Origin of the sequence: Bifidobacterium sp. SKU (genome assembly GCF_026016405.1) — a bacterium.
Classification (GTDB): domain Bacteria; phylum Actinomycetota; class Actinomycetes; order Actinomycetales; family Bifidobacteriaceae; genus Bifidobacterium; species Bifidobacterium bifidum.
The window spans coordinates 2,131,558-2,189,228 of sequence record NZ_CP092890.1 but is presented as its reverse complement, the minus strand read 5'-3'; the positions used below and the strand labels follow the sequence as shown (position 1 = coordinate 2,189,228).

Here is a 57,671-nt window from a genome sequence, read left to right as displayed (position 1 = left end):
TTTCTCCAGTTTGACCAGTGCTTTGTGCGCGGCTCCGGGCTGCGCGTTCCATACCGGTGATTCCTTCTGCCAGCGCCAGGAGTATTCGCGCTTCTCCTTATCGGACAGGAAGGAGTCGATGTCATAGACGCTCATCTGCTCGGGGTGTTTGGTCCAGACGCCATCCGGGCCGCGGAAGTCGGGGATGCCCGCCGACGTGGAGATGCCGGCGCCCGTCAATACTGCGATGTGTTTCATGGTTACAGGCTTACCACAGGAATGTGTCTGCCTTCCGGCGGTGAACGGTGGGTGAATGGCCGCCGTCCGTGTGGGGAACATTGCACAACACGCCGTACAAGGACGGTTTTCCTAACGATTTGGAAACGAAAGACGGTCTGAAGTTGCTATTGAAGGCGTATTTTGACGATTTTCGACACGCCGATGGAATGTTGTTGTTTCAACGGTTTTGGGTGTCTTGGGGCATGTCGATTTGCGTTGGTCGGCCAACTCGTGTAAGTTATCTACTCGCTGCCGGTTAGCGATGGACTTCTTCACTGGGGTTGCTGAGCTGGCCGAGTGGTGGTGGTTTGAGAACTCAAGAGTGTGTTTGTACTACTTTTTTGGTTGATTTTATGCCAGTCCGGTTCCCGCCTGCGGGTGTTTGCCTGTGGGTGCGCGAGGGCGCTTGATGGGGGCCGGGGTTTTTCGTGCGGACTTCTTTTCCTTATTAAGAAGTCGCGTCAATTTTTGGGGTCATTCAATGGTTCCTTTTGCAATTTTTTTTGTGGAGGGTTCGATTCTGGCTCAGGATGAACGCTGGCGGCGTGCTTAACACATGCAAGTCGAACGGGATCCATCGGGCTTTGCTTGGTGGTGAGAGTGGCGAACGGGTGAGTAATGCGTGACCGACCTGCCCCATGCTCCGGAATAGCTCCTGGAAACGGGTGGTAATGCCGGATGTTCCACATGATCGCATGTGATTGTGGGAAAGATTCTATCGGCGTGGGATGGGGTCGCGTCCTATCAGCTTGTTGGTGAGGTAACGGCTCACCAAGGCTTCGACGGGTAGCCGGCCTGAGAGGGCGACCGGCCACATTGGGACTGAGATACGGCCCAGACTCCTACGGGAGGCAGCAGTGGGGAATATTGCACAATGGGCGCAAGCCTGATGCAGCGACGCCGCGTGAGGGATGGAGGCCTTCGGGTTGTAAACCTCTTTTGTTTGGGAGCAAGCCTTCGGGTGAGTGTACCTTTCGAATAAGCGCCGGCTAACTACGTGCCAGCAGCCGCGGTAATACGTAGGGCGCAAGCGTTATCCGGATTTATTGGGCGTAAAGGGCTCGTAGGCGGCTCGTCGCGTCCGGTGTGAAAGTCCATCGCTTAACGGTGGATCTGCGCCGGGTACGGGCGGGCTGGAGTGCGGTAGGGGAGACTGGAATTCCCGGTGTAACGGTGGAATGTGTAGATATCGGGAAGAACACCGATGGCGAAGGCAGGTCTCTGGGCCGTCACTGACGCTGAGGAGCGAAAGCGTGGGGAGCGAACAGGATTAGATACCCTGGTAGTCCACGCCGTAAACGGTGGACGCTGGATGTGGGGCACGTTCCACGTGTTCCGTGTCGGAGCTAACGCGTTAAGCGTCCCGCCTGGGGAGTACGGCCGCAAGGCTAAAACTCAAAGAAATTGACGGGGGCCCGCACAAGCGGCGGAGCATGCGGATTAATTCGATGCAACGCGAAGAACCTTACCTGGGCTTGACATGTTCCCGACGACGCCAGAGATGGCGTTTCCCTTCGGGGCGGGTTCACAGGTGGTGCATGGTCGTCGTCAGCTCGTGTCGTGAGATGTTGGGTTAAGTCCCGCAACGAGCGCAACCCTCGCCCCGTGTTGCCAGCACGTTATGGTGGGAACTCACGGGGGACCGCCGGGGTTAACTCGGAGGAAGGTGGGGATGACGTCAGATCATCATGCCCCTTACGTCCAGGGCTTCACGCATGCTACAATGGCCGGTACAGCGGGATGCGACATGGCGACATGGAGCGGATCCCTGAAAACCGGTCTCAGTTCGGATCGGAGCCTGCAACCCGGCTCCGTGAAGGCGGAGTCGCTAGTAATCGCGGATCAGCAACGCCGCGGTGAATGCGTTCCCGGGCCTTGTACACACCGCCCGTCAAGTCATGAAAGTGGGCAGCACCCGAAGCCGGTGGCCTAACCCCTTGTGGGATGGAGCCGTCTAAGGTGAGGCTCGTGATTGGGACTAAGTCGTAACAAGGTAGCCGTACCGGAAGGTGCGGCTGGATCACCTCCTTTCTACGGAGATTTCAGGCCACTGTCTGGTGGCCGGTGTGTGCCCCCTTGCCCCGGATGTGCCGGGTGCGCGGGGGTTGCTGGTGTGGAAGAGTGGAGTCGGCCTTCGGGCGTGCCGGTCGTGCGGTGCGTCCAGGAGTGGTGCGGGCATGCTTTTGGGTTCCCGGACCGCCACCCCGCGCCGTTTGGCGTGGCTGGTGTTCCGTGCCCCGTGCCGGTCGCCCGTCCCCTGGTGGGGTGGGTGGGCTCGCGTGCGGGTGCGTGGTGGTTTGAGAACTGGATAGTGGACGCGAGCAGGGGACGCCCTTTTCGGGGGTGTCTTCTGCTGTTGATTTCGCCGGACTCTTCGGAGTCTGGTGTTTGATCGTTTTGTGTGTGATCATTTGTGTGATGATTTGTGTTGCCAGCGGAGTTTTTGCCGTGGGCTTGCGGTTTCCCGCCGTTCCCGGATGGGTCGTGCGGGTTGCTTGCAAGGGCGTATGGTGGATGCCTTGGCAGACAGTACCGATGAAGGACGTTTGAGGCTGCGATATGCCTCGGGGAGCCGCCAGCAGGGCTTTGATCCGAGGATTTCCGAATGGGGGAACCCGCCGGCCGTCATGGGCCGGCACCGCGTTCGCGCGGGGGGTACGCAGGGAAGTGAAACATCTCAGTACCTGCAGGAAAGGATGTTCCGTGAGTAGTGGCGAGCGAAAGCGGATCAGGCCAAACCGCGCGCGTGTGACAGGCGCCAGCCGTTGCGCGCGTGGTGTTGAGGGAGCGTGTGTCCGGGTCCTGGCGGGCCCGGCCGGAGTGATAAAACGGCGTGTGAGGCGAACCGGATTGAATGCCGGGCCGCAGAGGGTGATGGCCCCGTAGCCGAACGCGCGTCGTCTCCGGATCGTGTCTCCCAAGTAGCGCGGGACTCGTGGAATCCCGTGTGAATCCGCCCCGACCGTGGGGTAAGCCTAGATATACCTGTCTGACCGATAGCGAACTAGTACCGTGAGGGAAAGGTGAAAAGCACCCCGGGAGGGGAGTGAAACAGTCTCTGAAACCGTGCGCTTACAAACCGTCGGAGCCTTTCGGGGTGACGGCGTGCCTATCGAAAAATGAGTCTGCGAGTCAGTGGCACGTGGCGAGCGTAACCCGTGTGGGGTACGCGTAGCGAAGGCGAGTCTCAAAAGGCGTTTGAGTCGCGTGTCCTGGACCCGAAGCGGGATGATCTAGCCCTGAGCAGGTTGAAGCGCGGGTAAGACCGCGTGGAGGACCGAACCCACCTGGGTTGAAAACCGGGGGGATGACTTGGGGTTAGGGGTGAAAGGCCAATCAAATTCCGTGATAGCTGGTTCTCTCCGAAATGCATTTAGGTGCAGCGTCGGGGATTACGTCCGGGGGGTAGAGCTACTGGATGCTTGAGGGCCCGTATCGGGTACCGACAGCAGCCAAACTCCGAATACCCGTGACGCGTATCCCGGCAGTGAGTCGGCGGGGGATAAGCTCCGTCGTCGAAAGGGAGACAGCCCAGATCGTCGTCTAAGGTCCCCAAGCGCGTGCTAAGTGGGAAAGGATGTGGAGTCGCATAGACAGCCAGGAGGTTGGCTCAGAAGCAGCCACCCTTGAAAGAGTGCGTAACAGCTCACTGGTCTAGTGGTTCCGCGCCGACAATGTAGCGGGGCTCAAGCACGCCACCGAAGACGCGGCAGCGTCCGTTTGGATGCTGGGTAGGAGAGCGTCCCCATCGGGGCGAAGCGGCGGCGCAAGCCTGCCGTGGACCGTTGGGGAGTGAGAATGCAGACATGAGTAGCGAGAGGCGGGTGCGAATCCCGCCCGCTGGATGACCAAGGGTTCCGGGGCCACGTTCGTCGTCCCCGGGTGAGTCGGGTCCTAAGGCGAGGCCGACAGGCGTAGTCGAATGGATGAACGGGCTGATATTCCCGTACCGGCAGCGAACCGAAACAACCGAGGCCTGGGGCGCTAACCTCCGGGTCCGTGCCGTCTCCCCTTTCGGGGGGTCGCGGCGCGGGCGCGTTGGGATCCCCCCTCGTAGTAGGTCAGCGCAGGAGTGACGCATCAGGGCAGCCGGCCGCGGAGGTGGTTTTCCGTGGTCAAGCGTTCGAGCCCGTCCCGCAGGCAAATCCGCGGGGCGTCGGGGCGAGGCGTGATGATGGGGGCCTTACGGCCCGAATCCGGTGATCCGTGGTGCCGAGAAAAGCTTCGGCGTCAGGCGCGTTGCCGCCCGTACCCCAAACCGACACTGGTGGTCAGGTAGAGAATACCAAAGCGATCGAGCGAATCCTGGTCAAGGAACTCGGCAAATTGCTCCCGTGCCTTCGGCATAAGGGAGACCCCCTGCGGTGATGAGCGGCGGGGGGTGGCACAGGCCAGGGGGTAGCGACTGTTTACCAAAAACACAGGAGCGTGCGAAGGCGCAAGCCGCTGTATACGCTCTGACGCCTGCCCGGTGCCGGAAGGTTAAGAGGATCCGTCAGCTTTCTGCGAAGCGGTGAATTCAAGCCCCGGTAAACGGCGGTGGTAACTATAACCATCCTAAGGTAGCGAAATTCCTTGTCGGGTAAGTTCCGACCTGCACGAATGGCGTAACGACTTCCCCACTGTCTCGACCAGGAGCTCGGCGAAATTGCAGTACGAGTAAAGATGCTCGTTAAGCGCAGAAGGACGAAAAGACCCCGGGACCTTTACTATACCTTGGTATTGGCATTAGGCGCGGATTGTGTAGCATAGGCGGGAGGCTTCGAGGCGGGTGCGCCAGCATCCGCGGAGCCGCAAGGTGAAATACCGCTCTGTTCTCGTTTGATGTCTAACCTCGAACAGTCATCCTGTTCAGGGACAGTGCCTGGCGGGTAGTTCAACTGGGGCGGTTGCCTCCCAAAGAGTAACGGAGGCGCTCAAAGGTCCGCTCGGCCCGGTTGGCAATCGGGTGTCGAGTGTAATCGCACAAGCGGGCTTGACTGCGAGATCGACGGATCGAGCAGGGACGAAAGTCGGAGATAGTGATCCGGTGCCGGCGCACGGGCGCGGCATCGCTCAACGGATAAAAGGTACCCCGGGGATAACAGGCTGATCATTCCCAAGAGTCCATATCGACGGGATGGTTTGGCACCTCGATGTCGGCTCGTCGCATCCTGGGGCTGGAGCAGGTCCCAAGGGTTCGGCTGTTCGCCGATCAAAGCGGCACGCGAGCTGGGTTCAGAACGTCGTGAGACAGTTTGGTCTCTATCCTCTGCGCTCGTTGGAATCTTGAGGAGGCCTGCCCATAGTACGAGAGGACCTGGGTGGACGAACCTCTGGTATGCCGGTCGTCACGCCAGTGGCGCGGCCGGTTGGCTACGTTCGGAAGGGATAACCGCTGAAAGCATCTAAGCGGGAAGCCTTCTCCAAGATAAGGATTCCATGCGGCCCCGAGCCGCTGAAGACCCCATGCAGAACACGTGGTCGATAGGCCGGACGTGGAAGCCCCGCGAGGGGTGGAGCCGACCGGTACTAATGGTCGAGAGGCAACCCACATCCACACGCCCGGGAGGCGTGTGGCGCAGGACCCGGCAGGGCCCCGCGAAGGCGCACAGGGAGCACGGTCCTCACACGCGCACGATCAGTCAACAGCAACCGCGTCCATTGTCCGGTCCCCGAACCGCCACACGCCGGCGGGAAACCCCTGTTTCCCGGCCGATAACCCAAGATTTGCGGCGGCCATGGCCCAGGAGAGACGCCCGGTCCCATTCCGAACCCGGAAGCTAAGACCTGGCACGGCGATGGTACTGCACCCGACAGGGTGTGGGAGAGTAGCACGCCGCCGCACCACACGACAAGGACCCCCGGACGAGGCCAACAACCCCCGGGGGCCCACCCATACCCAAACACAACAACCAACAGGCATGAGGTCAACGCACCTCATCCGCTTCACAGGGGCTACCGTCAGCGAGGACGGAAGCCGATGGAGTCGTACTGTACTCAATGTAATGGCTGCAACGCATAAGCCAAAGAGAACATAATGTCCGTTATCGGCATTATGCATCATCGTCCATGTATTTCACTGTGCGTATCGTCACTGCGCGTATCGTCGTCCAATCGCTGTCGCCTGTATCCAGGCGCGACCGGATCGGATGCTCTCATGCACGGAACGGATTATCCGAATACCTCACAGGCGGCGACCAGCCGCAGTGTCTCCATGTCGATGAGATCACGTCCGTAGGCATCCAGAAGGCGGTCGCCGTATGCATCGGTATGCAAATTGAACCATAGCGTCCACAAAGCCCAGTACACATCCACATGTCTGTCGCCGACTCCGGCGCAATCCAAATCAACGAAACCGCTGAACCGCCAATCGTCAAGTATGACATTCGGCAGGCAATAATCACCATGCAGCAACGTATCGTGACGCAATTCGTCGCCATGCTGCCGCACCAGGCGATATATCGATTCGGTGTCGGCGTTCCCGTAGACCCGCGTGAAGAAGGAACGGTCCGCACATCCCTGCGCATGATTCCGCTCTACTGCCGCCAGATAGTCTTTCGTACGGTTCGACACAGGGCATCCGGTTGGATCTTGCTCATGCAGCATACGCAGCCGTCGTCCCAGGACGGCGGCCAAACGTTCGGGCTCCCTCACGTAAAGAGACGCGGTGCAGTCGTCACCTGGCAGACATGCCGTCGCCAACCAGTCATTGTTGTCATGGTCCTGACCATAATGCAGCACCGCGGCAGCCAGTCCTTTGTCATGAAAATACCGCGTCATTGCCGCCTCGTTCCGCAGTGCGCCGTGACGGGCCTTCTTGATATAGCATCCCTGGCCGATGTCGGAATAATATACGGTTGCTTCGGCGGACGAGCTGCTGTCGAATACATGCCCAGGGCGTAGATACCTGCGCAGCGGTTCGGGAAATTCCGCCATGTCGCCGTTCCACGGAATGTGCTGCATTTCATCCTCCCGGTGTCATTGCACCTCAGTGCCATTGCACATAGTGTCGTCGCGGCGCGGTGTCGCGTCATGCCGTTATCTCGACGGTATTGCATCATCGTGACGAACTGGTGAGCCGCCGCATGCCCGGTATCCTGCGGTCGCCGGGAAGGCGTTACGTCTCCCGATTCGTCGTGGATGGCTTCGATAGGTGCCGTGAATCGGTGCCGGACCTTGGTGAACATGGTCTGAATAGTTTGCGACACGCCCGAGAACAATGAAATATGAGTTTTTTCCGCCCTGCAAGGAGGGGTATTCTGGTCATAGGGTGTGTTTGAAGGCCATTTTCGACACGCCGATGGAATGTTGTTGTTTCAACGGTTTTGGGTGTCTTGGGGCATGTCGATTTGCGTTGGTCGGCCAACTCGTGTAAGTTATCTACTCGCTGCCGGTTAGCGATGGACTTCTTCACTGGGGTTGCTGAGCTGGCCGAGTGGTGGTGGTTTGAGAACTCAAGAGTGTGTTTGTACTACTTTTTTGGTTGATTTTATGCCAGTCCGGTTCCCGCCTGCGGGTGTTTGCCTGTGGGTGCGCGAGGGCGCTTGATGGGGGCCGGGGTTTTTCGTGCGGACTTCTTTTCCTTATTAAGAAGTCGCGTCAATTTTTGGGGTCATTCAATGGTTCCTTTTGCAATTTTTTTTGTGGAGGGTTCGATTCTGGCTCAGGATGAACGCTGGCGGCGTGCTTAACACATGCAAGTCGAACGGGATCCATCGGGCTTTGCTTGGTGGTGAGAGTGGCGAACGGGTGAGTAATGCGTGACCGACCTGCCCCATGCTCCGGAATAGCTCCTGGAAACGGGTGGTAATGCCGGATGTTCCACATGATCGCATGTGATTGTGGGAAAGATTCTATCGGCGTGGGATGGGGTCGCGTCCTATCAGCTTGTTGGTGAGGTAACGGCTCACCAAGGCTTCGACGGGTAGCCGGCCTGAGAGGGCGACCGGCCACATTGGGACTGAGATACGGCCCAGACTCCTACGGGAGGCAGCAGTGGGGAATATTGCACAATGGGCGCAAGCCTGATGCAGCGACGCCGCGTGAGGGATGGAGGCCTTCGGGTTGTAAACCTCTTTTGTTTGGGAGCAAGCCTTCGGGTGAGTGTACCTTTCGAATAAGCGCCGGCTAACTACGTGCCAGCAGCCGCGGTAATACGTAGGGCGCAAGCGTTATCCGGATTTATTGGGCGTAAAGGGCTCGTAGGCGGCTCGTCGCGTCCGGTGTGAAAGTCCATCGCTTAACGGTGGATCTGCGCCGGGTACGGGCGGGCTGGAGTGCGGTAGGGGAGACTGGAATTCCCGGTGTAACGGTGGAATGTGTAGATATCGGGAAGAACACCGATGGCGAAGGCAGGTCTCTGGGCCGTCACTGACGCTGAGGAGCGAAAGCGTGGGGAGCGAACAGGATTAGATACCCTGGTAGTCCACGCCGTAAACGGTGGACGCTGGATGTGGGGCACGTTCCACGTGTTCCGTGTCGGAGCTAACGCGTTAAGCGTCCCGCCTGGGGAGTACGGCCGCAAGGCTAAAACTCAAAGAAATTGACGGGGGCCCGCACAAGCGGCGGAGCATGCGGATTAATTCGATGCAACGCGAAGAACCTTACCTGGGCTTGACATGTTCCCGACGACGCCAGAGATGGCGTTTCCCTTCGGGGCGGGTTCACAGGTGGTGCATGGTCGTCGTCAGCTCGTGTCGTGAGATGTTGGGTTAAGTCCCGCAACGAGCGCAACCCTCGCCCCGTGTTGCCAGCACGTTATGGTGGGAACTCACGGGGGACCGCCGGGGTTAACTCGGAGGAAGGTGGGGATGACGTCAGATCATCATGCCCCTTACGTCCAGGGCTTCACGCATGCTACAATGGCCGGTACAGCGGGATGCGACATGGCGACATGGAGCGGATCCCTGAAAACCGGTCTCAGTTCGGATCGGAGCCTGCAACCCGGCTCCGTGAAGGCGGAGTCGCTAGTAATCGCGGATCAGCAACGCCGCGGTGAATGCGTTCCCGGGCCTTGTACACACCGCCCGTCAAGTCATGAAAGTGGGCAGCACCCGAAGCCGGTGGCCTAACCCCTTGTGGGATGGAGCCGTCTAAGGTGAGGCTCGTGATTGGGACTAAGTCGTAACAAGGTAGCCGTACCGGAAGGTGCGGCTGGATCACCTCCTTTCTACGGAGATTTCAGGCCACTGTCTGGTGGCCGGTGTGTGCCCCCTTGCCCCGGATGTGCCGGGTGCGCGGGGGTTGCTGGTGTGGAAGAGTGGAGTCGGCCTTCGGGCGTGCCGGTCGTGCGGTGCGTCCAGGAGTGGTGCGGGCATGCTTTTGGGTTCCCGGACCGCCACCCCGCGCCGTTTGGCGTGGCTGGTGTTCCGTGCCCCGTGCCGGTCGCCCGTCCCCTGGTGGGGTGGGTGGGCTCGCGTGCGGGTGCGTGGTGGTTTGAGAACTGGATAGTGGACGCGAGCAGGGGACGCCCTTTTCGGGGGTGTCTTCTGCTGTTGATTTCGCCGGACTCTTCGGAGTCTGGTGTTTGATCGTTTTGTGTGTGATCATTTGTGTGATGATTTGTGTTGCCAGCGGAGTTTTTGCCGTGGGCTTGCGGTTTCCCGCCGTTCCCGGATGGGTCGTGCGGGTTGCTTGCAAGGGCGTATGGTGGATGCCTTGGCAGACAGTACCGATGAAGGACGTTTGAGGCTGCGATATGCCTCGGGGAGCCGCCAGCAGGGCTTTGATCCGAGGATTTCCGAATGGGGGAACCCGCCGGCCGTCATGGGCCGGCACCGCGTTCGCGCGGGGGGTACGCAGGGAAGTGAAACATCTCAGTACCTGCAGGAAAGGATGTTCCGTGAGTAGTGGCGAGCGAAAGCGGATCAGGCCAAACCGCGCGCGTGTGACAGGCGCCAGCCGTTGCGCGCGTGGTGTTGAGGGAGCGTGTGTCCGGGTCCTGGCGGGCCCGGCCGGAGTGATAAAACGGCGTGTGAGGCGAACCGGATTGAATGCCGGGCCGCAGAGGGTGATGGCCCCGTAGCCGAACGCGCGTCGTCTCCGGATCGTGTCTCCCAAGTAGCGCGGGACTCGTGGAATCCCGTGTGAATCCGCCCCGACCGTGGGGTAAGCCTAGATATACCTGTCTGACCGATAGCGAACTAGTACCGTGAGGGAAAGGTGAAAAGCACCCCGGGAGGGGAGTGAAACAGTCTCTGAAACCGTGCGCTTACAAACCGTCGGAGCCTTTCGGGGTGACGGCGTGCCTATCGAAAAATGAGTCTGCGAGTCAGTGGCACGTGGCGAGCGTAACCCGTGTGGGGTACGCGTAGCGAAGGCGAGTCTCAAAAGGCGTTTGAGTCGCGTGTCCTGGACCCGAAGCGGGATGATCTAGCCCTGAGCAGGTTGAAGCGCGGGTAAGACCGCGTGGAGGACCGAACCCACCTGGGTTGAAAACCGGGGGGATGACTTGGGGTTAGGGGTGAAAGGCCAATCAAATTCCGTGATAGCTGGTTCTCTCCGAAATGCATTTAGGTGCAGCGTCGGGGATTACGTCCGGGGGGTAGAGCTACTGGATGCTTGAGGGCCCGTATCGGGTACCGACAGCAGCCAAACTCCGAATACCCGTGACGCGTATCCCGGCAGTGAGTCGGCGGGGGATAAGCTCCGTCGTCGAAAGGGAGACAGCCCAGATCGTCGTCTAAGGTCCCCAAGCGCGTGCTAAGTGGGAAAGGATGTGGAGTCGCATAGACAGCCAGGAGGTTGGCTCAGAAGCAGCCACCCTTGAAAGAGTGCGTAACAGCTCACTGGTCTAGTGGTTCCGCGCCGACAATGTAGCGGGGCTCAAGCACGCCACCGAAGACGCGGCAGCGTCCGTTTGGATGCTGGGTAGGAGAGCGTCCCCATCGGGGCGAAGCGGCGGCGCAAGCCTGCCGTGGACCGTTGGGGAGTGAGAATGCAGACATGAGTAGCGAGAGGCGGGTGCGAATCCCGCCCGCTGGATGACCAAGGGTTCCGGGGCCACGTTCGTCGTCCCCGGGTGAGTCGGGTCCTAAGGCGAGGCCGACAGGCGTAGTCGAATGGATGAACGGGCTGATATTCCCGTACCGGCAGCGAACCGAAACAACCGAGGCCTGGGGCGCTAACCTCCGGGTCCGTGCCGTCTCCCCTTTCGGGGGGTCGCGGCGCGGGCGCGTTGGGATCCCCCCTCGTAGTAGGTCAGCGCAGGAGTGACGCATCAGGGCAGCCGGCCGCGGAGGTGGTTTTCCGTGGTCAAGCGTTCGAGCCCGTCCCGCAGGCAAATCCGCGGGGCGTCGGGGCGAGGCGTGATGATGGGGGCCTTACGGCCCGAATCCGGTGATCCGTGGTGCCGAGAAAAGCTTCGGCGTCAGGCGCGTTGCCGCCCGTACCCCAAACCGACACTGGTGGTCAGGTAGAGAATACCAAAGCGATCGAGCGAATCCTGGTCAAGGAACTCGGCAAATTGCTCCCGTGCCTTCGGCATAAGGGAGACCCCCTGCGGTGATGAGCGGCGGGGGGTGGCACAGGCCAGGGGGTAGCGACTGTTTACCAAAAACACAGGAGCGTGCGAAGGCGCAAGCCGCTGTATACGCTCTGACGCCTGCCCGGTGCCGGAAGGTTAAGAGGATCCGTCAGCTTTCTGCGAAGCGGTGAATTCAAGCCCCGGTAAACGGCGGTGGTAACTATAACCATCCTAAGGTAGCGAAATTCCTTGTCGGGTAAGTTCCGACCTGCACGAATGGCGTAACGACTTCCCCACTGTCTCGACCAGGAGCTCGGCGAAATTGCAGTACGAGTAAAGATGCTCGTTAAGCGCAGAAGGACGAAAAGACCCCGGGACCTTTACTATACCTTGGTATTGGCATTAGGCGCGGATTGTGTAGCATAGGCGGGAGGCTTCGAGGCGGGTGCGCCAGCATCCGCGGAGCCGCAAGGTGAAATACCGCTCTGTTCTCGTTTGATGTCTAACCTCGAACAGTCATCCTGTTCAGGGACAGTGCCTGGCGGGTAGTTCAACTGGGGCGGTTGCCTCCCAAAGAGTAACGGAGGCGCTCAAAGGTCCGCTCGGCCCGGTTGGCAATCGGGTGTCGAGTGTAATCGCACAAGCGGGCTTGACTGCGAGATCGACGGATCGAGCAGGGACGAAAGTCGGAGATAGTGATCCGGTGCCGGCGCACGGGCGCGGCATCGCTCAACGGATAAAAGGTACCCCGGGGATAACAGGCTGATCATTCCCAAGAGTCCATATCGACGGGATGGTTTGGCACCTCGATGTCGGCTCGTCGCATCCTGGGGCTGGAGCAGGTCCCAAGGGTTCGGCTGTTCGCCGATCAAAGCGGCACGCGAGCTGGGTTCAGAACGTCGTGAGACAGTTTGGTCTCTATCCTCTGCGCTCGTTGGAATCTTGAGGAGGCCTGCCCATAGTACGAGAGGACCTGGGTGGACGAACCTCTGGTATGCCGGTCGTCACGCCAGTGGCGCGGCCGGTTGGCTACGTTCGGAAGGGATAACCGCTGAAAGCATCTAAGCGGGAAGCCTTCTCCAAGATAAGGATTCCATGCGGCCCCGAGCCGCTGAAGACCCCATGCAGAACACGTGGTCGATAGGCCGGACGTGGAAGCCCCGCGAGGGGTGGAGCCGACCGGTACTAATGGTCGAGAGGCAACCCACATCCACACGCCCGGGAGGCGTGTGGCGCAGGACCCGGCAGGGCCCCGCGAAGGCGCACAGGGAGCACGGTCCTCACACGCGCACGATCAGTCAACAGCAACCGCGTCCATTGTCCGGTCCCCGAACCGCCACACGCCGGCGGGAAACCCCTGTTTCCCGGCCGATAACCCAAGATTTGCGGCGGCCATGGCCCAGGAGAGACGCCCGGTCCCATTCCGAACCCGGAAGCTAAGACCTGGCACGGCGATGGTACTGCACCCGACAGGGTGTGGGAGAGTAGCACGCCGCCGCACCACACGACAAGGACCCCCGGACGAGGCCAACAACCCCCGGGGGCCCACCCATACCCAAACACAACAACAGCCGTTGCAACAGAAGAATCCCTGTCCTAGACTGTGGTGTTGCTATGCATTACTTCACTCCGAAACGCTGTTCCACCTCGAACAAGATCATGTACCATGACAAGGCCCAGGCGCAGCATGCCGCCGACCAGAGCCTTATCGAACGCGGAGCGGAGCTGTGGGTGTATCGGTGCGAATATTGCGGCACCTGGCATCTGACGCATCGTGATCCCGCTCATGAGCACACGTATGTCCCCCTGAACCAGCAGATAAAACCGCACAGCCGCAAGAAGGGCTACAAGCCGCGGTGGCGTTGATGCTCTTCTCCTGTCATTCGCCGAATAGGCGAATCCGCGAGGACCGAACAACACGAGTCAGATAACACAATGGGCGGTGGTCGGAACCCGATATCAGGTTCCGACCACCGCCCATTATCGTTTGGGGGTCATTTACCGTTCGAGACGGAATCCCTGCGATGTGGCGTTCGGTATCACCTGATGCGTGGCGTCCATGCGCTGGGCTGCAATCGAGGCGATCTGATCGCTGAATGCGTCAACGGGACGATCGGTGTTGCGCAGATCGTAGTACTCATGCACTGAAACGTCAAAGGCGCCGATACGCTCCTTGATGGATTCAGTGGCGTCAGCATCCGACGGATACACGTCATCGAAGAACTGCAGCTCGCGAGGCATGCGAGGCTTGAGCGCGGGAGCCTGATCGGGCTTGCCGATCGCCAATCCCAGCACAGGATACGTGTACTGGGGCAGGTGCAGCGCTTCGATCAGACCGGGAACATCATTGAGCAGGGAACCGAGGATGACGCATCCCAGGCCGAGCGAATAGGCGGCGGTCTCCATCGCATGCAAAGCCAGAACCGCATCGTTCTGGGCCTGAGAGAACCGGTAGCTACCGGCGAGACCGTAGGTGTCCGAATCCGTGGACACGCCCTTCGACTCGGCGATAATCGCATTGCGGTGCTCGTCCGCGACGAACACATACAGCAGCGGTGCTTCGGCGATATACGGCTGCCTGCCGATCTCGGACATGCGCTTCTTAAGCGCCGGATCCTTGACACGGACAGCCGACCAGTCGTTCAGATACTGGCTGGAAGCGGCGTGCTGGGCCACGGTCTCCAGCGTGGCGACGGTATCATCGTCGAAGGGCTCGGCAACGAATTTGCGGATGGACCTGCGATTGAGCAGCGTCTCGATAGTGCTGTTGGTAACCATGCTGTCATTGTCGCAAAGAGACGCCCCAAGAGCCACCCATTTGCGCTGACGGGGAACACGTCGGTAATGCTGGCGCCCCAAAACGTCTTTAAGTGCGCGCCGAAACGACGACCGTGCGCACTTAGGTACGCAAACAGGGTCATTTGCGTTCCTATGTTCGCGCACTTGTCGTTTCGGCGCGCACTTAAAGACGCAAAACGGGCTGATGCGCATAGAAGATGCACGGCGACAATGCGCTGGACGACGCCAAGCGATTATCAGTCGGATTGGCGACGGTGACGGCGAGCGACGAGGGCTTTGGAGCCGCGATCGGAGAGTTGCGAGACCGCGGCTCCCACGGCGGCGGACAATGCGGCGAACAGGATGCTCATGAACAGGCTCTCCTGCTGGTCCACGACTCCGTCCCCCAGCTCGCCCGTGCCATCGGATGGACGCTTGCGGGCGACGAACTTGTTCCACACCAGAGTGAACAGCTTGCCGGCCACGAATCCCGCGATGGACGGCAGCGCGAATTTGACGGCCTTATCGCCGAGGGAGTCGGGGTCGTTCAGACGCTGATTACGCATGGCATCCACTTTCTCGTTGATTCGGGCGAAGCCTTCGATGATCCGATCGGTGCTTGAACCGTCGAGCCCCGATCCGTCGTTGCCCGGTCCATCCTGAAATTCTGTCATGTCACCATTATTTTGCGAGGTGGAGACGCATCGCATATAGGCCTCGGCATGCGAATATGCTGCAGGTTGAGTACAGTACTGCATATGACTCAAACGACAGGTGGCAACGCGGCTACGGCAGGGCGACTGGTTCTGCTCCGACACGGGCAGACTGTGTGGAGTGAGTCCGGGCAGCATACCGGGCGCACCGATATTCCTCTTACCGCCGAAGGCGAGCGACAGGCCCGCGATGCCGGCACCCGGATTCAGACGGCGTTTCCGCAGGGATTCGGCGAGAACTGCGTGTACGCCAGCCCGCTGAAGAGGGCCCAGCAGACGGCAAGCCTCGCCGGGTTCGCTCCGCGTACGCTGCCGGCGCTCGCGGAATGGGATTACGGCCGGGCGGAGGGCCGTACCCGTCAGACCATCGCGCAATTGCACGGCGGCTCTTGGGAGCTATGGAATGATGGTCCCGATGCGCTGAGCCCCACAATGGAAGGCGACTGGACGGAGACGCTGCCGGACGGCGAGCAGGTTCCCGTGCATAACGGGCCGGGCGAGTCGCTGAGCGACGTCTATGACCGTGTGCAGCAGGCCATCGATCAGGCGGTGCCGCTGATGGAGAGCGGCCATTCCGTGCTGTTCGTCGCGCACGCGCATGTGCTGCGCATCCTTACGGCACGTTGGCTGGGGGTCGACCCGCATTTCGCGCGTCTGCTGCGTCTGGATACCGCTCATTATTCGATTCTGTCCGTATACAAGGGGGACCGTGTCATCGAGCGCTGGAACTGCTGACGTCCATGTACGTCGGTAAGAAACCCTCCGCCGGCGTCGACGCCGAAGGCAACATCACTCTGAGCTCCTCGAACACACCCGACGGCTCATACGCCGCCGGAGCCGAAGGCCTCACCGTCATCAACGGCAAACTGGCGTCACAAGTACAACGATGCGGGCAAGAACTGGCGGCACACCGGTGACGTGTGGCGGTACGGGTTGTGGCTGTTGGTCGCGGCGGTGGCCGCAGAGGCCCCGTATGACAAGATCGTGACCGGCCGATGGTGGGATTGGAGCGTGATGAATCCCATATTCGGACTTCTGATCGCGCTGGTGGTCTGCGCCCTGGCGGTCTGAAACGGGCGGCGGTCTGAAACGGGTTCAGTCCGTGTACAGGGCGTCTGACTCGCGCAGCACCAGGGTCGGCTGCACGATTTCATGCGGCTTCTCGGGTTCCTCTCCGTTGATGAGCTTGATTGCCTTCTGGGCGGCCGAACGTCCCATCTTGAACGGGTCCTGTTTCATGGTGGTGAGGTTGACGGTGTCGGCATAGGGGCTGTCGTCGAAGCCGATGATCGAGTAGTCGCGTGGCGTGCGGTGTCCGTAGCGTTCGAGCTTGAGCATCAGCGGAATCGCCATCATGTCTATCTGGCAGCAGATGGCGTCGGGGAACTCGTCCAGCGCGAGCAGCGCCGACAGCGCCGAATCGGCGAACGCGCGTCCGCGCGGCACGGTGACCACCTGCCAGTTGAGTTCGCGCCTCTTCTCGACGTTTTCGCAGGCGCGGATGAATCCGCGGCCGCGGGCGTCGATCGAGGAGTCCATGGACTCGGACGCCGCCGAGCAGGCATACACGATGTGCTTGTGGCCGAGGTTGAGCAGATGCTGGGTGGCCGTGTACATGCCGTTTTCGTCGTCGATGCTGATGGAGGCGTCGAATCCGTCGATGGACGGTGTGTTGATGCCGATGATCGGCACGCGGATGCGCTTGAGCTGTTCGACCTCTTTCTCGTCGATGGCGAAGGACGCCACGAACACCGCGTCGACGTTGCGTCGCACTGGCAGGTCGGTGAAGAACTTGCGGCGCATGTCGGCGGTGTCGATGTGCTGGAAGACGGAGATGTCATAGCCGGCGTCGTGCATGATCGAGTTGATGCCGGCGAAGATCTGGGTGTTGAACCAGCTGGTGATCTCCTCGTTCATGAGCAGCGCCACACGGAACGTCTGCCCGGATTTCAGGGCCGCGGCCGAGCGGGAGATGTTGAAGTCGAGCTGGTCCGCGGCCTGCAGCACCTTGTGCCGTGTCTTCTCCGACACGACTTCGGGGTGGGCGAATGCGCGGGATACGGTGGATATGGAGACCCCTGCCGCTTTTGCCACTTCGCGTATTCCTGCTTTATCCATGTAGACAACTCCTTTGCTGTGTGTTGAATTCCCCATCGTGCCGTGACTGCCGACATCATATTCGTTTCATTATACTGCAAACGTTCTCAAAGAGAAAGGGGCGTGTGTAAGGCTCTTTGAAAATGAAAACCGTTCTCTCGGTTACGGAAAATGACCGCGGAAGTTCACGTTACGTTCGGATACTCGTCGCGTGACGGTTGAATGGCCGACATAGTTTGCTCGGTGAGGGCCGCGAGGCCTTCCGGCGCTGCCGAGAGAGGCTTGCTGTGCCCGACGGCGCCGGTGATTGACCGCCGGGGCATGCCCGGCTTCGTGATTGGAAGAAGAGATCCATGAACATCAACAAAATGCTCAAAGGCGCCGTCGCGGCGTTGACCTCAGCTGCGGCCCTGGGCGCGCTGACCGCTCCGGCGTTCGCCGCGAGCGGCACCTACGATCTGAACGGCAAGGGCGTGGACGCCCTGTCGGTGCACGGCGGCGCCCAGCGCATCGCCACGATCGGCAACGCGAAGGCGAAGAACGTCATCCTGTTCATCGGCGACGGCATGGGAGATTCCGAGATCACCGTCGCACGCAACTACCTGCACGGCGTCAACGGCACGTTCCAGGGCCTCGACAAGATCGGCCAGCCGGGCGCACTCCAGACCTCGACCGGCGAGGCCGCCGAAAGCGGCGTCGGCCAGTACACCACGTTCTCGCTGGGCGGCAGCTCCAACGATTCGCTGATGGCCAAGGATTCCAAGGGCCAGCTCACCGGTTCCAAGACCGCCGGCGTGATCACCCCGGTCACCGACTCCTCCGCCTCCGGCTCCGGCTGGGCGACCGGCACCAAGACCTACAACAACGCCGTGTCCGTGGACGTCAAGGGCAACCCGCAGCTCAACCTCATTGAGCTCGCCAAGGCCAACGGCCTCGCCACCGGCAACGTGACCACCTCCGAGATCCAGGATGCCACTCCGGCGGTCCAGGAATCCCACTCCTCCGAGCGCGCCTGCTACGGCCCGCAGGGCAAGTGGGACGGCACCGACAAGAACGGCGACGGCAAGGTCGATATCAAAGACGCCGAGCTCGCCGGCATCGGCAGCTGCCTCGCCGACCAGCTCAAGGCCAACGGTGGCATCGGCTCCATCTCCGAGCAGCTGCTCGACACGCGCGCCGACGTGACCATCGGCGGCGGCGCCAAGTACTTCAACCAGCTCGACGAGAACGGCAACACCCTGTGGCGGCAGGCCGCTGACCGCGGTTTCCAGACCGTCAAGAGCGGTGACGTCGACGGCTTCAAGAACCTGACCTACAAGGATGGCCAGCCGGTGCTCGCCCTGCTCGGCGACGGCAACCTGCCGACCCAGTTCAACCCGTCTGTGGCCACCAAGCAGGACGCCGCCAAGGACGAGAACCCGACCGTGTGCACCACCAACGCCAAGTGGCTCGGCAATCAGGGCGCGTCCCTCGCCGACTTCACCGACAAGGCGCTCGACCTGCTGCAGGCCAACCCGAAGTCCGAGAAGGGCTTCTTCCTGCAGGTCGAAGGCGCTTCCATCGACAAGCAGGACCACAACGCCAACGCCTGCGGCCAGATCGGCGAGACCGACGACCTTGACAAGGCCATCTCCGCCGCCCTCAAGAAGGTCGACCTGAGCGACACCCTCATCATCGTGACCGCCGACCACGCCCACACCTCGCAGATCGTCGAATCCCAGCCGTACTACGCGCTGAGCACCGTGCTGAAGAACGCCGACGGCTCCAAGACCACCATCTCCTACGGCACCTCCGAGAAGAACCTGTACTCCGACGGCCAAGACACCGAAGGCGCGGCCGATTCCAGCAAGGCCCAGGGCAACATGAGCCACACCGGCACCCAGCTGCGCATTGCCGCATCGGGTCCCGGTGCGTCCCGCGTGGATGGCCTGACCGACCAGACCGATAACTTCTACACGATCGCCGGCGCCCTTGGCCTGGCGACCGACACCACATCGCAGAACAACCTGTCCAACGGCGGCAAGGTCACCGTGAACAAGGACAAGGACGGCAAGTACAGCGCGGCCGTCACCGGCTTCAACGGTGACGCGGTGCTGTCGTACCAGCTGGTCGACAACGCCTCCAAGAAGGTCGTCGCCGAGTCCAACACGTCCACCCCGCTCTCCGGCGTGCGCGTCGCCACCGCGGCCACCACCTCGATCTCGTTCGCCGACTTCACTCCGGCCGAGGGCGCGTCCTACACGCTGACGGTGAACGGCCGCCAGTCCGGCAAGTCCGCCTCCGTGAGCTTCCCGTCCGCCTCAGGCTCCGCCGACAAGACGCCGAACGGCGGCAACGGCAGCGGCACTGTCGCTCAGGGCACCGTCAAGGAGCCGACCGCTCCTCTGGGCAAGACCGGCGCGACCGTGCTCGGCCTGGCGCTGATGGTGCTCGCTCTGGGCGCCGGCGCGATGGTCGTGCGCTCCGTCAAGGCGGGTCGCCGCTAAGCTGACGCTCGCCGCGATTCGTGACGTCGCCTAGGGCGACTGATACGCCAGCCGGCCGCAACCTGTGATGGTTGCGGCCGGCTCTTTGCATTTGGGTGCTCTCAGAACTCGCAGATACGGCGGCTTTTTCGCTAAGAAATCGGTGTATCTGCGAGTTTTGAGAGCGGACTTGAGTGATATCGACTCAAGTTTTTGTGAAGAAGTGGGAATAAAAGCTGGTGCTCGAAAGTTGAGTGGTGTAGGCTCAAGTTTTGGAAGGCAAAACGAGGGCAACCTTGAGGCGAAGACCCGTGGGCGTCGATCGAGCACCGATGGCCGCGGGGCCAAGACTTGAGCAAGCAAACGTAAACGAACAAGATATTTAAGGAGCACACATTATGGCACGTGCAGTTGGTATTGATCTGGGTACTACGAATTCCTGCATCGCGACCCTTGAAGGTGGCGAGCCCACCGTCATCGTGAACGCCGAAGGCGCGCGCACCACGCCGTCCGTGGTGGCGTTCAGTAAGTCCGGCGAGATCCTGGTCGGCGAGGTCGCCAAGCGTCAGGCCGTGACCAACGTCGATCGCACCATCAGCTCCGTGAAGCGTCACATGGGCACCGACTGGACCGTCGAGATCGACGGCAAGAAGTGGACGCCTCAGGAGATCTCCGCGCAGATCCTGATGAAGCTGAAGAGGGACGCCGAGGCGTACCTCGGCGAGCCCGTCACCGATGCCGTCATCACCTGCCCGGCATACTTCAACGACGCCCAGCGTCAGGCCACCAAGGACGCCGGCAAGATCGCAGGCCTGAACGTCCTGCGCATCATCAACGAGCCGACCGCGGCCGCGCTGGCCTACGGTCTTGAGAAGGGCAAGGAAGACGAGCGCATCCTGGTCTTCGACCTCGGCGGCGGCACCTTCGATGTGTCCCTGCTGGAGATCGGCAAGGACGACGACGGCTTCTCCACCATTCAGGTGAAGGCCACCAACGGCGACAACCACCTGGGCGGCGACGACTGGGATCAGAAGGTCATCGACTGGCTCGTCGGCGAGGTCAAGAACAAGTACGGCGTCGACCTGTCCAAGGACAAGATCGCGCTGCAGCGTCTGAAGGAAGCCGCGGAGCAGGCGAAGAAGGAACTGTCTTCGTCCACTTCGACCTCCATCAACATGCAGTACCTGGCCATGACGCCCGACGGCACCCCGGTGCACCTGGACGAGACCCTGACCCGTGCGCACTTCGAGGAAATGACCTCCGACCTGCTGGGCCGCTGCCGCACGCCGTTCAACAACGTGCTGCGCGATGCCAACATCTCCGTGAGCGACATCGACCACGTGGTGCTGGTCGGTGGCTCCACCCGTATGCCGGCCGTCAAGGAGCTCGTCAAGGAGCTTACCGGCGGCAAGGAAGCGAACCAGTCCGTGAACCCGGATGAGGTCGTGGCCGTCGGCGCCGCTGTGCAGTCCGGCGTCATCAAGGGCGACCGCAAGGACGTCCTGCTGATCGACGTGACCCCGCTGAGCCTTGGCATCGAGACCAAGGGCGGCATCATGACCAAGCTCATCGACCGCAACACCGCCATTCCGACCAAGCGCTCCGAGGTGTTCTCCACCGCGGAAGACAACCAGCCGTCCGTGCTGATTCAGGTCTATCAGGGCGAGCGTGAGTTCGCTCGCGACAACAAGCCGCTGGGCACCTTCGAGCTGACCGGCATCGCGCCGGCTCCGCGTGGCATCCCGCAGATCGAGGTCACCTTCGACATCGACGCCAACGGCATCGTGCACGTGTCCGCCAAGGACAAGGGCACCGGCAAGGAGCAGTCGATGACCATCACCGGTGGCTCGGGCCTGCCGAAGGACGAGATCGACCGCATGGTCAAGGAGGCCGAAGCCCACGAGGCCGAGGACAAGAAGCGCAAGGAGGACGCCGAGACCCGCAACCAGGCCGAGGCATTCGCCTACCAGACCGAGAAGCTGGTCAACGACAACAAGGATAAGATCTCCGACGAGATCGCCAAGGAAGTCACCGACAAGGTGAACGCCCTGAAGGAAGCCCTGAAGGGCGAGGACATCGAGAAGATCAAGAGCGCGCAGAGCGAGCTCATGACTTCCGCGCAGAAGATCGGCGAGGCACTGTACGCGCAGCAGGGTGCTGCGGGCGCTGCTGATGCTGCCGGTGCGGCTGCCGGTGCGTCGGGTGCCGCCTCCAACGGTGGCGATGACGACGTGGTGGACGCCGAGGTCGTGGACGATGACGACAAGAAGGACAACAAGTAATCATGTCCGAGTTCAACAAGGACGATTACCTGAACGACCTGCCTGACGCGGACAACCTGTCCGCCACCGGGCAGGCCGGCCCTTCCGACGGCGCTGCCGCCGGTTCTGCCGGCAAGGCGTCGGACTCGGCCAAGTCTGCGGATGCGTCTGCTGATAAGGGCGCTGCCGGCCCGGCTGGGGACAAGGCGTCCGCCGAAGCGGGCCCTTCCGATAAGACCGGTGACTCCGCTGCCGCGGCTGCGGATGACGGAGCGGCCGCCGACGACTCGCTGACCCCGCTGGGCAAGGCCAAGAAGGAAGCCGCCGACTATCTCGAAGCGTTGCAGCGTGAACGCGCCGAGTTCGTCAACTACCGCAATCGTGCGCAGCGCGAGCAGGAGCGTTTCCGCCAGCATGGCATCATCGACGTGCTGACCGCGTTGCTGCCGGCGCTCGACGACATCGATCGCATCCGCGAACACAGCGAGATGGACGACTCCTTCAAGGCCGTGGCCGCGAAGATCGACAAGGCGTTCGAGAAGTTCGGCGTGGAGAAGTTCGGCGAAAAAGGCGAGGAATTCGACCCAACCAAGCATGAGGCGATCCTGCACAAGCCGGACGCCGAGGCCGAGAAGGAGACCGTCGACACGGTCGTGGAAGCCGGCTACCGCATCGGTGACCGCGTGATCCGCGCCGCCCGCGTCGTAGTAGCCTCCCCGCAAAACTAACCCCCCTCCCAAGAGGAGTTTGCGGAAATCCGACCACCCTCAGATTTCCGCAAACCACCTGTCTCATCTCGCTGTCACCGCAGCAAGCGTGCGATACCACACTCGCGCAAAACATGCACCCGACTCGGAGATGCGACGCAAGTCACTGCACCTAACGAGTGCGGAGCGGGCGGGCATGTTGTCCGACCGTAAACCTCGGCCCGAGCGGCCTGGAGCGAAGTCGGACAACATGCCCGCCAGCTCCGCACGGTCTACGGTCTCCGCACCGCCCCAAGTGTCCGCTACCCCAAGCGACAAAACTCCGCACGGTCGCGCGTTGACCGCAGACACGATCACATCACCGTCGTCTCCGCTCCGGTCACAGCAAACATGCCGACCTCCGCGGTGACGAACGCCAATACGCAACAACAGAAAAACAACATACGACACACATACACGCATACACGAAAGGAGACCTGAATGGCTGAGAATGAATGGCTGAGCAAGGATTTCTACAAAGTCCTCGGTGTCTCCAAGGACGCCACCGAGGATGACATCACCAAAGCGTACCGCAAGCTGGCGCGCAAATACCATCCCGACCTGAACAAGACGAAGGAGGCCGAGGAGAGGTTCAAGGACATCTCCGAGGCGTACGACGTGCTCAGCAACAAGGAGCAGCGGCAGAAGTACGACGCGATCCGCCAGTTCGGCATGGGCGGGGCGCGTTTCTCTGGCGGTTCCGGTCAGGGCGGGTTCGACGCTTCCGGATTCTCGGATATCTTCGGTTCGATGTTCGGCGGCAACGGCGGCAATGTGCGCTTCAGCACGTCCGGCGGCGGTCCGAGCAATCTCAACGACATCTTCTCGATGTTCGGCGGGGCTGCCGGTGGCCGTGGCGGTGCGAGCTATGGCGGTTCGCGTTACGGTAACCCGTATGAGGAGCCGCCGACTCCGCAGCGCGGCGATGACCGCAAGTCCAAGATCACGTTGACGTTCCGTCAGGCGGTCAAGGGCGCTACCGTGTCGCTGCGCGTGGACGGCAAGCAGTTCAAGACGCATATTCCCGCCGGGGTCAAGGACGGGCAGAAGATTCGTATCGCAGGCAAGGGCAGGCCGGGCAGCAACGGCGGCGCGAACGGCGACATGTATCTGACCGTGCAGGTGAAGCCGGATCCGCGGTTCACGATGCGCGGCCATGACATCGTCATGGATGTGCCGGTGACCGTAGGCGAGGCTGTGGCCGGTGCCCGCGTGGAAGCGCATGACATCGATGGCGAGACCGTCACGTTCAAGGTGCCGGCGGGCTCGTCCAGTGGCGCGGAGATCCGTGTCAGCGGCAAGGGCGTTCAGTCCGCCACTGCCGGCGACCTGATTGGTTGCGTGCAGATTCGCGTGCCCGCGAAGCCGGGTCTGGGCGCGAAGCACGCCGCGAAGGAATTCGACAAGTCCGTCGAGGGCTACGTCGAAGCGGTTGCCGCCGAGCGGTAATCCTCCCGGCGGCATCTCGCATCGTCGCGGAGCGACTGGGGGGGCACCATCACCCCGCAGCCGATAATCAACGTTAAGGAGATGATGATCATGGCGCGAATCGCACAGGAAGTCAGGCGTGCGTATGCTGCTTGCGCCGCGGCGTTGGTCTCCGGCGGCGTTGATCTCGATGCAATCGACGCGCTCGGCTTAAACGTGGAGATGCCGGTGTTCACGGTGAGTCAGGCGGCTCAGATTGCGGGCGTGCATCCACAGACGTTGCGTCAGTACGACCGCCTTGGTCTGGTGGTGCCTCAGCGCACGGAGGGTGGTGCGCGGCGCTACACGCTTCGTGACGTGGCGCGTCTTGCGCAGGCGCAGCAGTTGAGCCAGGACGAGGGTATCAATCTCGCAGGCGTCACGCATATTCTTTCGTTGCAGGAGGAGAACAGGCAGCTGCGCCGGCAGATTCGGCATTTTCGCCGTCGACTGGACGGCGATAGCGTGTTCGAGGCCGGTATGGATGGTGAAGTCGTCGAGGTGCGGCAGTCGCCGTTCTATCATGTGCGTCGGCGCGGGCGCGCATATATCGCGCCGTTGCAGATCACATCCGGTCGCGAATAGGCGGCCGTCATCCCGTCATAGTCCCATCTGGCATCCGCTGGATGGGACTTTTGTCGTATGGGGACGTCTTGTATCCCGCCATCGTCCCGTTTTATTCCTGTCGGATGGGACTTTGGGCGGGTGCTGGATGGGAAGTGGGGGGATGATACGGAATCGCAGACAATTGTATGTCATTTTGTTCACAATGTAGGCTATAATACTGTACCCGACAGCGATTTTGCTATGCCAATGAAGATTGAATAGCAAGATACTATACAAATAACGCTTGATGGTGAGGAAGCCATGCCGTCCCATAGGTGGAACGGCGGTCGGGGCCCAAAGTCGTGACCCGGCGTTGCACAGGAGAGGAACACACATGGTTCGTTCGACCAAGCCATCGCTGCTGCGCCGTTTTGGCGCGCTGGTGGCGGCCGCTGCCATGCTGGTGGTACTGCCCGCAGGGGTATCCACCGCGAGTGCGGCCAGCGATGATGCTGACATGCTCACCGTCACGATGACGCGTACCGACGCCCTCGGCGACGAGGTATATGTCGGTGACACGCTCACCTACAGTTTCACCAACACCAACAACACGAGTTCGGCATTCACCGCATTCCCCGCCGAGTCGAATCTGAGCGGTGTGCTGACCACAGGAACGCCGAACTGCCGTTATGAGAACCTTGCGGGAGGCGCTTCCTACCCTTGCTCCACGGCCAGCCACACCATCACTGCGGATGATCTCACGGCCGGCAGCTTCACCCCGCGTACCGTGTGGAAGGCCACCTCTGACCGAGGGGGCACTCAGGTGCTGCAAGACAACATCGTCTCCACCGGCGATACCGTCACCGTGAAGGAAGGCAAGCGCCCCGATCCGGCCACCATCCCCACAGACCGTGCCGATGGTGAGGCCGTGCGCCTGGCCACCGCCCGCCAGAACCTCGGTACCGAATGCTACCGTATTCCGGCGCTCGCCGAGGCGCCCAACGGCTGGATCCTCGCCGCATTCGACCAGCGTCCCAATACGGCGATGGCCAACGGCAGCGGCGTCAAGTGCTGGGATGCCCCGCAGCCGAACTCCATCGTGCAGCGCATCTCCAAGGATGGCGGCAAGTCGTGGACGCCGATCCAATATGTCGCGCAGGGCAAGAACGCCCCGGAACGCTACGGCTATTCCGACCCATCCTATGTGGTCGATAAGGAGACCGGCGAGATCTTCCTGTTCTTCGTTCACTCGTATAACAAGGGCTTCGCCGACTCTCAGCTTGGCGTCGATGAGAGCAACCGCAATGTGCTGCATGCGGTCGTCGTCAGCTCAAAGGACAACGGCGAGACGTGGAGCAAGCCGCGTGACATCACCGCTGACATCACCAAGGGTTACGAGAACGAGTGGAAGTCCCGTTTCGCCACCTCCGGTGCCGGCATCCAGCTCAAGTACGGCAAGTACAAGGGTCGTCTGATTCAGCAGTATGCCGTGGGCCGTACGACCGGTTCGAACGCCGCGGTATCCGTGTACTCCGACGACCATGGCAAGACCTGGCAGGCCGGCAACCCGGTGACGGGCATGCTGATGGATGAGAACAAGGTCGTGGAGCTGTCCGACGGTCGCGTGATGCTCAATTCCCGTCCGGGCGCGGCGGGATACCGTCGCGTTGCGATTTCGGAGGACGGCGGCGTGAACTACGGTACGGTCAAAAACGAGACGCAGCTGCCGGATCCGAACAACAACGCGCATATTACGCGCGCGTTCCCGAACGCTCCCGAGGGTTCGGCGAAGGCGAAGGTGCTGCTGTACTCGTCGCCGCGCGCGAACAACGAGGGCCGTGCGAACGGCGTGGTCCGCATCTCGCTCGATGACGGTACCACGTGGTCATCCGGAAAGCTGTACAAGGAAGGCTCGATGGCCTACTCGGTCATCACCGCGCTGAGCGACGCCGCTGGCGGTGGTTATGGTCTGCTGTACGAAGGCGCTTGGGTCACCGGCGGCGGCATTGACAGCCACGACATCATGTACACGCACATTTCCATGGATTGGCTCGGCTACCTGTCCGCCACCGCAGATGACGTGACCGCTTCGGTTGAAGAGGGTGCCAGCACGGTGGACGTGACCGTTCCGGTGAGCAACGTCGGTTCTGTGGATTACACCGGTGTGACGGTGACTCCGGCCGATCTGCCGACCGGATGGTCTGCCTCTCCGGTGAACGTGGGCGCTCTTGCCAGCGGCACGTCCAAGGACGTGACCGTCACGGTGAATGTTCCCGCAACTGCCAAGAAGGACGATGTCGCCAAGATCGTCCTGCGCGTGACCGGCACGTCCGCTGCGAATGCCAACGCCACGACCGGCTTTGACGGCTCCATCACGGTGAACGTCACCGAAAAGAGTGAGCCCGATCCTGAGCCGGAGCCGACCATCACGGGTGTTTCGGCGGTGACGTCGCAGGCTGGTGTGAAGGTCGGTGACGTGTTTGATGCGTCGAAGGTGTCGGTGACCGCGGCGATGAGTGATGGTTCGTCGAAGGCGTTGGCTGCCGGCGAGTATTCGCTGTCGGCTGTGGATGCTGACGGCAAGGCGGTCGATTTGGCTGAGCCGTTCGCGGCGGCTGGTGTGGTGACGGTCACGGTGAGTGTGCCTGTGGAGGGTGCGGGTCCGTTGACGGCATCGTTCACGATTGACGTGGCCGAGAAGAGCGTCGACCCTGAGCCCAAGCCCGAACCCGAACCCAAGCCCGAACCGGAGAAGCCGGCCGGCCCGAAGGTCGACGTGCCCACCGAGCAGCCCGGCCTGTCCAAGACCGGCGCTTCCACGGCAGGCATGTCCATCGTGTTCGTCTTGTTGGCGCTGTCCGGTATCGCGGCGTTGTCGCTGCGTCGCCGCTCCGTTCACTGATCTGACCGAGACTTCACTGCCGCGGCGGTAAACCGCCCGGCCGATGAGTGACGGCATACAGGAAAAGCCCCCGAAACACGGGGGCTTTTTCATGTTGTAATTCGTTCACTCTGTAGACTACAATGAGGGAAATTTCAGCGTATCGCTGTGATTCTCATATAACCGATAGTTCATAAAAATCATGCGGTAAAGAAGCCGACTGCGCCGAAGAAGACGCTGCTACCCCCGTATCGGTCCGGAAGCTGACCTGCCGCAGAGAAGAAAGACTCGATATGACCACAATATTCCGACGTGCCACGGCAAAAACGCTGATGCGCAAGCTCAGCGGGCTGCTGGTGGCCATCGCCATGCTGGCAGTGCTGCCGGCTGGCACCATCAGCGCAAATGCGGCGGACGAAACACCCCAAGAATATCTGCAACTCACCCTGACCCGCACCGACAGCAACGGCACCCCGGCCGAAGTCGGCGACAAGCTCACCTACAGTCTCGGCTACAAAAACGTTTCCGATACCGGTTTCATTGTGCATCCCACGGCGTCGAACCTCAACAATGTCGCCACGCCGCAGTCGGCGAGCAACCCCAATCCCATGTGTCGGTGGGGGAATCTCGCGGCGGGTGCTTCGGCTGCATGCACTTGGAGCGCGAGCAAGGAGTTCGCCTACCATGTGGTGACCGAAGACGATGTCGCAAACGGCTTCACGCCCACCGCGACCGTAGCGGCGACCACTCAGGACGGCACCAATGGCGTTCTGCAAAGCGTCGACATCACCGGCGAGACGGTGCCGGCCGTCCCTGCGACCTCCACACTGCGCGTCGCCATGCAGCGTACCGATACGCTCGGCGATAACGTGAAGATCGGCGACCGGCTGACCTTCAACTTCACCTACACCAACAAAACCGCGCAGAAGATTTATGCCTACCCGAGCGAGTCGAACATCGAACGCGTGGACGTGGTGTCCTATCCGAGAAACAGCTGCCGATCCGGAGTAGAAGCCAACCAGACCGCATCATGTGGGTTCGCCTATCACGTCATCACCGCTGAGGACGTCGTGGCCCGCAGATACACGCCGACAGCCACATTCCGCGCCACATCGGACCGCGACGGCACGCAGGTGCTGCAAGATGACATGACGTTCACCACCGGCACGGTGACCGTCGCGGGGCCGGCCGACGACGCCGCGTCCACGCCGACGGAGCGCAAAGACGGCGAACCGCTCCTGCTGGCGACCAACAAGCAGATCGGCAACACCGATTACTACCGCATCCCCGCCATCGCGCAGGCACCCAACGGCTGGATTCTCGCCGCATGGGATTTGCGTCCGAAATTGGCGGCGGACGCGCCCAACCCGAACTCGATCGTGCAGCGCATCTCCAAGGACGGCGGCAAGTCATGGGAGACGCTGGCATACGTGGCGCAGGGACGCAGCGCCACCAACAAATACGGCTACTCCGACCCGTCCTATGTGGTCGACGAGGAAGCCGGCAAGATCTTCCTGTTCTGCGTGAAATCGTACGATCAGGGCTACTTTGGCTCCGTATTGGGTGTGGAAGATGCACGCAACGTGCTGCAGGCCGTCGTCATGGAATCCGACGACAACGGCGCAACATGGAGCGAGCCGCGCAACATCACCAAAGACATCACCAAGGGTCACGAAGACGAGTGGAAGTCCCGTTTCGCATCCTCCGGCCATGGCATCCAGCTCAAGTACGGGCAGTACAAGGGCCGTTTGATACAGCAATACGCTGTGCGCACCACGAGCAACACGAACATCGCGGTGTCCGTGTATTCCGACGACCATGGCAAGACTTGGAAGGCCGGCAACCCCGTGACCGAAGTGAACATGGACGAGAACAAGGTCGTGGAGCTGTCCGACGGTCGCGTGATGCTCAATTCCCGTCCGGGCGCGGCGGGATACCGTCGCGTTGCGATCTCGGAGGACGGCGGCGTGAACTATGGTCCGATCAAATCGGAGACCCAGCTGCCGGATCCGAACAACAACGCGCAGATCACGCGCGCGTTCCCGAACGCTCCGGAAGGTTCGGCGAAGGCGAAGGTGCTGCTGTATTCGGCGCCGCGTGCGAGCAACGAGGGCCGTGCGAACGGTGTCGTGCGTGTTTCATTCGATGATGGCACCACATGGTCGGCCGGCAAGCTGTTCAAGGCAGGCTCGATGGCCTACTCGGTCATCACCGCGCTGAACGACGCCGCCGGCGGTGGTTACGGTCTGCTGTACGAAGGCGAAAGCATTACCTACACGCGCGCGTCGATGGAATGGCTGGGATATCTCACCGCCACGGCGAGCGGCACCGCGACCGTCAAGGAAGGCGAGGGGACGCTGACCGCGCCGGTCACCGTCACCAACGACGGTCTGACCGACTACACGAACGTCACCGTGACCCCCACAGGTCTGCCGTCTGGTTGGAGCGCCGAAGCCGTGAACGTCGGCAATCTTGCCGCCGGTCAGAGCGCGACCGTGAACGTTCCGGTGACTGTGCCTGCGGCGGCTGTCAGTGGTACCGTCGCGAAAGCGACGATGAAGATCACCGGCAAGTACGCGCAGTCCGAAGACACGCTGCACAGCTTCGCCGAAGGCGAGTTGGCGGTGACCGTCACCGAACCGGATCCCGCAGCCAAGCGGCTCAAACTCACCATCGAACGTACCGATGACAACGGAGCCCCGGTCAAGGTCGGTGACACGCTGACCTACCGGATCACCTATGAGAACGTCGGCACGCAGTCATTCGCGGTCTATCCGCGCGAATCCAATCTGGACGGCGTGACGACCCCGCAGTCGGCGAGCAACCCCGCTCCCGTATGCCGGTGGAGCAGGTTGGCTCCGGGAGCGACCGGTGCATGCGTCAGCGGCAACGGCAAACAGCTCGCCTACCACACGGTGACGGAAGCGGACGCGACGGCCGGCTCGTTCACGCCGAGCGCGACCATCGACGCCACCGCAGACGCGAGCGGCGAGACGGTGCTCGAATCAGTGTCCATCACCGGTGACCCCGTCACCGTGAGCCAGCCGGTCGAACTGCCGGCGGACATCGCCGCATGGAAGACCCGCAACGAGGCGCTCGCCGACTGGCAGACGCTCTCCGAAAAGCTCGCAAAGACCGACCGCATCAACTGGCTGTTCACCGGCGACTCCATCACGCACGGCGTGCAGTTCACGCGCGGCTACCGCACCTATTCGGAACTGTTCGCGAACCATCTGGACACCACGCCGGTGCGCGGTGTATCCCGCGCCAACGATGTGGTCATGAACACCGGCATCTCCAGCGCGGACGCCAGTTGGCCGCTCAAGGACGGCGCATTCGAGAAATGGGTGTCCGACAAGCACCCCGACGTCGTGTTCCTCACGTTCGGCATGAACGACGGGCGTACAGGCCAGGCGTTCACCGTCGACCAGTACACCGCCAACCTGTCCACACTGATTGACAAGATCCGTGACCTCGGCGCCATCCCGGTGCTGCAGACGCAGAACTACACGACCAACACGACGTTCAACGCCAACCTCGACACGTACTTTGACGCGGAACGTCGACTCGCGCTCGACAAGAACGTGCTGCTGGTGGACTTCAACAAGCAGTGGCTGGAACTCGGCGGCGGCAACCGCGAATCCGGCACGTATATGGGTGCCGGCAACGACATCCACCCCGGCGAGAACGGTCACATCGAATGGGCCAAGTTCACGCTGGGAGCGCTCAATATGATCGCCAACGACGACCCGCTCGCCCGGTGGAGCAGCTCCGACACGACACTGGACAAGCCGACCGTGACGGTGGACGCCGACGGCAACGGGCTGAAGGGCTTGGACGGGCTTGAACCCGCCCCGGCCGCGGCCAAGTCCGTGGGCAAGTTCCTCTCCGGCGCACAGTACGTTGACCTGGGCGGCGATGTGGTGAGCGCTGTGGCCGGCAAGCGGGAGTCCAACGTGACCATCAGGTTCCGTGCGTCGGCGACCGGACAGCCGCAGACGCTGTTCTCGCTGGGCGACTCCGACTCCGCGACCCGCGCGACCGTGCGCCTGAGCGCGACCGGTCTGGTGCAGTTCCTCAACTCCGGCAACACCGGCGACTTCTACACGGTCGGCACGAACGACCTCGCGGATGGCGCATGGCATACGGTGTCCGTGAACTTCGTGGCGAACGGCTTCACGATCTATGTTGACGGAGCCGCGATGCGCGCGATCAGCGGCGGCGCGGGCACTCAGCTGAACGTGCCGGGCGCGATCACGGTGAACACGGCCACGGCCGGCGCGATCCGCGGGGCCGACAGCGCCGGCGGCGCGCAGCAGCTCACCGGCATTGTCGATTACGTCGCCGCATGGAGCCGCACACTGACCGGTGCGGAAGCCAAGCGAATCAGCGCCGAAACCAGTGCCGTGGCGGTGACGAAGGTCGATGCGGCGGTGAACGCGTTGCAGCCGATCATCTCCGATACCGGTGCTCGCAAAAATATCGTGTTCGTGGGTGGCGAGACCATCGAAGGCGGGTATACGGATCATCTGATTGCCAAGAACATCGTGCAGCTGCTCGACGAGCGCGTGCGCTGGGAATACGTCACCGGGCTGAGCGCCACGGACCGCGAACGGCAGCGTGCCAAGTTCTTCGTGGCGGCCGGGCAGGGCGGTCTAACTGCCAAGCAGATGGACGAGGACTACGCTGCGATGGTGGGTGAGTATTCGCCGGACATCCTCTTCTTGGCTCCGGACCTGTATGACGCTGACGGGAATCTTGCGGAAAGCGACGCCGCCGCGTTCGCCGGGCATATTCGCTCCGTGGCCGCCAAGGCGAAGGAGGCGGGCGCCAAGGTCGTGCTGGTGACGCCGGTCACCGTGCGCGGCGGGGAAGACGAGTATGCCGGCGCTATGCGCACGGTGGCCAAGGAAGACGATTTGCCGCTCATCGACGCGCAGGCGTGGATCGGCAAGGTCGTCGCCGCTGACGCGAGCGTCAAGACCGCGTGGTTCAACAAGGCCGGCCAGCTCAACTACGCCGGGCATCTCGGTTACGCGCGATTCATGATGCGCTCGCTCGACCTGTACCCGAGCAACGTGTCAGGCAGCCGCATCGCGTCGCTGCCGTACGACACCGCCAATGTTACTTTGGTCGGAGCGAGTGAAAACGGTGGCGAGCTGCCGGTCGGGCGCGTCGAGGGCACCGACAGGGCGCACATCGACACCATGCAGATCGGTGCGGCGGCTTCGCTGGTGGTCGCCGACAGCTACGCCGTCTACGAGATCGGCGAGGACGGCGGGCGGACCCTGGTCGCGGACGGCCTCAAGCCCGCGGATGTGCTTGCGGATGGCATCGACGTGACCGTAAACGATACGGCGGCGCACCGGTATGAAGTGGTCGGTTCGGCGAACGTGCCGGAGGGCGCGGACGCCGTGACCGTGACATATACGGCGACGCTGGCGGCTGTCGAGGAGCCGGAGCCCGGGCCGGATCCCGATCCCACTCCAGACCCGAGCGAAAAGCCGGACGGTGACGGTACCGGTGACGGCACTGGCGCCGGTGCCGGCGACGTGCAGAAGCCGACCCCGGACGCTGTGGCGAAAACCGGTGCGGATGTGTTCGGTCTTCTTGCCGCAGTGGCGGCGCTGCTCGCGGCAGGCGGTGTGACGCTGTCGCTGCGCCGTCGCGCGAATCGGTAAGTCTCTCGACTGGGCGGCGGCAGTCAACGGTTCGTTTCGATTTCGACTGATTGCCGCAGCCCGTACCGAATCGGTTGACTGGTCTTGAGGGCCGTTGGCGGAAATCCTGCCAGCGGCCCGCTTTCGTTTGCGCTGATTGCGGGTTGCCTCGGTCGAAGTATGGTCGTTGCTGAGTCATGAGCGTGTAATGGACGTCAAGAAAATGGACGTCAAGAATCAGGCGCCCTCTTCGAGGTCATCTGGGATAATGAAAACGAAAGCCCGGTTGCTGGGCATGCAGGCATACAGTTGGCGTCAATACAAGGTGGGTTGTGCATGAGTGACATGTTGTTGAAGGCCGTGTTCTGGGATCTGGACGGTACGTTGATCGATTCGGAACCCTACTGGCACGAGGGCGAGATGGAGATCGCCGCGGCGCATGGCGGGTATTGGGATGAGGATCTAGCGTGGTCCTGTTCTGGCACTCCGCTTGACCATTGCGCGAAAACGATGATCGAGCACGGGACGAATCTGCCGCCCGAGCAGATTGCCAAGGCGATGGTCGATTACGTCGCCAAGAAGGAGTTCGAGAGGGTGCCTTGGACGAATGGCGTACTGGACGTGCTGGGGTCGCTGGTCAATGCCGGGATTCCCTCCGTGCTGGTCACGACATCGCCGCGCAGGCTCGCTCAGAACGTGATTGATCATGCGCCGGCCGGCGCGTTCGCCGGATTCGTCTGCGGTGACGATGACCTGCCGCATAAGCCCGATCCGGCTCCATATCTGGCGGCGGCGAAGATGCTCGGCATCGAAACGGGCGTGGCCGGAGCCGATGGCGCCGCGGCGCTCCCTGGCATCGCGAGGTGCGTCGCTTTGGAGGACTCGGCCACGGGCATCGCCTCGGCTGTCGCGTCCGGAGCCACGACCATTGCCCAGCTCGGCTTCAACCGCAACGCCAAAGCCGACGGTCCGCAATGCGCCTCCATCGACGGCTTCGCCGGCATCACCGCCGAAGCGCTGAATGCCTTCATCCGCCAGCGCCTCGGCTCCTGAACCACCAGCGGTCGCTGAATCTTCCTCCCGCTGGCGGGGCTGTCGACTGAAAGCCGACTGGGGCGGTCTTTACCGTATCGGCCCTAGACCCCCCCCAGTCTCGCTGTGCTCGACAGCCCCCGCCAGCGGGGGCATATGGTCATCGGGGACGAAAAATGAAAAAGGCCGATCCCGGTGGAATGGAATCGGCCTTCGTGGAGCTGATGGTAATCGAAACCACGACCTCTTCGATGCGAACGAAGCGCTCTACCAACTGAGCTACAGCCCCTTGGATGTTGCCTTGCTTCGCAGGACAACTCAATACACATTAATACGACCCATGTCCAAATGCAAGCCGGCGTGTGTGAAAATTGGGTGCCGGTTATGGGCTGATATGCGTCACTGTGCGTGGGGTGCGTCACTGGGTGAGCCCTCACCCAGTGACGCAACGGAACGTAATCAGGCAGGCCGGGCGGCCAACAGGAGTGGCCGGTCGCGTTACTTGTTCTGCGTGCCGGCCGCCACACTCGATGAGTTCGCCGCGGTACCGGGCTTCTTGCCGAATTTCGCCTTGAGCAGTCCGATGATGGTCGGCAGCAGCGACACCAGCAGAATCAGCACGATGACCAATTCGAAATGCTTCTGCACGACGGGGATGTTGCCGAAGAAGAATCCCAGCAGTGTGAACAGCGTGGACCAGCACAGGCCGCCCAGCACCGAGAACGGGGTGAACCGGCTCCAGCGCATGCCGGAAATACCGGAGATGAACGGCATGAACGTGCGGATGAATGGGAAGAAACGCCCGAGGAACACCGCCAGTGGCCCCCATTTTTCGATCATCTTCTCGGTTTTCGCCAGCCGTTCCGGCGTCATGGCCTTCACCTTGCCTGACGCGATGATTCGGCGTCCGAAGAAGTGTCCGATGAAGTAGTTGCTCTGATCGCCCAGGATCGGAGCAATCCACACTATGGGCAGCAGTGCCATCAACGGCAGCCCGCTGTCGCCCTGCGCGGCGAAGAAGCCGGCTGCGAACAGCAGCGAGTCGCCGGGGAGGAACGGGAAGAACACCACGCCCGTCTCAATGAATACGATGAGAAAGATGAAGCCGAGCGCAGGTGCGGTGCCCATGGCAATCCAGCTGGCGATTGCGCCGCGAGGGTCCTTCAGCAAATTGACGATGAAATGAACGAAACCCATGAAAATTCCCGTCACTATCAATGGTGTAATTCCATTAAGAAAACTCTAAGAACCATACCAGCGGGGGTGTAACAGGGGAGATGCGGTATATAGCGGTGCGGATAGGCGGTTTTGCGTTCTTAAGTGCGCACTGAAACGACGACCGTGCGTACTTAGGTACGCAAACAGGGTCATTTGCGTTCCTATGTTCGCGCACTTGTCGTTCCGGCGCGCACTTAAGAATGCAACGGGTGGTCGTCAGGTACTTGGCGTGCGGGATACTGGGAACCATGGATACTGTGCAAGATGATTCGCAAGTCGTGCCGGAGGGCGCCTCGCCGGACGCCACTGTACCGGAAGCCACCGAGCCGAAGGCCGCCCCGCGGACGGTCATGGTGCCGAGCGGCACCGTTGTGCTCGCCGCCACGCCGATCGGCAATGTGGGCGACGCCTCCGACCGGTTGAAGGCGCTGCTGGCGGACGCCGACATCGTTGCGGCCGAGGACACGCGGCGACTGTATGACCTCGCGAACCGACTCGGCGTGCACGTGAACGGCACGGTCATCGCCTATCACGACCACAACGAGCGAGCCAAGGCCGACGGGCTGCTCGACCGTGTGGAGACCGGCGCCACCGTGCTGGTGGTATCCGACGCGGGCATGCCGACTATCAACGATCCCGGACTGGCGATCGTGCGCCGGGCCATCGAGCGTGGGCTGCCGGTCACGTGCGCGCCCGGACCGAGCGCCGTGCTCGACGCGCTCGCGCTCTCCGGCCTGCCGACCGACCGGTTCTGTTATGAGGGGTTCCTGCCGCGCAAGCACTCCGAACGCGTGCAGCATCTGCGCATGCTGCAGTCCGAGCGCCGCACGATCGTGTTCTACGAGACGCCCCATCGCATCGCGGATTCGATGGATGACCTGCTCGATGCGTTCGGCCCGAACCGCGCGATGGCGTTGTGCCGCGAGCTGACGAAGGATTATGAGGAGATTCGTCGCGGCATGGTCGGCACGATACGCCAAGGCGTCGTTGACAATCCGCCGCGCGGCGAGATGGTGCTGGTGATTGGCGGCGCGTCGGATGAGGAGGCGGAGGCGGCCGCGCCGGCGACGTTGAGCATCGACGATCTGGCCGTGCTGGCCATCGACCGTGCCCTGGAGGATGGCGTGCGCATCAAAGACGCGATCGCGCAGGTGGTCGCCGAACATCCGCTGCCGGATGGCTCGTTGCCGAACCGCAAGCAGGTGTATACGGCCGTTCTGGCAATGAAATCCTGACTTATGCCGCCGGCAGACCGTCGAGCAGGATGGTCAGGGCGCGGTTGACGCCGGGGCCGCCCGCCTGCGCGACGTATTCCAGAAGTGCGGCGTCCGCGCTGGGATTGGCGACCAGCCAGCGCCGCAGTTCCGGCTCATGCTCGGCGATGAACCAGAGCACTTCCGGCGCGGTCGCGGGATCGCACGCCAGCAGCGGGGAGAGTCTGAGCGGCGGAGGGGGAGGAGCCGCCCGCGTTGACCGCCGTGACGCCGTCGCCTGTTCACGCCGTTGCAGAGCATGCATCCGTCTGCCGGGAATGCTCTTGCGTTTGGCTCGTCTGGCTTGACTGTGCCGAAGCCGTTGCCTGGCCGTCCCCGCGCGGGGACGCTCGCACAGCGTCTCCGCGGGATTCTGCAGTCGCTGCAATGTCTTCTCCTGTGATGGCATTCGCATGTGGCTCTCCTTTCGTCGTGTTGATGCGTCGTGTTGATGTGTCGTGGCGGTGAGCCGTGTCGATGGTTGAGTCGGACGGGAGGCCGATGCGGCCCCGCGACAGCTTGCAATCAGAAGAAATGCTTCATCGATGTGAACAGTTCCCTGGCCGGTTGGGTGTTCGGCCAGAAATGGTTGTCATCGAGCGTCTGCATGCACTGCGCAAGACTGACCTGATACTCCTCGAACAAGGCGCACAGCACGTCGCACGCGTCGTGCTCGTTCAGCTCTCCCGGCGTCAGCAGCGCGATGTCGCAGGCTGTGCGCATCGGCGTGGTGATGCGCAGGTTCCCGACCTGTATGACGTGCTCGGGAGCCGTCTTGCGGTTGAAGACGCGAATCTTCCGTCCGTGCGAATCCGCCCGGTAATGGGAGCTGGATATGACATCGACTGTGCGTGGGAACGTGCCGCCGAGCCATACCCACGCGGCGGTGAGCGCGCATGCGATCGTCCCGAACGGGATGAGTTTCAGCGCGATCATCGCGCGGCCGTACAGGGTGTCGGCGTGCTCGGCGCTGTAGGCGTTGGTTTGGTCGAGCGAGTGCAGGGTGCCGAAATGCGTCAGCCGAGCCATGCTGAGCGGACCGGGAAGGTCCTTGTGGGTGAGCAGTGGCGTGGTGTCGATACGCGGCATGGTGCCGCGCGCGATGAGGTCGGAAACGATTGCGACGGCGTTGTCGCTGCGGCTGATTGTGCCGGCTGACTCCGTGCCGGGCCGCGTTGCGCCGGGCTGAGTCTTGCTTGGTGCCGTCGCAGTGGGTCGCGTTGCGCTGGGCGGCCCTGTGTCGGGCTGTGTCGCGTTGGGCTGCGGCTTGCCGACTTTTGCCGCTTCAGCGACATCCGTCTGGTCGGGCGCCGGCGCGACTCCATATCTGATATCCGAAGGCAGTATTCTGTTCATACGCCGACCATAACCATACGATGCGGCGGTCCGCCACCGACCTGGCGAAATCTGTGGATATGTGCATAACTCACGTTCCGCGACGCCGCATTGTGGATAATGCTGTGGATACGCCGCGGTGTCCCCGCTGAGCCGGATAATCGGGATTTATGAGTCATGTTTTGGTAAATGTCGCTTGGCCGTACGCGAACGGCCCCCGTCACATCGGGCATGTCGCCGGTTTCGGCGTGCCCTCGGACGTCTACGCCCGATATGAGCGTATGAAGGGCAACGACGTGCTGATGGTGTCCGGCACCGACGAGCACGGCACCCCGATTCTCGTCGAGGCGGAGAAGGAGGGACTGACCGCCCAGGAGCTCGCGAACCGCTACAACCGCGTGATCGCCAAGGACCTGTGCGACCTCGGCCTGAGCTACGACCTGTTCACCCGCACCACCACCGGCAACCATGAGCATGTGGTGCAGGAGCTGTTCAAGCAGTGCCTGCAGAACGGATACATCTATAAGGGCACGCAGAAGGTCGCGATCTCGCCGTCCACCGGACGCACGCTGCCGGACCGCTACATCGAGGGCGAATGCCCGATCTGCCACGCCGACGGCGCCCGCGGCGACCAGTGCGACGCCTGCGGCAACGAGCTCGACCCCGACGAGCTGATCAACCCCGTCTCCAAGATCAACGGCGAAACCCCGCGCTTCGAGGAGACCGAACACTTCTTCCTCGACCTGCCGGCGCTCGCCGAGGCGAACCTCGCGTGGCTCAAGACCCGCAAGGGCTGGCGCACCAACGTCATCAACTTCTCCATCGGCCTGTTCAAGGAAGTCAAGCCCCGCGCCATCACGCGCGACATCGACTGGGGCATCCCCGTGCCGGTGGCGGGATGGATCGACAATCCGAACAAGAAGTTGTACGTGTGGTTCGACGCGGTGATCGGCTACCTGTCGGCCTCCATCGAATGGGCCCGCCGCCAAGGCGACCCGGAGAAGTGGCGCGAGTGGTGGAACGACCCGAGCTGCCCGGCCTACTACTTCATGGGCAAGGACAACATCACCTTCCACTCCCAGATCTGGCCCTCCGAGATGCTTGCCTACAACGGCAAGGGTTCCAAGGGCGGAGAGACCGGTGAACTCGGCCCGCTGAACCTGCCTGAGCAGGTGGTGGCCAGCGAGTTCATGACGATGGAGGGCAAGAAGTTCAGCTCGTCGCGCGGCATCGTCATCTACGTCAAGGACATCCTCGCTCGCTACCCCGTGGACGCCGTGCGCTACTACATCTCGATCGCCGGCCCGGAGACCTCCGACGCCGACTTCACGTGGGCCGAGTTCGTACGCCACAACAACGAGGAGCTGGCCGCGAGCTGGGGCAATCTGGTCAATCGCGTCGCCAACCTGATCAACAAGAACTTCGGCGAGATCCCGGCGCTCGACGAGGACTCGATGACCAACGAGGACCGTGCGCTGCTCAAGGAGACCTCGGACGCGTTCGACGAGATCGGCGCGCTGATCGAGAAGCATCACCAGAAGAACGCGCTGGTCGCCGCGATGCGCGTGGTCGGCGACATCAACAAGTACATCTCCGCCGAGGAGCCGTGGAAGATCAAGGACGACGAGGCTCGTCTGGGCACGGTGCTGCATGTGGCAGCGCAGGCGGTGTACGACGCGAACCACCTTCTGGCGCCGTTCCTGCCGCACGCGTCGCAGAAGGTCTACGAGGCGCTGGGCGGCTCAGGCGTATTCTCGCCGCTGCCGCGCCTTGAAGAGGTCGAAGACCTCGACAAGCCGGGCTTCACGTACCCGATCATCACCGGCGACTACAAGCTCGGTGAGACCGTGCACCCGTGGGAGAGTGAGCGTCTGGTGGCCGGCACTCCGGTGCCGAAGCCGCATCCGATTTTCGCGAAAATTCCGCCTGAGGCTGTGGCCGAGGAGCTCACCCGCTTCGACACCGAGCTCGCCGCCCGCAAGAAGGCCGAGGCTGAGCGGTTCGCCGCGGCCCAAGCCGAACTCAAGCAGTGAAATCTAGGCGCTGACAAGGGCCGTTGACTGTTGAGGCTTTGTTGTAATCCCCCTGACATATGAATGTCAGGGGGATTTTTCGTCCGATGCGTGAGCAACGGTAGAAAATAGGAAATATTTTTCGTATATTATGCTCAACTGACAGCCATGCAAGGAAGTGACGTCGTGATATGGCGTCTTTCATATATGGGGATTGAAGAATAACAAGGAGAAGCATGGCGCACAAATAATGGTTCCGCGTTTTGGCGGCTATCGCATGTGTTGCGATGACCGGCATCATGCAAGTACCGGCGGCGTCGGCCGCCACCAGTACCGGTGTCACGGCCGGCGAGCAAGTCGACCTGACCGATGTGGCACCCTCTGGTGCCAAACAGTCGTTCGCGCCCGCCGCGGAATTCTTCAGCATGGCCGTTAGCGAGCAAGCCATGCGCATGAGGGTCATGGACGGGGCGCTCAAGGCGCTGCGCATGCGCATCAACGGTGTCATGGAAGCTGGCGCGGCCATACCCCTCACTGAGAGACGTCGGCAATTCCCCTTCACGCCGATGACCACCGGGACGCTGCTGCTGACCCGTGACGAGCTCATGGACGTGCAGCAGTGTATCAATGGCCTGCTGGACGAATACTTGCGGCTGAGCGAGCAGCGGCGCGGCAGCGATTATGAGTATCAGGTGTCGTACGCGTGGTCGCTGCTGCCATCGAACCCGGCTGCGGTAGTTGGGGAGGATGTGGATGCGGGTGGGGCCGCAGAGGATGATTGCGACGACCGGTGACCACCCCCAGTCGCTACGCGACAGCCATTCGGGCCCTGCAATTGGGGACGGCCTTCGGCCGCAGCCCACTTGCTCGCCTGTCGGATCGCCTTCGTCTACAAACAGCTCTGCCGTTTGCTCAGCCCGCCGCAAAGTGACGGAGGGTTGTTACCGGTGAAGAACGGCCATGTTCCTTGCCTATTGGCCGGTTTTCCGTACATTGTGCCGGGATGTGACTACATGCTCACAAGTCGGGCACACATCTCACAGATAATTCCGAGGAACGTGCATCATTCCTCCAAGCATGATGCGGTTATATAGAACATGTCAGCGGTTGTTACAACGTTGGCGAGGTTGTTGAAACCCCATAATTGAACCCCTTCTTCTCTCTCTTCTCTCACCCGGCGGCTTCCCCGCCGGGTTCTTCTTTTCCGGTGTGTGGTTGCGCCTATCGGATAGGAGCGTGAGGCCTTTCATCCAACCCCTGACGCGACACGCCCGGATTGCGTAGCACAATCGTCTATCTGCGTTCACAGGGTCGCGGCATTCCGCCATTCTCCGGAATGCCGTGCTTCAATTGTGCGAAGCAATCCGGGCGTGTCACATCAGGGGTTGGATGTCGGACTGCCGCGCACGGCGGATTATGAAGGGATTTCGATCGTGCGGGCGGCACGATCACAACAGTTGCATGATGTTCCTTTCATTGTTCGGGTCGGACCGGGTCGGCACCCGGCCTACCGTACGGTGAAGCCTTACTCTTCTCCATATTTCTTGAGCGATTCGCCCCACTGCTGCAGGGCCTCGTGCAAGGTGAGTTTGCGTGGTATGACTGGCCGATGGAATCCACGGCGATCGAGTTCGCGTACGCCGTGTACGACAGATACGTGAAGTCGGTGCGCACGTCCTTGGACGCCTGGGCGATGACGGCGTGGGGCTTCTGCCCTCCGAAGAAATCATCGGTCTGGGCCGCGGGTCGCCGAGCGTCGATTTCAGCGGAGAAATGCCCTCCTGCGCAAGATTCACCTTCACGCCGTCGCCGTGCGCGAACGTGTAGGCGGCCTTGGCCTCGCGGTCGTCTGTGCCGGTCGGCAGTGCGAGCGCACCGCCTCCGTTCTCCCCGTTCGGGGCCTCCCCGGCAGCATCATCGCGCTGGTGGTCAAGGACACTGCCGACGGCGTCTCGTCGCAGATCCTCAAAGGGGCGCAGGTCACGGTCATGGAATCGGACAGCGCGGTGAGCGTCATCGAAACGGGGTCGTTCGGGCAGCGCACACAGCAGATGCTCGACCATCTCGCCGACAAGGTGAACGGCGTCATCCTGTCCACTGACGCGCCCGGCATCAGTTTCATCCGCGACTATGCGAAGCGCGTGCCGCTGGTCGTGCTGAACCGTCCTCTCGAAGGCGTGGCCAGCGTTGTGCCCGATCCACGCATCGGCACCGTGCGCGCTGAGCCTGCTGAAACGCTCGCGGTCACGTACGTCGCCGGCCCGGCCGCGTCATGGGCCAATCAGTCGAGGTGGCCGCGGTGCATGACATCGGGAACCGCATGGGATTCAAGGTCAATCAGATAGGCCCGGTGCACCCCACAGTCGAGGGCGGCTATCAGGCCGCGCTCGCATTGGAGGGCGGGGACACCACCGCCATCATCGCCTACAACGATCTGATCGCGGTGGGCATCGTGCTGCGGTTCACCGCCGATGGCGTGAACGTGCCCGGTGACGTGTCGGTGATCGGATTCGACAACACGCTGATCGCCCCGGTGGTCACGCCGCCGATCACCTCGATCCGCATTCCGCGCGTCCAGCTGGGGCAGGTGGCCGTACGCCGTCTGCTGCTGATGATGATATCGCCGATGATCCTGCTGGGGGTGTTCCTGTGGATTCCGGGGATGCTGTTCGGCATATACGTGTTCGCCTGCTGACGGTGTACCTGGGAGATGACGCCTGAGACTGCCGGATTCGGCGCGCACGCGCGGGGCGAGAAGCGTGACGGGCACGTCGGCATGGCGGGCTGGCTGCGGCGTGCGCGGCTGGTGTTGCGCGAGTATGCGAGCACGCTGCGCGTCAAGGAGTTCCGCAAGCATCTGGCCATCTACCTTCTGGTGCAGGTGACGATGGACGTGTTCGGCCAGACGTTCGTGTTCTTCGTGGTGCACGACTGGAACCATACGGCGGCGTTCGCGTCGCTGATGCCGGGATGCGCTGCCGTCTCGCTGCCGCTGATGCCGGTGTTCGGCTGGGCGATGACCAAGATAGGCCCGAAACGGCTGTACGCGATCAATTTCATCGGCTGGCTTGGTACGGCCTGGCTGTTCGCGGCGTGGATGCTGGTCGGCACGCTGCCGGAACCGTGGTGGGCGGTGTTCCCGTACATCGCGGACATCGACCAGATCGTGACTCGCCGGTACCGTTCCGCCACGTTCTCCGGCATTCAGGCATCGTTCCGTCAGCTGGGCTCGGGAATAGCGACGATTGCCGCCGGCCTGGTGCTGGGCGCGGTCGGCTTCGACGCGACGCGCGCATGGCAGACGACGGTGGCGGGCATTGGATTGGGAGCCGTGCTGCTGGGCTGGTTTACCGTCTTGCCGTCGCGATGGTCATCTGCTGGATTGTGTCCGCCCATCTCGCCATCAACAAGCGTACGGACGGCATCGTATTGACAGAGATCACCCGCCTGCGCAACGGCGGCGACAAGGTCGACGTCACGCCCGAAACCCGTCATGTGGTGGAACGACTGACCGGTCTGCCCTACGAGAGCTGCTGGCGGTAGCCGGCGAGGCGAGACCCATGAACGGCCGCGCAGCAATGCCGTGCCGCTCGCTACACTGGTGAGACATGAGCAAGCATCATCATCGTGACCGCAGCTGGGCGCCCGCGCCGTCGCCGCTGCCCGACGACGCGCACGTCATCGACAACCATACGCATGTGGCATCCGTCATTCCGTTTGCGCGGGCCATGAGCCACGAAGCCGTCGAAAAAGGACAGCCGGAAGTACCGGTGTACGACGTGGAGCAGCTGCTCGCCCAAGCCGCGGCAGTCGGCGTCACCGGCATCATCGACTGCGGGTGCGAGCTGCCGAACCTCATGACCGCCATCCAGATGGCCGTCGACCATCCCGACTCCGTTCATGCCGCCATCGCAATCCACCCCAATGAAGCCGTGCTCCACGGTCACCGCGGCGTCCCCGGACCGGACGGTCTGTCGCTGAAATACAAGCCCCACCATGACGTGAGCTTCGACGACGCGCTCGCCGAAGTGCATCGCCTGGCCCTCGCATACCCGCATCAGGTGGTCGCCATCGGCGAGACCGGCATGGACCTGTTTCGCACCGGGGAAGGCGCGAAGGAACTGCAGCGAGACGCCTTCCGCGAGCATATCGCGCTCGCCAAGGAGCTGAACCTGCCCATGCAGATCCACGACCGCGACTCGCACCGGGAGGTCATCGAGACGCTGCTCGCAGACGGCAGCCCAGAGCGAACCGTGTTCCACAGCTACTCCGGCGACGCCGAAATGGGCGAGATCGCGCGCGACAACGGCTGGTATCTGAGCTTCTCCGGCACGGTCAGCTACAAGGGCAACGACGGTATCCGCGAATCAGCCCGGCTGGTCGGACTGGACCACATCATGGTCGAGACGGACGCGCCGTATCTTACGCCGATGCCATACCGCGGGCGCACCAACGCGCCGTACATGATCCCGTACACGCTGACGGCGCTCGCCGACGTGTTCGACCTGCCCGTCGCCGAAGTCGCGCGTGCGACGCGGCGCACGACACGCACGGTATACGGGGTGTGACGAGGGACGGCAAGGGCGGCCGGCGTCCTCCCCAAGTTGGAAAAAACCGAAAAGGGGCATATACTGACCGCTTGAATTTGAAATACCAAGGTTTCCGTTAGTAGCTGTACCTAGAATATGCGGATATCATGTGCGGATTATCCCCGTCGATGGAGGAAGCATCATGGCTCAAAAGCCCGATGAAACGTTGTTACGTGCCGACACGTTCACCAACGTCCCGAAAGTCTCCCGTCGCACACTGACGAAAGAGGAGCGCGAAGAGCTTGCAAAGCAGCAGGCGGCAGAAACCAAGGAAGCGGAAAAACTCGCCAAGACCGCAAGCAAGGGCGCGATCGGCCGCTGGTGGCGCAGATTGCAGTCCGGCCCCAACAAGATCTCGCTCGGCATGGCCATCGTCGCGCTCGGCGTGGTCTACGGCGACATCGGAACATCGCCCCTGTACACCGCGCAGACGTTCCTTTCCGGCCAGGGCGGCATCGCCAACACCGACCGTGAGGCCGTGCTCGGCATGCTGTCGCTGGTGTTCTGGTCGATAACGCTGATCACCACCGTCAAATACGTGCTCATCGCCATGCGTATCGACAACAAGGGCGAAGGCGGCATCTTCGCCCTGTATTCGCTGATTCGCAGGCATGGCGCATGGCTCGCCATCCCCGCCATGCTCGGCGGCGCGGCGTTCCTCGCCGATTCCGTGCTCACCCCGGCCGTGTCGATCAGCTCCGCGGTCGAAGGTCTGAAGACGCTGCCGCCATTGGAGGCGCTGTTCAAGGAAAACGGCAACCTGACGCTGATGATCACCGTGGTCATCATCGTCGTGCTGTTCTCCGTGCAATCGCGCGGCACCGAAAGCATCGGCCGCGTGTTCGGCTCCGTGGTGCTGGTGTGGTTCACGTTCCTCGCCGTGGTCGGCGCGGTGAACCTCTCCGGCGATTGGTCCGTGCTCGCGGCGCTCAACCCCGTGTACGGCGTGAAATTCCTGTTCAGCCCGCACAACGCGGCCGGCATCGCCGTCATGGGCACCGTGTTCCTGTCGACCACCGGCGCCGAGGCGCTGTACTCCGACATGGGACACGTGGGACGCGGCAACATCTACTTCACGTGGCCGTTCATCAAGGTCGCCCTGGTGTTCAACTACTTCGGTCAGGGCGCGTGGATCCTCAAGAACCAGAACAATCCCGAGTACCAGCACATGGAGGGACTGAACCCGTTCTTCCAGATGATGGATCCGAACGTGCGCTATGTGGCCGTCATCCTGTCGGTCACGGCCGGCATCATCGCCTCGCAGGCGCTGATCACCGGCGCGTTCACGATGGTGTCAGAGGCGACCGGCCTCAATTGGATGCCCCATCTTCAGGTGCGGTATCCGGCGCGCACCCGCGGCCAGCTGTACATTCCCGTCATCAACTGGGTACTGTGCGTGGCCACGCTCATCGTGCTGGGCATATTCCGGGATTCCGAGCATATTTCGGCGGCTTACGGCCTTGCACTGACGATCACGATGATCACCACCACGATCCTGCTGGCGGTGTACATGTGGTACGACCGCAAGCGGGTGCTGGCGGTCGTGTTCACCATCGTGTTCCTCGCCATCCAGCTGATGTTCTTCATCGCGTCGATGGCGAAGTTCCTGCACGGCGGCTGGTTCACGATGCTGCTGACGTTGGCGATCCTGTTCATCATGTACACGTGGAACGAGGGCACGCGTCTGGAACGCGCGCAGCGCCGCCACATGATGCCGAAGGACTTCCTGCCGGCGCTTGACCGCCTGCACGGCGACTTCCGCATCCCGTATTTCGCCGACAACATCGTGTATCTGACCAGCGATTCGGATATGCGACGACTGGATACGGACATCTTCTTCTCGATCTTCGCGGATCATCCCAAGCGCGCCCGTGCGTGGTGGGCGGTGTCGGTGCAGACCACCGACGAACCGTTCACGCGCGAGTACTCCGTGCAGAATTTCGGCACGAGCTACCTGTTCCGAGTGCGTATCCGTCTGGGATTCAAGGTGTCGCAGTCTATTCCGGTGTACCTGCACCAGATCATGCACGACCTGTCGGATTCCGGTGACCTGCCGCAGCAGAAGTCCGTCTACCCGAAGGTGGACGCCGACCCGGAGATCGGCACCATCCGTTACGTGCTGATTCACAAGGACCTGATGCCGGAATCCAAGATCTCCACGCGAGGCGCGATGTCGTTGCAGGCCAAGTACGCGATTCGTCACGTCGCCGGCTCCCCGATCAAATGGTTCGGCCTGGCGCCGTTCAACCCGTTGGTCGAGGTTCAGCCGCTGTTCATCTCCACTCGCCGACCGCCGCGTCTGAAGCGCGTCGCGTTGCGTTCGCGCACGCCGCGCGTCAACGATATCGTGACCGTCAGCAAACCGGAAGAACGGCCGGCTGCGAAACCGACCGCGAAGAACGGTGGCTCGGGCAGCACGAAGGCTGCGTCCGCGGCGAGGGACGGAAGCAAGACGAAGCCTGCGGGCTCGGCGCAGAAGGCCGCCGCTGCGAAGGACGGCGCTGCGAAGCCTGCAGCCGCAGATGCCAAGGGAGGCGCGAAGGTCGACGCGACGAAAAATGATGCCGTGAAGGTCGACGATTCGGCGAAACTCGCTAAGCAGTAGACGCACACGGGCCGCACTGCCGGCTCGCGTGCGCTCCTGATGGACTGATGGACTGCGGAGGCAAACCGCCCATGCGTTACGGCCTGGGTGCCGCGTATTTGCGCCAGCCGCCGCCTCAGTACGGGCGATGGTCGTCGGATGGCGCAGCCATGACAGGACCGTTGCCGGCTGTTCCGTCTGCGCAGTAGTCGCTCTATGCGCCACCGTCGCGGTAGCCGCCCCGCTGGTACTGCCGTTCGGTGCATATCCGGTTATCGCAAGGACGACCTCTACTGTCTGTGACCGGCGAGATGGCATCACGGTCTGCGTTTGGCCGGTCAGCCGGCTGCCGACTTGTCCGGGAAACTTGGTCGAAATGGATATGTGACGCCTGCCAAGTTGTCCGAATCCCCGGCGGATCATACTGCATGGCTGTTCAGCGCTGAAGACAGTGAACAGTTGTCCGGCGATGAGATTGCCTCGTACCTGCTGTCCGGTCTGCTGACGTATGACACCACACAGAACAGATGCGAGATATTGGACACGCAGGCACGTGATTATCAGGTCGCTGAATTATGGATGACGAACGCTGCCGGCTTGCATGAAGACGGCGAGGATGGCACTGCTGACGATGCTGTGTTTGGCCGCGCAGCTTGTTACGCTGCCATTGGCGTCCATGACGGTTGGATTGCCTGCGCTGGTCGGTTCCGGCGTGAGTCTGCCTCTTGCGACGTTGGCGGCGCTTGTGCCTGCGACGATGATTGCGTGGTCGCTGCCTGGCATGTCTGCGGCTGATGTGGTTGCCGTCAGGAATACGTGGCTGATGGATCGTGCGGCGTTGCTGGTGTTGATCGCGGGAATGATGGCACTGGGTGCGGTGATGATACCGGTATATGGCACGGCCGGGGTCGCGCAGGCGCTATCTGTGGGCGGACTTGGCTGCTTCGGGGTGATATGTGGCTGCCTGTGCGGACTGAGAGTTGGCGCGGCGGCACCTGCCTTATACCTGTTCGCCTGTTGTGCGATTGGCGAGCGGGCAGGTGGACGCTTGTTCTTCTGGCAGTTTCCCCTGATGGCGACGCTTGCCCGTCAATCGGCCGTTTGTGTGGCCGTATTGGTCGTATCGGCATGTGTCTGCCGGGTGCCGGACCGCATGCGCATCGCGGCCGTGCGCACGCTATAAGGAACTCCTATAGCCACGCCCGCTTGTCAGCCGCCGCGGCACGATACAGTACCAAGCATGTGCAGATTACTGGGATACGCGACATCGGGATTCAATCTGAGCCTCAACGACGTCCTGGGCATGCACGAGGTGACGGATTTCCGGGATCTCAGCGAGATTCACAATGACGGTTGGGGTGTCGCGTTGCTGTCGAACCCCACTGAGCTGCCGTTTGCCGCCGGCGAGGTACGCAAGCCCGAGACCGGCACGAAACTGTACAAGAGCACACTGGCCGCCCGCCATGACCCGATTTTCCGTGACTTTGCGGACGACCCCGCACGCGGTGGCCTGTGGCACCTGCGTCTCGCCAGCTCCAACCTGCCGCTGATTCTGGAGAACCAGCATCCGTTCTTCGCGAACGGGCTGAGCTTCATCCACAACGGCGACATCTCCGACGACCGCGGCATCAACATCGTGCTCAACCGCGCGTACCCGATCAATCAGGGTGCGTTCCTGTCGACCGGCGGCCGTTCCGACTCCGCGATCTTCTTCTCGGTCATCCTCGAATACATCGCGTTCGGCTTCGCGCTGGACGAGGCCGTGGCGCAGGCGGTACGCCAGCTGCGTCAGGCGTACCCCAAGTCCAGCTACAACTGCATGATCCAAAGCCAGGACCAGCTCGTGGCTTTGTGCGCCGCCGGCCGCGAGAAGACGTCGCCGCGCATCGTCGAGATTTACGACGAGTACGGCAAGGGCGAGAAGGCTCACGATTACCGTGTGATGAGGTACCGTGATGTGCAGGACCGTGACGGCAAGCCGTCCGGTGTGGTCGTGGCGAGTTCCGGCTTCGAGCAGAACGAGTCCGATGGTTGGAAGGTGCTGGAGAACGATCAGATGATCGTGGCGTCCAACCGTACCGGCGAATGCCACGTGCGCTCCATCTGAGAGGCGTCTATCGGGCGATTGATGGCACCTGGCATCTGTAACTTGCTCGCAACGCTCTCCTCTTTTCCTCCTCACCGGCGCGACACGCCCGGATTGCGCAGCACAATCGACGTCGCTGTTTATGATGAAGGCCGGAAAATGGCTGATCTGTGGAAATGCACCTTGCGATTGTGTGATGTTATCGGCGTGTCGCGATGGCTACAATGAGCCGTATGACCGGTTATATCCCCACACTCGACCAGATTGACGAGCTGCACAAGAAAATCGCCCCCTCCCAGGCCGCCTATGACCTGGTGCACACGCATTGCGTTGTCGTGGCGACCATCGCCCGCCAGCTCGCCCGCCATCAGAACGCGCTGTTCACCAACAAGCTGGGCCAGGGCAGCGGCAACGCGCTTGACGATTCCGCCGGGGCAGCTGAACAAGCCGACCTGCCGTCGGACGGCATCACCGGTGGCCGTGTGCCGAAACGCCTGATCGACGAACATCTGGCGACGATCGGCGGCCTGCTGCACGACATCGGCACGTATCGCGTGCTCAAGCATGACGGCAGTGATGGCGAACCGCTGCAATTCGACGGGAAACGTTACATCCTGCATGGCCTGCTCGGCTACGAGTACTTGCTGGAGCAGGGCGTGGACGAGTCCATCGCCCAGTTCGCGCGCAATCATACTGGGGTCGGCCTGACCCAGCAGATGGTCATCGCGCAGAACCTGCCGCTGCCTCCGGTCGATTACATGCCGGTCAATCTGGAACAGGAAATCGTGATGGTCGCCGACAAATACAACAGCAAGTCGATACCGCCGAAGTTCCTGACCGCGCAAGCCTACGCCAAGCGTGCGGAGCGCTATGGGGAGGCGAACAAGCGGCGCTGGCTGGATCTGGTCGACCAGTACGGCGTCCCCGACGTGCCGGCCCTGGCCGCGAGGTTCCGCATGCGCATGATCTAGGTGGAATCAATGCGCCCCCGCTGGGTGGATAGCCCGGTGGACTGCCCACCCAGCGAGGGCGCATCAGATGAGGCCGTTTATAGCTTGATGATGGTTTCGGCTATGTTGGCAACGGCTTCTGATTCGGTGAGGATGATCACGCAGCGTTTGGGGTCGCCGTGGGTGAGCGACGTGAGCAGCTGCAGGATCTCCACGCTGTCGTCATCGTTCAGCCCGCCCGTGGGCTCGTCGGCGATCAGCACCTCGGCCTCGCAGGCGATGGCGCGCGCGATCGCCACGCGACGCTGCTCCACCACGTCCAGCTTGCCAACCGGAGCGTTCGGGGTATCCACATCGAAATGGACCTTGTGCAGCAGCTCGCGTGCGATCACCGGCTTCGGCTTGAGGAACGTGCGCCCGGAGGCATCCATCGCATACACCAGGTTGCGTTCGGCGCTCATGTCGTCTCGTACCGCATACTGCTGCGGCACCAGTCCCAGTCGATGTCCACGGACTTCGCCGGGCTCAAGCTCCAGCAGGTTCGCGCTTTTGTTCATCACATTGCCGTCATGCGGCCGGATGATGCCGCTCATCACGCCCATCAGGGTCTCGTGCAGCATGCGGTCGTTGTCGGGCAGCAGCACCGAGTACACATGCCCGGCATAGAACGCCTGGGTCATGCGGTCGAGCACGTGACGGCCGGACTTCTTGTCGGTCACTGTGACCTTGTTCATCGAGAACGTCGGGTAAGACTTGAGACGGATGCTGTCCGCCTTGCTGCGCTTGAGCTCCTTGTCGATGCGCGATGACAGACGCATTGCAGGGTCGACGCTGGCCGATGCCACGGTGACCCTGCCGGCCCTGGTCTTCTTCTGGCTATCACCGGCCGTCTTGCCCCCGGTGCTCAGCTTGAGCGTTTCGTTGACCTTGCTGGCGTTGGCCGCTGCCACGTCCAAGTTCTCGTCGGCGGTGCCCGCCGCCGTGGCGCCGGTATCAGCATCGCCGGTATCGGCACTGGTGTTATCGGCGGTGTTGTCGGCACTGGCCGGCTCCTGCGCGGCGGCATCCTGCGTATCATCTCCGGGCTTCTCGTCGTCGGCCGGTGCCTCCTCGGCGGAGCCATCCGTCGCGACCGTCGTATCGGCTTCCGCGGTAGTGTCGATTTCCGCGTCGGCAGCGTCGATCACGATGGCGTCGGAGTCGTCACCGTCGTCGTCGAAGACGATGGAGAACTGCACGCTGTCCGGTACCGTCGTCGAATCGCTCGCTCCGGCGGCATCCGGGGATTCGGTTGCCGTGTCAGCTGTGGCGTCGGCTGCCGCGTCTGATTCGACCGCCGTGTTCTCGCCTTCGGAACCGGTCAGTGTGACGTCGTCCTCGTTCATGTCGTCCGCCTTATTCGTGTTCGTGTCGTTCATGCCTGCTCCTGTGCCGATTCCGCCGTATCGTCGGCGTCTGCCGTATCGCTGTCGTTCGCTGCGTTGTCGCTTGTTGCGGTGTCGTCCGTCCCGCCGTCATCCACGACCTCGACCTCATTCGAGGAACGGGCCGCAAACAGCGTCCTGACACGGAACAGCAGCACGCGGATCATGGCGATCACCATCAGGACCACAATCGTGCCGAGACCGCTCCAGATGACAGTCCAGATCAGGTTGCCCGGCACACTGACCGCATTGCCGTCGGCGAGCTTCGTGGCCAGCGGCTTGACCGCGAACGCGCCGACGACCATGCCTACGGCGAATCCGACAAGGTTCAGCAACAGCGTCTCCAGCATGAACTGCCAGGCGATACGCCCACGCGAGACGCCGATGACGATCTGGTTGCCGATTTCACGCCGACGGCCGACCAGCAGGCTCGATCCCCACGAAAGCAGCAACAGCACCGCGCCCACAATCCAGAGGGCGGCGAGCATAGGCTTCATCGAGCTCGCCAGGGAGCGCAGCGGCGCGATCTGCTTCTCGTGCTCGATTAGTGTCGGCGAGGTGAGCTCATGGTTCGCGGGCAGCTTTGCCTTCTTGATGACCTTCTCGAACTTCCGATAGGTCGACATGCTGTCGAGCAGGAACGAGATGTTCAGGTCGGGAATCAGCCAGCCTTTGCCGTCGGCCGCATACAGGCCGTCCATCGCGAAGGTGTAGTACGCGGTGTAGATGACGTTGTCGCGGTTGTCCTTGGCGAGTTTGGCGTCCGAACCCTGCCCCGCGGCGGCCGGCTCCGTGTACTCGTAAATGCCGCGGACGGTCTGCTCGATGGTCTTCTTCGCGTCGTTCGGGAACGCGACGGTGAACTTGTCGCCCACGTCCAGGCCGTTCTTCTTCGCGAACGCCTGTGAAATCAGCACGCCTGTCTTCGACTGGCTCGAGTAGTCCAGTTGCTTGCCCTTGACGATCTTGTACCGGCCGAGCTCGTTCTCATGCGCGGCCTCCAGCGAAGAGAAGCTGCGGTACAGCATCTCGCCGCCGGTCTTGTCGGCGCTCTGGTCGTCGGTGCCAGCGATGGCCTTGACGTCGCCGCTCTGCCGCACCGGCACGGTGATGGTGAGTGCATAGCTGTACGTCAGGCCGGCGGCCTGCAGCGCAGACGCGTAGTTGTCGTATGCGTCGAACGCCAGGTAGTTCTTCGTATAGGAAGAATCGGCGCCGTTGTAGGTTGCCTTGGTCTTCGCATCCGGGCGGATGACGGCGCTGATCAGCTGGGGGTTGTAGCCATCGGTGGCCGATTCATCGGCGTGCAGGACGGAGAAACCGAACAATGTCCCGAATGTGACGATGATGGCGATGAACATGGTCAACAGCGTGCGCCATTTGCGGCGGACTATGGATGACCATGCGTTCTTGAGAACGAACATGCGTGTACTTCTCCAGTTCTTCCCAGCGGGGGCTGCGATCATGGCAACCGTGCGCCCGCGTTTTCGTGACAGTGGCCGGGACGCCACCCGAAGAACCCCGAAAGGCCCCGTAAAGCACGGCATCCCGTAGGCAACACTATGGTCGCGCTATGTGTATGTTATCTTGCTCCATACTGTTATACCCCTCAATGAAGTCTGAAAGCAGTCTGACAAGGTCGCGGGTGTTGTGCCGGGCCATCCTTCCGCCTGTCCCGGGCAATGGTGAAAAAAACGTCGAAATACAACGGTTCAGAAAGAAGACTTAGCGTGCGGTAAGCATCGCGCGGTATCATCTGAGGTTGTATTACGTAGCGTCGAGAGCCGGTTCACCCGAAAAGACGGTGTGACGGCAGACCATCGAACCCGACGGAACGATAACGGTCGTCGCGTGGAACGACGGACGCGACAAAACGGAATGTAACACGAAGCAAACGAGGTTAACCCATGCGCCGATCCCCTCAGCACATCGGACGAAAAGGACATCAATTCCTGTCTCAAGCGCTGCGTCCGCGGCGCATCGTGCTGTATGTGGTGTTCGTGCTACTGGGAGCCGTGTTGTCGGTTGTCGGCATCTACGGAATCTCCGCGCTCAAACTGTACACGGAGGCGAACCGCTTCATCTCCGCTTCCGAAAACCTCGCCAACACCGCGCTCGGCTGCGGTGGCGGAGGTAACATCGGCACGTCCGCACGTGAGATGGTGACGTCCACGCGGGCGCTGCGCGACGAACTGGACAAGTCGCAGTGGACGTTCCTGCGCGACCATACGGCGTACGGGAACGACATCACCGCCGCGCGCACGATGCTGGACGCCATGGGAAACCTGGTGGACGGGCCGTTCACCGATTTGATGGACCTGAGCAAGCAGCTGTCCGGCTTCTCCATGAAAGACAAATCCGTCGACCTGAGCGCGGTGACGGCCATGCCGGGCATCGTCAAGCAGGCCCGAGCCGACATCAAAGTCGAGACGCGGCGGCTGGAGAAGCTGGCGCCTCCGAAGAGCTCGAGCATCGCCTCCATGGTGAAGACCGGCGTCTCCGGCCTGAAATCCGTGGACAAGATGCTCAACGAATACGACGAGCTGATCAACCTGCTGCCACAGCTGCTGGGCGAGAACGGTGAGCGCACGTACCTGGTCGCGATCTACAATCCGGCCGAGCTGCGGTCCGGCGGCGGCATGGTCGGCAACATCGCGCCGGTGACCGCCGACCACGGCAAGGTCACGATCGGCGACTTCATCGCCACCACCGACATCACCTACGGCACGCAGCCGTACGATGCCGAGAACGTCAAGGAAGCTGCGGTGTTCGGCGACCAGGTGTGGAAATACCCACAGACGACCACCGTCAACCCGAACTTCCAGCGGGCTGCGGTCACATTGAAGAACATGTGGCTCGCGCAGCCGGGCAACGAGAACCAGGAGATCGCCGGCGTGTTCGCGCTTGACCCCGTGTTCCTGCAGTCGCTGATCGGCGCGACGGGATCGGTCAAGCTCAGTGACGGCAAGGTGTTGGACGGCACGAACACGGTCAAGTTCTTCCTCAACGAGCTGTACGTGGACCACCCGATCTACAAGGAGCAGAACGCCTACACCAACAAGGCGTCGAAGACGATCATGACCCACGTGTTCTCGGGCGCGGGCACGTCGACGCTGTCGCCGATGCTCAAGGCGCTGCGGCAGACGTCCGCGAACGGCCATTTCAAGCTGTGGATGGCGCAGGAGGAGGAGCTGGCGGCGCTCGTACAGACCAAGGTCTTCGACGCGAACGTCGCGGGCATGATTCCCGGCAGTGTGGAACAGCCGAAGGCCGGCGTCTACGTGACCGAGGCGAAGCCCAGCAAGCTCAGCTGGTATCTTGAGCCGAGCATCACCGTCAAGAAGACGTGCGGCAGCGATTTCGCCGCGAACTCGTACCGCATCAGCGACGAAGTGGACGCGCCCGCCCGAGCTACCAACCCCATGACCATCGCGAGCGCCGGCCTCGGCGACGAATACACGGTGACGGTACGGTTGAAGAACACGATGACCGAGGAGCAGGCGAAGTCATTGCCGGCGTTCATTACCGGCAATACGGAGAAGGGCACGATGCAGCCGCGACTGTTCCTGATGGCGCCCGAAGGCGGCGCGATCACGTCGCTCGCCTACGAAGCCGGCGAAATGGTGTCGAACGGCACCGTGGAGGACCGCCAGTTCATCAACCTGCGTCTGACCCAGGGCATCAAGCCGGGTGAGACGGTGACCATCGCGTTCACCGTGCGGGCGGCGGAGAAGGCGAAGTCGACGCTGGACGTCGTCACCACGCCGATTATCAACGAGAAGGGCATCTACACGGGCACCAACGGCAAGGTCACCGACACGTGCGGCGCTGATGTGCCGGATGCGGTGGAGGACCAGTGGGCGGGAACTGGCAGCGACGGTTCCGCGAACGGTGACGGCAGCTCGAACGGCACCGACGGTGGCAAATCCTCCGGCAAGACCTCGTCGAAGCCCGCCGACGAGAACAAGAACTCCACCGACTCCTCCAATGGAGGTGCGCTGGACAAGCTCAGCAGCATCAAGGATGGCCTGAGCTGCCCGGTGGATCTGAAGAAATTCATGTAGCCACGGACGGCCGCGCGGGCACAGCTGTGCGTGTCCGCGCGGACACCTTACGTAGGCTGACGGTTGCTGGCGAACTCGCGGATTTCGTTGCGGGTCGAATCCTTCGACCCGTCGTCCACGAACAGGAAGCGATAGTCGATGCGATCGTCATCGTCCGGTGCCAGCTAGGCGTTCTCAGAGAGCGTGGTGAGCCGGGCGAACAGCATCGGCAGCGACTCCTCCTCGTTGTAACAGGGTATGAGAATCGTCACGGTGCGTTTGTTTTCGTTCGTTGTCTCTTCCCTTTGATGCCTGATCTGGTGTGACGGCCTGCGGCATGTAATCGACTTCCGCTAGCCATGATAGTGGAAGTCGATTATGCGCGTGGTGTTCCATTCTGGCATTTTCGTATGGTTTCACCGGTCTTGATGGCCGGGCTTGCCGGTTCCGCCGGCAATGTGGACAACTGTGGATAAGGGGTGAGTTATCCACATATCCACAGATTTTCGAGGGTGGGTGGCGCCGGGAGCCTTGGGTGTGCCATGGTGTGCCTATGCGCGAGGACGCGGAGGGACCGTGACGGCAGTGGCGCATACGAAAAGGAGCGATCATGGCGACATCATTCTCGATGGATACCATCGGATTTCTGCAGGCTATCAACAAGTTGGAGCGGCGATTCGAGGAACTCGTCTCTCCGGAGACTATGCGCAAGGTGTGCGAAGACTATGACAGGGACGGCACGCCCACGCCATGGGATCACCGGCTGTACGCGCTGGCGCGCGACGTATTCGCGTGCGGCAGTTGGACGACGAACCTGTGCGCGGCGGCGATGTCATTCAACGGGCGGCTGGTGGGCGAGTGCCGGAGGTTTCTTCACGGCTGCTCCGAAACGGTGCGCAAGTACGGCATCTCGGTGTGGCTGTACGAGCTGCTGAACGATTCCACGCTGGCTCTGTTTCGCGACGACCCGTCCGATTACATGCCGTCGCTGATTCGTATGACGACCGTCGAGGAACTGATGCGACGGCCTCGCGGCAGGAAGCGGTTCGGCAACCGCAAGCAGCGCGGGCTCGCCATGGAGGAGCATTCGACGCAGATGCACCGGCTGGCGGCATACACCCTGCTCAATTGGGGTGCCGATGAGCGGCGCAGCCTCGACATCGCCCGGATGCTGCTGCTGTACCCCGGCATCGGCATGTGCATGCTGCGCGAGGACGGAGACGTGTTGCGCTTCGGTGCGGCGCCGGACATGCGGTATCGGCGCGTGGTCGACTATCTGCACGAGCGGCGGGCGCAGGCCGATGCGGAATACGAGCTGCATGGCAATCAGTGGATGAGTGAGTATATGGGTCGTCATGACGATGAGGAACCGGCTGTCGGAGAGATTGCGACGGCAGATCGCGACGCGGGCGGATGCTCGTCGAAGCGAGATGGCGTTCGCGGATATGCCGAGGTGGGCGACGAGTCGCTGTGCGACTGCGAGAGCTGCGCCCGCATCGACATGGAGGATAGGCTGGATCTGCTGAAATGCGAGCGGCGATACATGTACGATGTCGTCCGGCTGATTGATGCATACGAGAAGATGTGGGACGATGAACCAATAGATGTCGATGACCGCATGCTCGCGCTGGAACACAATCGGGATGTGCCGGGCGAACCACTATGGCAGGATGTGGCGTTCCTGAACGATCTGGCATACTCGCTGATGGGCGACGTGATGGCCCATGACCTTATCCTCGGATTCGAGCGGCGAGACCGCAAGCGGTTCGACCGAGGCGTCGAGCAGCTGGAACTGCTTACGGAGACGCTCGTCCGGTTCGGTCTGCT

The 57,671-nt window shown here is 62.0% G+C and carries 35 protein-coding genes, 1 tRNA gene and 6 rRNA genes (2 of these 42 only partly in view); 31 read left to right on the top strand and 11 right to left on the bottom strand.

The genetic code is table 11. The features are described 5' to 3' along the window. Positions 1–237, bottom strand: the 5' end (the start) of a protein-coding gene (locus tag MMB49_RS09290) for a Sir2 family NAD-dependent protein deacetylase (protein WP_022173973.1). Its footprint begins 516 nt before the window's first position; only the first 237 of its 753 coding nucleotides appear in the window; the start codon lies at positions 235–237; its stop codon lies off the left edge, out of view. A 523-nt stretch (positions 238–760) separates the two neighbouring features. Between MMB49_RS09290 and MMB49_RS09285 the strand changes: the two genes are divergently transcribed. The 3 genes from MMB49_RS09285 (at position 761) to rrf (MMB49_RS09275) (ending at position 6,085) form a co-directional block, all read left to right on the top strand. Then, positions 761–2,289 (top strand): 16S ribosomal RNA (locus tag MMB49_RS09285). Positions 2,290–2,745: 456 nt separating this feature from the next. Beyond that, positions 2,746–5,793, top strand: a 23S ribosomal RNA gene (locus MMB49_RS09280). A 175-nt stretch (positions 5,794–5,968) separates the two neighbouring features. Beyond that, positions 5,969–6,085, top strand: a 5S ribosomal RNA gene (gene rrf / locus MMB49_RS09275). A gap of 326 nt (positions 6,086–6,411) precedes the next feature. Here rrf (MMB49_RS09275) and MMB49_RS09270 read toward each other — a convergent pair. After that, a complete protein-coding gene (locus MMB49_RS09270; RefSeq protein WP_047297703.1) occupies positions 6,412–7,203 on the bottom strand; it encodes an aminoglycoside 3'-phosphotransferase in 792 nt (263 codons plus the stop codon). Positions 7,204–7,880: 677 nt separating this feature from the next. Between MMB49_RS09270 and MMB49_RS09265 the strand changes: the two genes are divergently transcribed. The 4 genes from MMB49_RS09265 (at position 7,881) to MMB49_RS09250 (ending at position 13,570) form a co-directional block, all read left to right on the top strand. Then, positions 7,881–9,409, top strand: a 16S ribosomal RNA gene (locus MMB49_RS09265). Positions 9,410–9,865: 456 nt separating this feature from the next. Next, positions 9,866–12,913 (top strand): 23S ribosomal RNA (locus tag MMB49_RS09260). A gap of 175 nt (positions 12,914–13,088) precedes the next feature. After that, a 5S ribosomal RNA gene (gene rrf / locus MMB49_RS09255) occupies positions 13,089–13,205 on the top strand. Together the 16S, 23S and 5S rRNA genes form the textbook arrangement of a ribosomal RNA operon. Positions 13,206–13,318: 113 nt before the next feature. Continuing rightward, positions 13,319–13,570: a hypothetical protein gene (locus MMB49_RS09250; protein WP_003814027.1), complete on the top strand. Its 252-nt coding sequence runs from the start codon at positions 13,319–13,321 to the stop codon at positions 13,568–13,570. Positions 13,571–13,702: 132 nt separating this feature from the next. Here the strand turns inward: MMB49_RS09250 and MMB49_RS09245 are convergent, their stop codons facing one another. Further along, entirely contained in the window at positions 13,703–14,482 is a 780-nt protein-coding gene (locus tag MMB49_RS09245) for a nitroreductase family protein (protein WP_047271118.1), read from the bottom strand. Between the two features lie 257 nt (positions 14,483–14,739). After that, complete coding sequence (locus tag MMB49_RS09240; RefSeq protein ID WP_047271116.1) at positions 14,740–15,156, bottom strand: DUF4235 domain-containing protein; 417 nt, start codon at positions 15,154–15,156, stop codon at positions 14,740–14,742. A gap of 84 nt (positions 15,157–15,240) precedes the next feature. Between MMB49_RS09240 and MMB49_RS09235 the strand changes: the two genes are divergently transcribed. Together MMB49_RS09235 and MMB49_RS09230 are read left to right on the top strand one after the other, a co-directional pair. Then, the gene (locus MMB49_RS09235; RefSeq protein WP_003814034.1) at positions 15,241–15,930 is read left to right on the top strand and encodes a histidine phosphatase family protein; all 690 of its coding nucleotides are present in this window, start codon (positions 15,241–15,243) and stop codon (positions 15,928–15,930) included. Between the two features lie 5 nt (positions 15,931–15,935). After that, positions 15,936–16,112: a hypothetical protein gene (locus tag MMB49_RS09230; RefSeq protein WP_013364032.1), complete on the top strand. Its 177-nt coding sequence runs from the start codon at positions 15,936–15,938 to the stop codon at positions 16,110–16,112. Positions 16,113–16,290: 178 nt separating this feature from the next. Here MMB49_RS09230 and MMB49_RS09225 read toward each other — a convergent pair whose 3' ends face one another. Then, positions 16,291–17,313, bottom strand: coding sequence for a LacI family DNA-binding transcriptional regulator (locus MMB49_RS09225; RefSeq protein ID WP_014760779.1), 1,023 nt, complete (start codon positions 17,311–17,313; stop codon positions 16,291–16,293). Between the two features lie 332 nt (positions 17,314–17,645). On the opposite strand from MMB49_RS09225, the gene phoA reads away from it, so the two are divergent. From phoA to MMB49_RS09185, 8 genes are all read left to right on the top strand, one after another. Further along, positions 17,646–19,778 carry an alkaline phosphatase gene (gene phoA, locus MMB49_RS09220; protein WP_047271114.1) on the top strand — a complete coding sequence of 711 codons (2,133 nt, stop codon included), beginning with the start codon at positions 17,646–17,648 and terminating at the stop codon, positions 19,776–19,778. A 377-nt stretch (positions 19,779–20,155) separates the two neighbouring features. Beyond that, positions 20,156–22,039, top strand: a complete 1,884-nt coding sequence (gene dnaK / locus MMB49_RS09215) for a molecular chaperone DnaK (protein WP_003814044.1) — start codon at positions 20,156–20,158, stop codon at positions 22,037–22,039. Between the two features lie 2 nt (positions 22,040–22,041). Continuing rightward, complete coding sequence (gene grpE, locus MMB49_RS09210; RefSeq protein WP_047271112.1) at positions 22,042–22,746, top strand: nucleotide exchange factor GrpE; 705 nt, start codon at positions 22,042–22,044, stop codon at positions 22,744–22,746. A gap of 459 nt (positions 22,747–23,205) precedes the next feature. After that, positions 23,206–24,213: a DnaJ C-terminal domain-containing protein gene (locus MMB49_RS09205; RefSeq protein ID WP_013390361.1), complete on the top strand. Its 1,008-nt coding sequence runs from the start codon at positions 23,206–23,208 to the stop codon at positions 24,211–24,213. Positions 24,214–24,303: 90 nt separating this feature from the next. Next, entirely contained in the window at positions 24,304–24,816 is a 513-nt protein-coding gene (locus MMB49_RS09200; protein WP_082247831.1) for a heat shock protein transcriptional repressor HspR, read from the top strand. Between the two features lie 355 nt (positions 24,817–25,171). After that, on the top strand, positions 25,172–27,679 hold the full coding sequence (locus tag MMB49_RS09195) for an exo-alpha-sialidase (RefSeq protein WP_047271107.1): 2,508 nt from the start codon (positions 25,172–25,174) through the stop codon (positions 27,677–27,679). Positions 27,680–27,951: 272 nt separating this feature from the next. Continuing rightward, the gene (locus tag MMB49_RS09190) at positions 27,952–33,339 is read left to right on the top strand and encodes a GDSL-type esterase/lipase family protein (RefSeq protein WP_047271104.1); all 5,388 of its coding nucleotides are present in this window, start codon (positions 27,952–27,954) and stop codon (positions 33,337–33,339) included. Positions 33,340–33,654: 315 nt separating this feature from the next. Further along, positions 33,655–34,371, top strand: a complete 717-nt coding sequence (locus MMB49_RS09185; RefSeq protein ID WP_047271101.1) for an HAD family hydrolase — start codon at positions 33,655–33,657, stop codon at positions 34,369–34,371. A 195-nt stretch (positions 34,372–34,566) separates the two neighbouring features. Here the strand turns inward: MMB49_RS09185 and MMB49_RS09180 are convergent. Next, positions 34,567–34,639, bottom strand: a tRNA-Ala gene (locus MMB49_RS09180). Between the two features lie 209 nt (positions 34,640–34,848). Further along, a complete protein-coding gene (locus tag MMB49_RS09175; RefSeq protein ID WP_017143635.1) occupies positions 34,849–35,547 on the bottom strand; it encodes a DedA family protein in 699 nt (232 codons plus the stop codon). A 269-nt stretch (positions 35,548–35,816) separates the two neighbouring features. Between MMB49_RS09175 and rsmI the strand changes: the two genes are divergently transcribed. Then, positions 35,817–36,803 (top strand): 16S rRNA (cytidine(1402)-2'-O)-methyltransferase, encoded by a 987-nt coding sequence (rsmI, locus tag MMB49_RS09170; protein ID WP_047271099.1) that lies wholly within the window; start codon positions 35,817–35,819, stop codon positions 36,801–36,803. A 1-nt stretch (position 36,804) separates the two neighbouring features. Here rsmI and MMB49_RS09165 read toward each other — a convergent pair whose 3' ends face one another. Further along, complete coding sequence (locus tag MMB49_RS09165) at positions 36,805–37,236, bottom strand: hypothetical protein (RefSeq protein WP_082247819.1); 432 nt, start codon at positions 37,234–37,236, stop codon at positions 36,805–36,807. Between the two features lie 110 nt (positions 37,237–37,346). Continuing rightward, positions 37,347–37,910 carry a hypothetical protein gene (locus MMB49_RS09160; protein WP_003814067.1) on the bottom strand — a complete coding sequence of 188 codons (564 nt, stop codon included), beginning with the start codon at positions 37,908–37,910 and terminating at the stop codon, positions 37,347–37,349. A gap of 416 nt (positions 37,911–38,326) precedes the next feature. Here MMB49_RS09160 and metG point away from each other — a divergent pair, with 416 nt between their 5' ends. The 11 genes from metG to MMB49_RS09105 all read left to right on the top strand — a co-directional run bounded on the left by metG (position 38,327) and on the right by MMB49_RS09105 (position 50,398). Further along, positions 38,327–40,189 carry a methionine--tRNA ligase gene (gene metG, locus MMB49_RS09155; protein ID WP_013390353.1) on the top strand — a complete coding sequence of 621 codons (1,863 nt, stop codon included), beginning with the start codon at positions 38,327–38,329 and terminating at the stop codon, positions 40,187–40,189. Positions 40,190–40,455: 266 nt separating this feature from the next. Continuing rightward, complete coding sequence (locus MMB49_RS09150; RefSeq protein WP_047271143.1) at positions 40,456–40,962, top strand: hypothetical protein; 507 nt, start codon at positions 40,456–40,458, stop codon at positions 40,960–40,962. Positions 40,963–41,979: 1,017 nt separating this feature from the next. Continuing rightward, complete coding sequence (locus MMB49_RS09145; RefSeq protein ID WP_261804404.1) at positions 41,980–42,513, top strand: hypothetical protein; 534 nt, start codon at positions 41,980–41,982, stop codon at positions 42,511–42,513. After that, positions 42,489–42,863: a substrate-binding domain-containing protein gene (locus MMB49_RS09140; RefSeq protein ID WP_261804405.1), complete on the top strand. Its 375-nt coding sequence runs from the start codon at positions 42,489–42,491 to the stop codon at positions 42,861–42,863. Before MMB49_RS09145 ends, MMB49_RS09140 begins: the two co-directional genes overlap by 25 nt. Positions 42,864–42,878: 15 nt before the next feature. Then, on the top strand, positions 42,879–43,601 hold the full coding sequence (locus tag MMB49_RS09135; RefSeq protein WP_229940984.1) for an MFS transporter: 723 nt from the start codon (positions 42,879–42,881) through the stop codon (positions 43,599–43,601). Beyond that, positions 43,598–43,711, top strand: a complete 114-nt coding sequence (locus MMB49_RS09130; RefSeq protein WP_003822095.1) for a hypothetical protein — start codon at positions 43,598–43,600, stop codon at positions 43,709–43,711. Before MMB49_RS09135 ends, MMB49_RS09130 begins: the two co-directional genes overlap by 4 nt. A 65-nt stretch (positions 43,712–43,776) precedes the next feature. Next, the gene (locus MMB49_RS09125) at positions 43,777–44,736 is read left to right on the top strand and encodes a TatD family hydrolase (RefSeq protein WP_003814081.1); all 960 of its coding nucleotides are present in this window, start codon (positions 43,777–43,779) and stop codon (positions 44,734–44,736) included. Between the two features lie 163 nt (positions 44,737–44,899). Then, on the top strand, positions 44,900–47,362 hold the full coding sequence (locus tag MMB49_RS09120; RefSeq protein WP_003820544.1) for a KUP/HAK/KT family potassium transporter: 2,463 nt from the start codon (positions 44,900–44,902) through the stop codon (positions 47,360–47,362). Between the two features lie 595 nt (positions 47,363–47,957). Then, the gene (locus MMB49_RS09115; RefSeq protein WP_229940985.1) at positions 47,958–48,524 is read left to right on the top strand and encodes a hypothetical protein; all 567 of its coding nucleotides are present in this window, start codon (positions 47,958–47,960) and stop codon (positions 48,522–48,524) included. Positions 48,525–48,581: 57 nt separating this feature from the next. After that, positions 48,582–49,448, top strand: a complete 867-nt coding sequence (locus tag MMB49_RS09110; RefSeq protein WP_047271091.1) for a class II glutamine amidotransferase — start codon at positions 48,582–48,584, stop codon at positions 49,446–49,448. A 212-nt stretch (positions 49,449–49,660) separates the two neighbouring features. Further along, the gene (locus MMB49_RS09105; protein ID WP_003820541.1) at positions 49,661–50,398 is read left to right on the top strand and encodes an HD domain-containing protein; all 738 of its coding nucleotides are present in this window, start codon (positions 49,661–49,663) and stop codon (positions 50,396–50,398) included. Positions 50,399–50,475: 77 nt separating this feature from the next. Here MMB49_RS09105 and MMB49_RS09100 read toward each other — a convergent pair whose 3' ends face one another. Both MMB49_RS09100 and MMB49_RS09095 read right to left on the bottom strand, forming a co-directional pair. Further along, the gene (locus MMB49_RS09100; RefSeq protein ID WP_047271089.1) at positions 50,476–51,795 is read right to left on the bottom strand and encodes an ATP-binding cassette domain-containing protein; all 1,320 of its coding nucleotides are present in this window, start codon (positions 51,793–51,795) and stop codon (positions 50,476–50,478) included. Continuing rightward, on the bottom strand, positions 51,792–53,225 hold the full coding sequence (locus MMB49_RS09095; protein WP_047271088.1) for an ABC transporter permease: 1,434 nt from the start codon (positions 53,223–53,225) through the stop codon (positions 51,792–51,794). Before MMB49_RS09095 ends, MMB49_RS09100 begins: the two co-directional genes overlap by 4 nt. 483 nt (positions 53,226–53,708) lie before the next feature. Here MMB49_RS09095 and MMB49_RS09090 point away from each other — a divergent pair, with 483 nt between their 5' ends. Beyond that, the gene (locus MMB49_RS09090) at positions 53,709–55,865 is read left to right on the top strand and encodes a DUF4012 domain-containing protein (protein WP_047271086.1); all 2,157 of its coding nucleotides are present in this window, start codon (positions 53,709–53,711) and stop codon (positions 55,863–55,865) included. 589 nt (positions 55,866–56,454) lie between these two features. After that, positions 56,455–57,671: the 5' portion of a riboflavin deaminase gene (locus tag MMB49_RS09085; RefSeq protein ID WP_003820534.1), read on the top strand. 463 nt of this gene lie beyond the right edge of the window; 1,217 of the gene's 1,680 nt are visible here — the first part of the coding sequence; its start codon is at positions 56,455–56,457; its stop codon lies off the right edge, out of view.

Excerpts from the sequence above, each read along its gene's own strand:
- MMB49_RS09270 (WP_047297703.1), bottom strand. The coding sequence starts at position 7,203 with ATGCAGCACATTCCGTGGAACGGCGACATGGCGGAATTTCCCGAACCG.
- MMB49_RS09250 (WP_003814027.1), top strand. The coding sequence starts at position 13,319 with ATGCATTACTTCACTCCGAAACGCTGTTCCACCTCGAACAAGATCATG.
- MMB49_RS09245 (WP_047271118.1), bottom strand. The coding sequence starts at position 14,482 with ATGGTTACCAACAGCACTATCGAGACGCTGCTCAATCGCAGGTCCATC.
- MMB49_RS09240 (WP_047271116.1), bottom strand. The coding sequence starts at position 15,156 with ATGACAGAATTTCAGGATGGACCGGGCAACGACGGATCGGGGCTCGAC.
- MMB49_RS09235 (WP_003814034.1), top strand. The coding sequence starts at position 15,241 with ATGACTCAAACGACAGGTGGCAACGCGGCTACGGCAGGGCGACTGGTT.
- MMB49_RS09230 (WP_013364032.1), top strand. The coding sequence starts at position 15,936 with ATGTACGTCGGTAAGAAACCCTCCGCCGGCGTCGACGCCGAAGGCAAC.
- MMB49_RS09225 (WP_014760779.1), bottom strand. The coding sequence starts at position 17,313 with ATGGATAAAGCAGGAATACGCGAAGTGGCAAAAGCGGCAGGGGTCTCC.
- phoA (WP_047271114.1), top strand. The coding sequence starts at position 17,646 with ATGAACATCAACAAAATGCTCAAAGGCGCCGTCGCGGCGTTGACCTCA.
- dnaK (WP_003814044.1), top strand. The coding sequence starts at position 20,156 with ATGGCACGTGCAGTTGGTATTGATCTGGGTACTACGAATTCCTGCATC.
- grpE (WP_047271112.1), top strand. The coding sequence starts at position 22,042 with ATGTCCGAGTTCAACAAGGACGATTACCTGAACGACCTGCCTGACGCG.
- MMB49_RS09205 (WP_013390361.1), top strand. The coding sequence starts at position 23,206 with ATGGCTGAGAATGAATGGCTGAGCAAGGATTTCTACAAAGTCCTCGGT.
- MMB49_RS09200 (WP_082247831.1), top strand. The coding sequence starts at position 24,304 with ATGGCGCGAATCGCACAGGAAGTCAGGCGTGCGTATGCTGCTTGCGCC.
- MMB49_RS09195 (WP_047271107.1), top strand. The coding sequence starts at position 25,172 with ATGGTTCGTTCGACCAAGCCATCGCTGCTGCGCCGTTTTGGCGCGCTG.
- MMB49_RS09190 (WP_047271104.1), top strand. The coding sequence starts at position 27,952 with ATGACCACAATATTCCGACGTGCCACGGCAAAAACGCTGATGCGCAAG.
- MMB49_RS09185 (WP_047271101.1), top strand. The coding sequence starts at position 33,655 with ATGAGTGACATGTTGTTGAAGGCCGTGTTCTGGGATCTGGACGGTACG.
- MMB49_RS09175 (WP_017143635.1), bottom strand. The coding sequence starts at position 35,547 with ATGGGTTTCGTTCATTTCATCGTCAATTTGCTGAAGGACCCTCGCGGC.
- rsmI (WP_047271099.1), top strand. The coding sequence starts at position 35,817 with ATGGATACTGTGCAAGATGATTCGCAAGTCGTGCCGGAGGGCGCCTCG.
- MMB49_RS09165 (WP_082247819.1), bottom strand. The coding sequence starts at position 37,236 with ATGCGAATGCCATCACAGGAGAAGACATTGCAGCGACTGCAGAATCCC.
- MMB49_RS09160 (WP_003814067.1), bottom strand. The coding sequence starts at position 37,910 with ATGCCGCGTATCGACACCACGCCACTGCTCACCCACAAGGACCTTCCC.
- metG (WP_013390353.1), top strand. The coding sequence starts at position 38,327 with ATGAGTCATGTTTTGGTAAATGTCGCTTGGCCGTACGCGAACGGCCCC.
- MMB49_RS09150 (WP_047271143.1), top strand. The coding sequence starts at position 40,456 with ATGACCGGCATCATGCAAGTACCGGCGGCGTCGGCCGCCACCAGTACC.
- MMB49_RS09140 (WP_261804405.1), top strand. The coding sequence starts at position 42,489 with ATGGGATTCAAGGTCAATCAGATAGGCCCGGTGCACCCCACAGTCGAG.
- MMB49_RS09135 (WP_229940984.1), top strand. The coding sequence starts at position 42,879 with ATGACGCCTGAGACTGCCGGATTCGGCGCGCACGCGCGGGGCGAGAAG.
- MMB49_RS09125 (WP_003814081.1), top strand. The coding sequence starts at position 43,777 with ATGAGCAAGCATCATCATCGTGACCGCAGCTGGGCGCCCGCGCCGTCG.
- MMB49_RS09120 (WP_003820544.1), top strand. The coding sequence starts at position 44,900 with ATGGCTCAAAAGCCCGATGAAACGTTGTTACGTGCCGACACGTTCACC.
- MMB49_RS09115 (WP_229940985.1), top strand. The coding sequence starts at position 47,958 with ATGGCACTGCTGACGATGCTGTGTTTGGCCGCGCAGCTTGTTACGCTG.
- MMB49_RS09110 (WP_047271091.1), top strand. The coding sequence starts at position 48,582 with ATGTGCAGATTACTGGGATACGCGACATCGGGATTCAATCTGAGCCTC.
- MMB49_RS09105 (WP_003820541.1), top strand. The coding sequence starts at position 49,661 with ATGACCGGTTATATCCCCACACTCGACCAGATTGACGAGCTGCACAAG.
- MMB49_RS09100 (WP_047271089.1), bottom strand. The coding sequence starts at position 51,795 with ATGAACGACACGAACACGAATAAGGCGGACGACATGAACGAGGACGAC.
- MMB49_RS09095 (WP_047271088.1), bottom strand. The coding sequence starts at position 53,225 with ATGTTCGTTCTCAAGAACGCATGGTCATCCATAGTCCGCCGCAAATGG.
- MMB49_RS09090 (WP_047271086.1), top strand. The coding sequence starts at position 53,709 with ATGCGCCGATCCCCTCAGCACATCGGACGAAAAGGACATCAATTCCTG.